Here is a 57,671-nt window from a genome sequence, read left to right as displayed (position 1 = left end):
ACTGTTCTCCAGCTTTTCATCAGAAAGTTTTAATTGATTGAATTCATAGGCTGTTTTCTCTACAATAATCTGGTTATGCTCATCCAGTTCACTTTTCCAGATTGTATCTACCACAAAATAATATACAGGAATACTTATCGTTAATACAATAAGAACATAGATAAGAAAGGGTTTTGTGGTTTTGTTTAATAGAGGCTTCACAGGAATGATGAATTAAGAATTATTGATGATCAGATTTTAGAAAGTATCGGGTTTACGATTCCCACTTATATCCCGTTCCATACACTGTTTTGAGGTAATGTCCAGAGCCGGCATCATATAGCTTTTTCTTAAGATTTTTCACATGCGCATATACAAAATCATGATTGTCAAGCATATCTGCAAAACCCCCCGAAAGGTGTTCCGCCAATATACTCTTTGAAATCACTTTATTCTTATTACCGATAAAATAGATCAGAAGGTCAAACTCCTTTTTCGTCAATGCAATTGTTTCTTCATTAACGGCTACTGTTTTAGCCAAAAGATCAATTTGAAGTTCATTTTGGGTCACCACATTAGAACTGTGAAACTGTTTTCTGCGGATAATAGAATATACTCTGGCCATCAGTTCTGAAAGATGAAAAGGTTTGGTAAGATAATCATCAGCTCCCAATTTCAGACCTTCCACCTTATCATCCAGTGCATTTTTAGCGGAAATAATGATCACGCCATCCTGTTTCTGCTGTTTTTTTAATTCTTCCAAAATTCTAAGTCCATTTCCGTCAGGAAGCATAATGTCTAATAAAATACAGTCATAATGAAACATCCCTATCTTATTCATAGCGTCAGTATAGGTACCAGCCAGCTCACAGAGGTAGTTTTCCTCTGACAGATATTCAGTAATACTTTTAGCAAGCTCGGTTTCGTCTTCTACAATTAGAATTTTCATGCTATAAAACTATCATTAAATTTTGAAGAAATTTTGAACGCAGATAAAATAATTACACTGAGTTTGGGTTCCTACCCATATGGCCTTATCCCAAACCCAGTTTTAATTCTACAAAGTAGGAACCTGAGCTTTTTCATAAATAAGCCCCTTTTCCTTGAGCTCTTTCCAGAAATCCGAAGGGATATTGGTTTTCAGAGCCCGTATATTATCCTTTACCTGCTCTGGGCTGCCAGTTCCCGGTATAATAGATGAAAACTCATCACAAGCGAGAACAAAATGCAGAGCAGCATCTATAAGGCGAATACCATATTTATCTGCAATAGCAGAAATTCCGGCTCGTTTTTCATTCATCCCTTTCGGGATTACATCTTTATAATTATAACGTTCTCTCCCGGCAATATAGCCTGAATTATATCCAGCTCCGGAAACGAGTTGTACCCCTGCTTTTTTTACTGCAGGAAGAAGCCTGTCAACTGCATCTTCATGTTCCAATATAGAATATTGAGTTGCAGAAAGACAGATATCAGGATCTGCTGATTCAATACAATCTAAAATGGGTTCAATTTTATTGACTCCCATTCCCCAGGCTTTAATAACCCCCTGGTTTCTTAGCTCAGAAAGAACTTTAAAAGCTCCTTTTTGTGCTTGTTCAAGGAAATAAGGGTAGCGGTCACCTACCTGATCCTCAGATAAATCATGCACGTATACAATATCAATATAATCCAGACCGGTTCTTTTCATACTTTCTTCTATAGACTGTTTTACAGCGTCAGCAGTATAATCATGTCTGAAATCATATGGAAGAGGTTTTTTCCACATGGTAGGCGGAACTTCAGATTCCGGAACCTGATTAAAAAGTCGGCCTACTTTTGTTGAGAATATAAAGTCATCTCTGTCTTGGGTTTTCAGAAAACGGCCAAATCTTCTTTCGCTTTTGGTAAGCCCATACCAGGGAGACGTATCATAATACCGGATTCCGGTATCCCATGCTGCCTGCAGTACTTTCTGCGCCTGTTCATCTGTAATATTTTCAAAAGCGGTTCCTATAGCAACACCGCCTAGTCCCAGTCTGTGATTTTCATTTAAAATAGCTCGGCTCATAGTAATATTATTTGGATGTCTGGATAGGTAACCAGCAAACATCATGCAGACTTAATCCTGAGATTTCATTTTTCCCTTATTTTATGTTAAATGTTTGTTTCCCGCATTCTTTGGTCCTGTTCTTGAATTGAATAAGGAACACCATTTCAATATCCACTTAATATGAAAAAGCACATTGTAATCGTAGGCGGAGGATTTGCAGGCATTAATCTTATCAAATCTCTTAAGAACGACAACAGATTCAGAATTACACTGGTAGATAAAAATAATTATCATTTTTTTCCACCATTGATCTATCAGGTTGCAACCTCATTCATAGAAGCCTCTAATATCAGTTATCCCTTCAGAAAATTATTTTCAGAGAATAAAAATGTTAAATTCCATATGGGAAGCCTGATTAAGGTAAATACTGATAATAAAACCATTGAAACAGATACCGGAAACCTGAGCTATGACGAACTTGTCCTGGCGATAGGAACAGAATCTAATTTTTTTGGAATGGAAAATGTACAGAAGTGTGCACTTCCCATGAAAAATATTGAAGAAGCACTGTATCTGCGGAATCATATCCTGCTGACTCTGGAAGAAGCTGCCAGAAACAAAAACATTAAAGAAGCTGAAAAACTTCAGAATATCGTAATTGCTGGCGGCGGACCTACGGGCGTAGAATTGGCAGGTATGCTGGCAGAAATGGGACATTATATCGCCCAGAAAGAATATCCCGAAATAAAACTGGCACTTTCCAATATTTATCTCATAGATGCCCTTCCCACTCTGCTTTCTCCTATGAGCAGTCTGGCACAAGAAAGTGCTTATGAAAAATTGAAAGAATTGGGTGTTAAGATTATCCTGAACATCTCGGTGAAAGACTATATTGATTCCAAAGTTATATTAAGTGACGGAAGATCTCTTGAGACAGAAACTCTGATCTGGACTTCCGGAGTCATAGGAAGAGAAATTAAAGGATTACCCGAAGAAAGCATAGGAAAAGGAAGACGGATTGCAGTAAATGCTTACAATAAAGTGGAAGGAACCTCCAATGTTTATGCTCTGGGAGATATTTGCATAATGCTTTCTGAGGAAAAATATCCGAAAGGGCACCCTCAGCTTGCACAGGTTGCCATTCAGCAGGGTAAAAATCTGGCTGCCAATTTCAGGCGGATAGAAGAAGGTAAGGTACTGGAACCATTCTATTATCATGATAAAGGAAGTATGGCTATTATTTCCAAATATAATGCTGTGGTAGACCTTCCGAAACATTCCTTCAAAGGATTCGCAGCTTGGCTTACATGGCTTTTCATCCATATTATTCCTTTAGTTGGATTCCGGAGTAAAATACAGCTCGCTTTAGACTGGTTCCGTTTATTTATTACAAATAATCCTTCCATCAGACTGATTTTGTTTCCTAAAAAAAATAATGGGAACAGATAATCATCAGAACGAAAATAATAATTCTAAACACATTCAAATTCCAATAGTATGAAAAATCAAAGAAAACCTCCTTTTTTTGGAGAAACAGTTGTCATTACCGGAGCCTCAAGCGGAATCGGTAAAGCCACAGCAGAAGCTTTTGCTGAACAGGGAGCAGACCTTATTCTTGCTGCAAGGGGGGAAAAAGCACTTAATGAAACTGCAGAAATATGCCGGAAACTTGGAGCCAATGTGCTTGCTGTACCTACGGATACTTCTGTAGCTAAAGATGTACAGCATCTTGTGGATGAAGCGATAGAATTCAGTGGAAAGATTGATTATTGGGTAAACAATGCAGGAGTTATGGCTTTGGGCAGGTTTGAGGAAATCCCCCAGGAAGTGACTGAGCAGGTTATTAAAACAAACCTTCTGGGATATATGTATTCTGCGCATGCTGTATTGCCGGTGTTTAAAAAGCAGAAAAGAGGTGTTTTAATTAATAATGTTTCAATTGCAGGATGGGTTCCTGCTCCTTACAGTGCAGCATATACAGCTTCAAAATTTGGCATTAGGGGAATGGTAGAAACTCTTCAGGGAGAAGTTTCAGATTTCCCCGACATTCATATCTGTGCCCTCTACCCTGGATTCCAGAAGTCATCAGGAATAGAACATGCTGCCAATTATTCCGGAATGTCAATCGGTACTCCCTATCCTTCATTTGACCCACGTAAACTCGCCGCTTCCATTGTAAAAACAGCAAAAAATCCCGTGGCGGCAAACTATCCTGACTGGTCAGCGATAGTGTTTAAAAACTTATATGAAATGTTTCCCGGGGCTATCCGCCACCTCTCATCTGCGGGAATGCGCCTGGCAATCAGAAAATCGCGTAAAGATGAAAATACGATAGGGAATGTGCTGCAACCGTCACAGGGTAATATGGAAATTCATGGAAAAACAGTATTCTCCTTATCTTCAAAAACAGTAATTCGGGCAGGTGCCGGAATTATAGCAGCAATAGCATTAGGCGTCCTGTTTTCAGGCAAAACAAAAAAAATAGTATAATCTGAAAAATTACTATTATCTTCTGATTGTAAGGGATTAAATGTTTTTTAATACCAGATGTTGTATTGGTTTAAAAAAGTCCTTTTTAGGTATTTTATAAGATATTTCATAAATTTACGGAACTGGATCAAACTGATCACAGTATTAAAATTCTTCCAGGTGAAAATTCACAACAAAAAAAAGTACCTAAGTTTTCTTAAATTTAAAAGAGACTTCCAGAAATATGGATTGGAAAAAGCGCGCAGTTACGAGCTTATTCTGCATTGGCTGAACAACAGACTGAGCAGAAACCAGTTTCTTGTACTTTCCGGAATCCTTGTAGGCTGTACGGCTGGCCTTGCCGGAGTTATTTTGAAAACTCTGGTACACAACATTCATTACTTCATTACGAATAAAGTTCATTTTGAATATCAGATTTTATTTTATATCGTTTTTCCTTTTTTAGGGATTGTGCTTACAACGCTAATTGTTTTAACCTTGTTTAAAGGACAGGACAGAAAAGGTATTGGTGCTATTCTTTATGAAATCGCACAGAATTCCAGCATTGTAGCTTCTGTTAAAATGTATTCGCAGGTGATTCAGAGCGCCATTACAGTCGGGTTGGGAGGATCAGCAGGGTTAGAAAGCCCCATTGCCGTTACAGGAGCTGCTATTGGTTCAAACTATGCACAGACCTACAGGCTCAGCTATAAAGAGCGTACACTGCTTCTGGCTGCGGGAGCAACGGCAGGGATTGCTTCTGCCTTCAATGCACCTATTGCAGGGATTATGTTTGCATTTGAGATCCTGCTGACCGGAGTTGTATTTACTGATTTTATTCCACTGGTAGTAGCAGCAGTCTGTGGAAGTCTTTTATCAAGAATACTTCTTCAGGAAGATGTTCTTTTCAGATTTTATACAAGAGATCCTTTCAATTATAAAAATGTACCTTATTATCTTATTTTGGGGCTTGTTACCGGTTTGTATGCCCGCTATTTTGTTATAATCTCTCAGAAAGTAGAACACTTTATAAAAGGGCTCCAGCTTTCAAGAATGCGTAAGGCGATGTTTGGAGGTGCTGTTCTTTCCTTATTATGTGTTCTTTTTCCTCCCTTATTCGGAGAGGGATATGAAACGGTAAAAGCTTTTACTAACGGAAATACCTATTCAATTATTGAGAACAGCTTTTTCAGATATTTTGAAATCGGGGACTGGACCATTATTATATTTTTGATTTTAGTGTTGCTTTTAAAGGCTTTTGCGACTTCTTTTACTATATTCAGTGGTGGAAACGGAGGTAATTTTGCACCTTCACTTTTTGCAGGAGGTACTTTAGGGTATTTATTTGCATTAATTTGTCAGCATTTGGGATTTACAGATGTTCCGGTGACCAATCTGGTTCTGGTAGGAATGGCAGGTGCAATGAGTGGTGTACTGTATGCACCTCTTACCGCTATATTTCTGATTGCGGAATCCAGTTATGGCTATGATCTTTTCATTCCTTTAATGATCGCCTCTGTGATATCTTACCTTATCGCCAAATGGTTCTCTCCTATTTCTCCGGAACTGAAATCATTGGCTGATGAAGGGAAAATATTTACCAGCAAGCACGATAAAAACCTTCTTTTTGCCTTAAGAACAGATGATTTTATAGATAAATATTCGCAGACCATCAATGAAAATGACCCCATTTCAGAGTTGTTTGAACTGGTGAAAAATGGAAATAAAAATATCTTTGCTGTAGTGGATGATAACCGGAAACTGAAAGGAGTTCTTACTCTGGATGATGTAAGACCTTATCTGTTCAATAAAGATATTGATCCGCTGGAAAAAATAATTCAGGTGATGAAAGCTCCTCTGGCGATACTTCACCGTGAGAACAAGCCATTGGAAATCCTTCAGATCTTTGATGATACAGGAGTATGGAATCTTCCGGTGGTAAGTGATAACAATGATTTCATCGGATTTATTTCAAAATCTTCTATTCTGATGAGCTACAGGCAACTGCTGAAAGAGTATTCTGATTAATAAAAATTTAAACCATTATCAATAAAAAATCCGTTCAGTATTGAACGGATTTCATTTTAATGTATAATGAAAGGTGAAGACTAATGACTTGCTTTATTCAGCAAATCAATATCTTCCTGATCTAAAACCAGTTTCGGGGCACTGAATAAGGTGTCGAGCTGTGAAGCGCTGGTAGCACTTACAATAGGTGCCGTAATCAAAGGATTGGCCAATAACCAGGCAAGAGCAACCGTACTTTGAGGAGACTGATGCTTCTCTCCTACCTGATCCAAAGCTTTTAATACTTCAATACCTTTAGCATTCAAGTACTTTCTTACTCCTTCTCCTCTCGCACTTTTAGCAAGATCTGCTTCATTACGGTATTTTCCTGTTAAAAATCCTGCGGCTAATGACCAATATGGAAATACGCTAAGATCAAACTGCTCAACCAGCGGAGCATAATTTTTTTCAAAGCCTTCTCTTTCCATAAGGTTGTAATGAGGCTGTAGTGCTGCATATTTAGGCAGATTGTATTTCTCGGAAGCTTCAAATGAGGCTTTCAGACGTTCCGGGGAAAGATTGGAAGCTGCAATATAACGTACTTTTCCTGCTTTAATGATCTCATCATATGCAGAAAGAGTTTCTTCTACCGGAGTGGTATGATCATCAAAGTGAGTATAGTAAATATCAATATGATCAGTCTGAAGTCTTTGCAGCGATTCATCCACCGATTGTAAGATATGTTTTTTACTGATATCAAAACCATGCTCTTTTGTTTCAGAGCCCACCTTGGTGGCCAGTACAATATCCTTACGGTTTGCACGGCTCTTCATCCATTTCCCGATGATTTCTTCAGATTGACCGCCTTTTCCATTGACCCACCATGAATACGTATCTGCTGTATCTACAAAATTGAATCCGGCATCTGTAAAGCGGTCCAATATATCAAAAGACTGTTTTTCGTCCAGAGTCCATCCGAAAACATTCCCTCCAAAATTGATAGGGGCTACTGCCAGATCCGTATTTTTGATCTTTCTTTTTTCCATAAAATAATTTTACTTAGTAACCTCTAAGGTAAGGAATATAAAGGCAGATGTAAGATTCAAAATAGCCATTCCTTTTATAGTTAATATAAATGAAAACACTTGTCATTACTCACTTTTTTTGATAAAGATGAAGTTTAAAAATAAAAAAACAGCCTTCAGAAGAAGACTGTTTTATACTCTATCAATTAAAAAAATACTATTGCTTTGCAACCTGAGGAACCTCAATGGCTGTCAGCATTAGTTTATATTCCTGCAATTGCAGGTTTATGGTTTGTAACCTGTTACTAAAGAATGATGATGTTGTAAACAGATTGTTATAATAATCAATTCCCTCCAATACATTTTTCTTAAAGGTATTCCACTTTTTGGATTGGGAAGCTGTAATCTGAACGGTAGAATCTGTAATTTCCTTTTTCAAATAGTCGATATACATTTTCAGTTCATTGATGAACATATTCGGGCGGTTATTGTCAGAAAGAATATTGGTGTTTCCATAGATATGCTTTACCATTTCCGAAAGGGAAACTTCTTTATCAAAAAACGCAATATTCGGTCCCGGACATATTACTACACCTTGTTTTTCGCCTTTTATTTCAAGGTTTTGTTCCATATAGGCAGCGTTCACCAACCCTACACAAAGGCAGGCTTTATCGGTAATTTCAGCTTTCTTTTTTTCAAACTCTCGTATCGTTAAGCTCTCTCGCTCAGCATCAAGCTCACGGAGTTTAATATCCTGGTATTTCTTTGAAGCTGTACAAGTTCCTTCCTGTGAAAATTCTTTACTCAATGCCAGTAATTTCTTAGGGCATGAGCTTCCATATTTGCCATTGGACTCTTTTTTATATTTCAGTATTTCATTGGAGGTCCCTTTTACGGTATTGAAGGGCACTCCTAAAGGCGAAATATTACTCAGATAAAGGTCTTCCTGTTTAGACTGTAATAGAAGGTTTCTGGTTTCTTTATCTACTGAAGTGGCTTCAGGTACTAATAGAAATGGAGATCCCCATCCAACGCTGTCTACATCATAATTGGCAAGTAAAAAATCATGCTCTTCGGAAGTTCCTACTCCTCCCTGAACCGTAATTTTCATTTCTAAAGGCTCAGAAACAGCAGGTTTTCCTTTTTGCTCCAAAGCAGTACTCATTAAAGCATGGGCTGACTGTATCAGATCATTTTTTTTCTGCTTAAATTCCTCCATGATCGGGCCCAGAAGCATCCCGTCGGTAGCAAATGCATGCCCACCACAGTTCAGTCCGGACTCTATCCTGTATTCGGAAACCCACAGCCCTTTTTTCGCCAGAAAATTCCCCTGAATCATTGCAGAGCGGAAATCACTCACCTTAAGGATGATTTTCTTTTTTATGATTCCTTTGTCATCCGGAAAGAAGTCTTCAAATTCTTCCATATAACTATACAGGCGGGGATTCATCCCTGCAGAAAGAACCATAGAAGAAGATAATTTACTCATTGCAAATCCACGAAGTGAAGCATGAGCATCATTGTACATCACCGGAAGCTGTTCATTTTTCTGATAATTATCTTTATCAACTTTCGTCATGATGTTTACGTCAATACTTCCCGGTTTTAAATTGGACTCAATAAAATTTTTAATATTTGAGCTCCAGTTATCCTTTTGGTTTATAAAACTCTGAAGGCTGTTCTTCAAATCTGAAGTATTGGGCAACATTGCCATAAAGTCTTTTAAAGACTCTTTATTTTTGCTGATTTCCTGTTTGAAAGATTCAAATTTTTCATTCACGATATCATCTACCATATCAAGATAGGCAGTAATTCTTTTCGCTCTGTAATCTTCCGTTTTTGTTGAAATTCCTAAATAATCCAGGTTGAACTTCCTGTTATAAAAGTTTTTCATTTTTTCCAAAATTTCGTCATCAATAATAGAAATTACGGAAGATATTCCATATTGTGCTACACGGATCGGGCTGTCTATTGTGTAAGCCAGACCCATTACCGGAATATGGAAATTGTGCAAAGGTTTTTTTGTCATATATTTTCGATAAAAGTTCTTTTCGTAATACATCTAAAAATCCTCTTAAAACTATTCACTTCCTAAATATATTATTTTACCATGAGCTATGCATTAAATAATACTTTTAATATTCAAAAACCTGTCAAATATCATTCTTTTCGAAAGCATTTTTTTAAATGAAAGGTTTTTGAAACAGAAAAAGATTTTTTTTCATATAAAAAATAAGAAACACACTGTTTTTTTAATCGAACCATTTCTATTTGCTTAGAATTCAGATTTCTTCTATTTAGTGTATTTAAAGTATATAGTTCGAAACGGAATATAAAAAAAGGAAGCAAAAAAGATCAGTTTCTAAAATAGTTCTCTTTTGCTCCCTTAGATAGAATAGATTTTATATCAATCTCACAGTTCTGTTATTCAGCTTTATTTTTAAGCATCATCAGCAGACTGTAAGCTCCTTTCTGTACAATTTTCTTATCCTTTAGAAAATCTGCTTTTACAATCTCCGTGAACTGATCATCAGAAATTCCGGCAACCACAGGGATCATTTTATAATTTGACTTTCCAAGATCTTCAAAAACATAATTTTTGTTTTCATAAGCCACCACCGCTTCATTGGGAAGTCCCTGTGTATAACGGCTGCTGATATTCACTTCTGCATTCACATACATTCCTTTTACAAAATCAGAATTTACAGAAGAAAGTTTGGCTACAGCTGTGGCAGAACCTCCGTTTTCAATACTTGGAACTACACTTACAATTTTAGCGTTTGACTTCACGTCCGGCTTCTGGTTATTGTAAACTAAAATTTCCTGGCCTACTTTCACATCATTCACATCATTTTCAAAAACCTTCAGTTCCAACAGTAATCCCGAAGGATTGATGAGTTCAAATAAAGTATCTGCCGGATTGATATATTGTCCGTTATTCACTGAAATTTTGCTTACAAAACCTGTGAACGGAGCATAAATATTAATCCGGCTTCTGATATTTCCGGTGGTTAAGCCTTTAGCACTTATTCCTATGATCCGAAGTTTTTCTTCAAGTCCTTTCAGGGTGGCATTCAGAGTCGCGTAGTCTGCCTGAGCCATCTCCATCGTCTTGTCGCTGCTGGCTTTGCTTGTATTAAGGTCTTTCTGACGGTTAAAATTCAGTCGTGCGGCTTCAAGCTGAGCTTTTGTAACCAGATAATCCTGCTGAAGCTGTATGAACTGCGGGTCTTCCACCACGGCCAATATCTGCCCTTTAGTGAAATGGCTTCCATTGATCACATTAACGGACTTGATGTGCCCTCCCATAATACTTGAAATAGAGCTGATATGTGACGGGGCAATCTCTGCTTTACCGTTCAGACGTACCAGTTTTTCCATATTCCTGTCTTGAATGGAGGTGGTGGTTAACCCTACAGATTGAAGCTGTTTTTCTGTAAGATGTACTGTATTTTCAGTGCTTTTACTAAACTTTTTGTTTTCATAGACCGTTTTTTCTTCTTCTTTTTTTCCTGAACAAGAAGATAAAACAAATGCTAAGGCCAGGCTGTATACTGATATTTTTTTGAAATGCATTACGCTGTTATTTTGAAATTAAGAAATTAAGTTCCGCTCCGATCTGATTAAGTCTTTCCAGCTGGTCAATATAGTCTGCTTTTGTTTTTACAGCCTGATTCACCAGTATTACCCAGTTCAGATAATCAATCTCTCCCACTTCCATCTGTTTTTGAGCTGTTTTTAAGATTGTTTCGGACTTTGGAAGCTGTTTTTGCTCATAATTCTCAATGATTCTCTGTTGATTTACATAATTACTGATCTGCTGCCCCAGTCTGTTTTTGAGTTCAATTTCTTTTCGATGGTACTGATTTTCTGTGATGGCAATTTTTGCCTGTGCAGCTTTTGCCATTGCCCTCTGGCCTTTTGTAAACAAAGGGATTCCAACACCCACCTGAACCGAATTGAAACGGTTATTGTTGATGTTTTTCATACTCTGATTGGTATATCCTACAAGAAGATCTGGAAGCAATCTGCTTTTTTCCAGCTGTACTTCGGCTTCTCCCACCTTGATCTGCTGCTGAAGATACTGAAGCTCCGGATGCTGCTTTACTTTATCCTCAGAAATCTGAAGGGCAACATCTATTATCGGTTTATCTGCTACAGGCTGGTAAGGATTTTCAGACTGCAAGAGAAGCTGAAGCTGAAGTTTTGCTACATTAAGATCATTTTCAAGGCTGCTTAATTGTACTTTTATCTGTTCTTTTTGAATTTCGGCGGTAGATTCCTCCAAAATATTGGCTTCTCCTTTTTTTAGCCTTAAAGCAGCTTTTTCAGCAAAATTATTGTAAAGCTTGCTGATGTATTCCAATATTTTTTTCTTTTCCAAAAGGACTAAAGTCCTGTAGAAAACATCCGTCACTTCTTTGGTAAGCTGAGTTTTTGTCAGGTTTTGGCTAATCACACTTGCCGTCCACTCTGCATTGAGCATCTGCTTTCTTTTTGAATATACGGTAGGAAAGCTGAATCTTTGGGAGATCCCGAATGAATTATCCGTCTCTTCGCCCTGAATCTGCCCGAATCCTCCGGTAACTTCCAGCTGGGGAATATCCAGATAGCTGGCTTTCAGTTTTTCCTGATATTCAGAGATTAGTTTTGAATTTTTAAGGGTTCCGTTCTGTTGAAAAGCTTTTTCCAAAGCTTTCTCATAGGTAATATTTTCCTGAGCCTTAAAGCTTCCAAAAGAAAGTAAAACCAGAAAAACAGACAGTTTTTTATAGTTGAGTTTTTTAGAAAATTTCATTTTATCTTTATTAATATGTTCAAACAAGACGTAGAGAATAGGCAGTACAAATAGGGTTAAAAGGGTTGCCAGCATGAGACCTCCAATAACTACGGTAGCTAATGGCCTTTGTACTTCAGCACCCGCACCGTTGCTCAGTGCCATCGGCAAAAATCCTAAAGATGCTACAAAAGCAGTCATTAAAACCGGGCGAAGTCTTATTCTTGTTCCCATTAAAACTATTCTGCTCGTATTCTTTAATCCATTGTTTTTCAATCTGTTAAATTCCGATATCAAAACTATTCCATTAAGTACAGCAACACCAAACAAAGCAATGAATCCTACCCCTGCACTGATACTGAAAGGCATTCCTCTTAAAGCAAGAAAATACACCCCGCCAATGGCTGATAAAGGAATAGCGGTATAGATCAGTAAACTATGTTTCACTGAACCAAAAGCAAAGAATAACAGTAAGAAAATCATAACCAGAGAAATAGGAACGGCAACTCCCAATCTTGATTTTGCCTGATTTAAATTTTCAAATGTACCCCCATAAGAAATGGTATATCCGGGAGAGAATTTAAGGTTTTTACCCACTTTGTGCTGAAGCTCTTCTACAATGGTCTGTACATCTTTTCCTCTCGCATTAAAACCGACAATAATTCTTCTTTTGGTATCTTCTCTCTGAATCTGATTCGGACTGTTTTTAAGCTCTACTTTAGCCAGCTGAGATAATGGAATCTGCTCTCCTGAAGCAGTGGGCACTAATAGATTCTGAATGCTTGTAAGGTCCTTCTTGTATTCATTATCCATTCTGACAACGATATCAAACTTTTTCTCACCCTCATACAAAGCACCTGCAGTCTGCCCTGCAAAAGCCATATTAATGACCCTGTTGATCTCTGCTACAGAGATATTATGACGCGATAATTCTGAACGGTTATAATCAATCACCACCTGGGGCGCTCCTACCACCGGTTCTATATAAAGATCCTGGGCCCCTTTCACCGTGTTGATGATGCTTCCCAGCTTTTTGGCATATACTGTAAGGCTGTCCAGATCTTCACCATAGATTTTACAAACCACATCCTGTCTTGCTCCGGTCATCAGCTCATTGAAACGCATCTGCACAGGGAACTGAAAACTGGTTGTTAGTCCGGGAATAACCGTTAAAGCTTTGCTCATTTTATCAGAAAGCTCCGGGAAGGATTTTGCGGAAGTCCATTCTTTTTTAGGTTTTAAAACAATAATCATATCTCCTGCATCCATAGGCATAGGTTCTGTAGGGATTTCTGCACTACCGATCTTCACAACTATCTTTTGTATTTCCGGAAACTGCTTTAAAAGAATACCTGAAGCCTGTGTGGTTATTTTTTTCGTTTCGTTAATATTACTTCCCTGAAGTACTCTCATTTCAACTGCGAAATCACCCTCCTCAAGAGAAGGAATAAATTCACCTCCCATTTTAGATAAAGTATAAACGGCTCCTGCAAAAAGAACCAGTACACTGATGATAATGGTTTTTCGGAATTTAAGTGCCTTCATGAGGAGCTTCTGATGGCCTATTTCTACTTTCCCCATCACCCTGTCTGAAATATTTTCTTTTTCTTTTTTCTTTCTGCTCAGCACCAGAGAACTCATCATTGGAATATATGTAAGGGAAAGAATAAAGGCTCCTATCAGTGCAAATGCCACGGTCTGTGCCATCGGTTTAAACATTTTACCCTCAATCCCCTGAAGGGTAAAAATCGGAAGATATACGATCAGGATAATAATCTGTCCAAAAACAGCACTGTTGACCATTTTCGTTGCAGAACCGGAAACCTGTTCATCCATTTCTTTTTTACTGAGCATATTGTCTTTTCCAAAATGCTTTTTATGGGCTAACTGGTGCAGAACGGCTTCTACAATAATAACAGCACCATCCACAATAAGACCGAAATCTAAAGCTCCGAGGCTCATCAGATTCCCTCCTACTCTAAAGATATTCATCATGATAATGGCAAAAAGCATTGCCAAAGGAATCACGGAAGCCACTAATAAACCTGCTCTGAAATTTCCGAGGAATAATACCAGAATAAAAACGACGATCAAAGCCCCTTCCATAAGGTTGGTCTTTACCGTACTTATCGTATTGTTTACCATTTTGGCACGGTCAAGGAAAGGTTCAATCACAACGCCCTCCGGTAAAGATTCCTGTATCTTTTCAAGTCTCTGCTTGATGTTTCCAATCACTTCATTGGCGTTTTCGCCTTTAAGCATCAGAACAATAGCTCCTGAAACTTCGCCTGTATCGTTATAGGTCATTGCCCCATATCGTGTAGCAAACCCAATCTTTACAGAAGCTACGTCTTTGATATGAACAGGAATACCCTCCTTCGTTTCAGCCACCTGAATACCTCCAATATCCTCAGTACTTCCCAAAAGCCCTTCACTTCGGATAAAAAGAACGGTTTCTTTTTTCTCAATATAAGCGCCTCCCGTATTCTGATTATTCTTTTCCAAAGCAGCAAAAACATCGTTGATATTGATGTTGAATGCCTGAAGTTTGTTGGGATTGATAGCGATCTCATACTGTTTCAGCTTTCCTCCGAAACTGCTGACATCCGCCACTCCTTTAGTTCCCAGCAGCTGACGTCTTACCACCCAGTCCTGAATGGTTCTGAGCTCTGTCTCGTCATACACATTTTCGTATCCCTTTTTCGCTCTTACGACATACTGGAAGATTTCTCCCAATCCGGTAGAGATAGGCCCCAGCTCCGGTTTTCCAATACCTTCGGGAATATTATCCTGAACGAGCTGCAGACGTTCCTGAACCTGCTGGCGGGCCCAGTATACATCTGTTTTATCATCAAAAACTACAGTCACCAAAGAAAGCCCGAACCGTGAAAGACTTCGGAGCTCCGTAATTCCGCTGATATTGCTCGTGGACTGTTCAATAGGAAACGTTACCAGACGTTCTATGTCTGCAGCCCCGTAAGAAGGAGCTGTCGTAATGATCTGAACCTGGTTATTGGTAATGTCAGGCTGAGCATCAATAGGGAGTTGGGTGGTCTCATATATACCAAGAAGGATGAGACCTCCTGTAAACAGGGCAATGATGAGTTTATTCTTTACAGAAAACTCAATAATTTTATTTAACATGAAAAAACTATTAATTGATAACCCGAAATGTTTTATAAAAACTGTTTGAACTTTTTTTGATCGTAAAAGCCGGAATAGTAAAAGTGTACTTAAAAGGCATTTCAAATTCACAAAATACAAACTTGAAAAAGTCTTCATATCTTCGAGCAAAGCTTTTGTGGCCGGAGCATAAACAGTGTTTACAATACACAACGAATCAGTTGATATGTAACAAGGATTCACTGCTTTAAGTAAAAACGTAAAGCATTAATTTTCAATTAAGAATCAGATTAAGAAAGCCGTGGAGGCTGAAAAATTGTGGAAAGATAAAGGTTTGAGAAATCTTTTTCCTTATAAATACTGTTTTTCTGAGGAACAGCAACTTCTTTAGGTTTCTTTATTTCGAACGTAAGTTCAGGAAGCTGCGCATGTACTGTAAGGACAATAGGTGGATTAATAAAAGGTAACTTCTGATCAGAATCCCAGTCGGCATCTTTTTGGTGATTGTCATAGTGTTCCATGACAAATTCTGATAAGGTCCCATGATATTCTATAAAATGCTCCACAAACATAGGCACCTTAAGTACTTCCCCCGCATTGGTGGTAGCCAGCACATACATCATCGAGCATAGTATGGAGAACCATTTTATCATTACTGCAAATATAGGGCTTAAATTTTTCCCTGAAAAGTTCTTCAGTATTAATTTTTTTTAATTTAAAGAGCATTGAACGGGTTCATAAGCCATTTGCCTGTTAAGAATTTTCAAAAAGAGCTCCATAGCAGGACTGATCCATTTATTACAATGATGAGCACTAATCATGGTAATGGTACGCTGAAATCCTTTGATGTTGAGCTCCGTTATCTCCCCTTTTTTAAGTTCTTCTGCAACTACAAAATGTGGCAGGCAGGCTATTCCCAGGTTATTCATTATACTTTTTTTGATCGCTTCGATGCTCCAGAGTTCAATGCTTTGTCCGGTTCTGATATTCTTTTTTTTAAGATACTCGTCAAAATACTGCTGATAAACACCATTGGGATCATTATTAATAATGGAGCATGATTTTGTCTGATCTTTTCTGTCGAAATTCTTTTCCTGTTCTGAAAATACCGGTGACGCCATCACTCCTACAGTAAATGAGGACAGTTCGGTTACTTTAATCTGATCATCATATCCATTTACCTGATAATGAATTCCCAGATCAACATTATTCCGGATGATCTCTTTCTGTACTTCATAGCAGTTTCTAACCTTTAGCTTTAATTTTACACCAGGCGCTGTTTCAATAAATTCTTTTAGAACAGGCTGCAGGATATAAGTCAGTAAACTGTCAGAGGCTGAAATAGTAAGATCTCCTTCTACCTTTCTGTCTTTTGAATTCAGTTGTCTGATCTGTTCTATTTCCTCTTCTATTTTTTTGATATGCGGGATCAGCTTCAGAGATTGGGCTGTAGGCATCATCCTTCTTCCTATTTTTTCAAATAAAGGAAATTTAACCTCATTTTCAAGCTGTTGAATCTGATAACTGATGGCAGATAAAGAATAGTTGAGCTCTTTTGCAGCGTCCTGAAAATTACCTTTTTCCACTATCGTTTTAAAACTTCTGAGCTGGTGAATGTCCATACTTTAAATTTTTCGAAGTAAAAGTATAAATAATTCCGATTGACTGAAGTATTTAAGCTCATTAATTTTGTCAAAAAAAAGATATGTGGTTTTCATTTTTTATTTACACTGTTCTTACAGCGCTTCTTCCCGGGCCCAATAATATCCTGGCATTAAACAGCACCATGAAATCGGGTTATAAAAACAGTAAAAAATTATTATTAGGAATATATTCCGGATTTACAGTTGTGATGATACTGGCAGCCATATTTACAGGTTTGCTTTTGAGTTCTTATGGTTTCCTTCTGAATTATCTGAAATATGTAGGAGCAGTTTATCTTGTTTATCTCGCATGGTCTGTAATCTCCGGAAAACCGGCAGAAATTGATCTTGAAAATGGGAAAAAGCCATCGGAAACGACCCAGGATTTTTGGAAAGGATTTCTATTGCAGTTAGTCAATGTTAAAATTATCATTTACGGAATAACAGCATTCAGCAGTTTTATCTTTCCTCAATTCAGTGAGCTGTGGATCATTCTGATTTTTGCTTTTCTTCTTTCTTCTATCGGAAACTCCGCAACCTGGATATGGGCAGTGGCTGGACAGAGGCTTCATCAGTTTTTAAATCAACATTACAAAATAGTCAATACCGTGATGGGAGTACTTCTGCTGTATTGTGCAGTAAGCCTGTTTTTATAATCAGGAAACTACCAGACTCTATCATGAATTATGGTCTCTTGAATAGAAACAACATGCCGGAAAAACTGAATACAATCAAAGTCTGATTTTTTTCAAAACTTTGATTTAGGTCAAAAAGAGTTTTTTTCAGTTTATATCCAGAAAGCCATCGGTCAGCTCTTTCCACTGAATTTTGGCTATTCCCACAATTCCTCCTGCGGCTACCATCATATTTCTGACAACATCAATGAACTGGGCATCAAAATTGGGAGATTCATTTCTGCCATATACTGCGGCTTTCAAATGGGTTGAACTTCTGCAGATCATAAAAGTAGAACTGGCTTCGGAGCTGTAAAAATGAGCAATATGCTTGTTTTGGCCATGCTCAGGATCACGGGAAGGCCTGCAGGTCATCATGATATTTTCGGAAATGGTATCCTGACAAAAACAGAGATCTGTAATTTCTACCCAGTCATATCCTTCTGCTTCTGTTTCTCCCGGACCGGGAATATTGATTCTCACAAAATCTCCTTTTTGAGGTTCCCGCTCTACCGCATTGCCTTTATCATCATAAAGCTTAAAAGCAGCAAAAGCTTCTCCGCCATAATTTCCCCATTCATTGACAGAAAAAAACCGTTTTTTCAGAATCTCAAATTTCTGAGAAATAAGATGATGCTCAAATTGCTTTTTACTTTCGGTATCGTGAAATCCACCGGATTTTTGTTCTGGAACACCTTCTATCTGCTTGGGTTTCATAGGCCGTTTTAAGACAAATAAACGAAAATTTCCGGGATCTTTATATGAGCGGAGTCACAAATAACGGATTTAATAATGTTTATTTTTTACTCTTACAAATTAAACATGTAAATATTTTTCTACAGAAAGATAAAAACCATGAATAATACTAGTGTTTTCTACCTTAGAATGATTACAGAGCATATTTTCGAAAAATCAAAGAAAATGAATATCACTTGAAGGATGATTATTTTTAATTAAAATAAATAATATTTAAAAAAATACGCTTATAATGCAATACATAATGTAATTTTTACTTATATTTGTGAATCGAAATAATTTTTTTTCATCATTTGTGTTTTTTTAAGGTCTCCATCACTGGGGGCCTTTTTATTTGATTAATGCTATAATTTAAATTTTAATGATTATATGGAAATATTTAAAGTGAAATATCAGAATTGATAATATAAGGCGAAGGCCCTAATACAAGTCAATAAAGAACCTTTAATTTTGTTATAAGTCTTCTTTTTAATTCTAAATTTATTTAATATTTTTAACAAAATCTGTGGGCCGGAACTGCATAACGGACTGAAAACTTCTGGTGTAAGCCTGGACACTCTTGTACCCCACTTCATATGCCGTTTCCGAAATCGTAAAACTGCCGGAACTCAGAAGTTCGAGACTTTTGATGATACGGAGCATTTGCTGGTATTTAATCAATGTTAATCCTGTTTCCTTTTTGAAGATTCGCTCCAGGGTACGCAAAGATAATAGTGCTGTGTCGCTTAGTTCCTCTATTCTGATCTCTTCACGATAATAGTGATGAAGATGTTCAATGACTTTAGTGAGACGTTTATCTTTGGGAAGGCAGATATGGAGTTTCAGGGAATGCTCTACAAAATGAGGAAGTTCATTAAAAAGAGCCTTTAAAAACAAGGTTTCATCGTGATCTTTTATAAATAATTTTGACCACTTTTCAGCATATTTTATCATTTCCCTCAGCACCGGAGGAACAGAAAACACATTTACTTCATCATAAAAAGGATTGCTGCCTTCCGTATCGGCAAACATGATCATCAGCTTGATCTTTTCAGAATGTGAATTGGTTTTATGAATAGTATTCGACGGAATCCATACGGCATGATTCTGTGGAAGAAGATAGATCTTTTCTTCAATGGTTATGTACTGGAAACCACTTTCTACATAGACCAGCTGACCTTTCTGATGCTGGTGAAGAATATCATCATGGATCCAGTTTTCTTCAAACCATACAAAATAAGGTTTACTCAGTTCATCTATCTCTATACTGTCGTTGGCATTCATGTCGTTTCAGGTTAAAACTTTGGCAAAATTAAACAAAATTACTATATTAATTTTGTGCAAAAGTTTTATCATGATGAAGAATGAAGTAAAAAAGAATGCTTCCTATGTTTTATTAATCATTAATGTTCTGGTAGTTATCCTTATTTCCAGTAATCTGCGCTCTCCTATTGTTGCTGTAGCTCCGGTACTTGGAGAGGTGAGAGATACACTGAAGCTGGATAATTTTCAGGTCAGTTTGCTAACCTCTATTCCACTCTTTATGTTTGCCGTGTGCTCTGTTTTGGTAAGCAGATTTTCCGGTAAGCTGGGAATCAGTAAACTTTTAATGTATTCGTTGATTATTTTGAGTTTTGGATTGTTTCTCCGTATTACAGGTTCTCTTTGGCTGTTATTTCTGGGTTCTATATTCATTGGCCTGGGAATATGTATAGGAAATGTAGTCACTCCCGGATATGTTAAAAACAATTTCCCAAAGCAGATTGGCCTGATGACGGGTATTTTTGCGGTATCAATGAATCTTACCGCTGCTTTAGCTTCAGGTTTCAGTGTGAAGATAGGAGAATGGACGGGGTTTGGATGGCGTGGTTCACTGGGAATCTGGCTGGTGATTGCCGCTTTGGCATTTCTGGTTCTGATTCTGGAATTCATCTTCAACAGAAAGAATACTCATCAGCAAAAGGCTGCACTCAGCACTTCAGATTTTAATATGTTTAAATCCTCTCAGGCCTGGAATATCAGTATTTTCATGGGGCTGCAGTCTTTATTCTACTATTGCCTCGTTGCCTGGCTTCCGTCATTCCTTGCGGATTATCATATGGAAAGTGAGAGCTCAGGATGGGTTTTCTTTGTGATTCAGATTACAATGATCCCGGTGACCTTCTGCTGCCCGATCATTGCAAGCAAAATGAAAGACCAGAGATTAATGATTGTTTTTGTATGTGCTTTAATGTTTATAAGTACAATGATGTTTGCATTCATGAAATCAGAATGGATCTATGTAAATGCCGTTATCATAGGCATTGCCAATGGCTTGTCTTTCAGTTTATCTATTCTGTTCTTTTCTACAAGAACGAAAAGCAGCATCAATGCCGTAAAAATCTCCGGAATGGCACAGTCTGTAGGTTATCTGATTGCAGCATTTGGACCTCCTGTATTTGGTAAACTTCATGATTGGGATACTTCCTGGAACAGTTCATTTTATTTTATGAGTACTGCAGTATTGCTGATGTTTTTCTTTGGAATGAAGGCTGCGAGAAATAAATGTGTGGAGGATTAAAATTTCATATTTTATCCACTAATTCACTAACAAAATCAATTGTACATCACTAGCATTTATAACATTCTTATAAATAATTTTAAACTATAAATAATAATGATAGAACCGAAGTTCTATCATTATTTGCTTTGATACTTTAAGTAATTTTAATACTTGCAAGCCACTTATGTCCCAATTATAAAAGAACAACTTCTTCACCATCTTTTAATATAAAACACCTCTTCTCAAATCCTTTTTCGTTGATTTTATTCTGAATATAATTTCTGTCTTCTTTGCAATGGCTTAACGCTTTCAGTTGGGTTACCCATATTGTAGCTTCAGGAGAATATTTGCAGACTTCAATAATATCTTTAGCGGTCATGATAATAGGGGTCACCCACTGAAAAAGAAGCTGCTCCGCCTGCTACAATAATTTGGTCAGGCTTGTGTTTGTGGATTTCATCTGCTATTTCTTTATTCCAGATACTGTCTCCGACAATATAAACTGTTTTAGCTTCTGTTTTAAAAACAAATCCATTTACTTTTCACATTTTCTCACCAATCTCTCCTGTACCATGCTGTCCTTTTGTCTTAAAGATTTCAATATTATCCCAATGAATAGATGTATTGACAGGCACCGTATTTTGAAACCCCTGCTGGGTAATCTGATCTGCGATAATATCAGGACATAAAACTGGCACGTTTTTACCAATAAGCTCTATAGCCTTTGAGTCCCAATGATCAGGATGGAGATGGGTAATCACAACGGCATCTATTGACCGAAGTTTTTTGATTAATTCTTCCTGACTGAACGGAAAATCTATTAAAGGATTTAGCAATTCATTATCCGTCATAGGAAATGGACCCAGCACGCCTTTTTCTCCGAGCATAGGGTCTACTAATATGGAAATTCCGTTGATATTCAATAGCAGTGTAGCATTACGCCATAATTGTAGTTTCATTTTGTTTACATTTGTACTGCAAAACTATTGCGGGACTGCGGTAAAACAATAGAAGGTTACCAAAAGGTTAATCATATATATATTCAAGTATCTTATGAATTTTGAAAACTGCGGCCTAAGAAAGAGCCTGGATATCCTTTCAGGAAAGTGGAAGCCATTGATTTTACACAATCTTTTTGAAGAAGAAACAGTACGTTTTACAGAACTATGGATAAAAATGCCCAGAGTTTCCAAAAAAGTCCTTTCCGAACAGTTAAAACAACTGGAAGAGGATTATATTATCCAACGGACTGAAGTCTATAATTTTCCTCCGGAAGTTTATTATAAACTGACAGAAAAAGGAAAGAAACCTGGCTCTATACTATCCGAACTGCATTCATGGGGAAACGAACTTAGCTTATGATAGTATTTTTCAGAGTTGTTAAATCCGCTTTTTATTGGAGGAACATTTTCTAAAATTTGATGAAGTTTTATATATTTAGACTAAAATAGAATATTAATCTCTATTGTAATAAAAATTATAACCCAAATTATTCTGTAAATGAAAAAAATTATTATTTTAATTTTCGGTGTCTTTTGCTCTTCAGCTATAGCACAGATTCCACCTCCTCCTATTTCCAGATCTTCAACAACTTCTAATGGACTTGCCATCAATACAAGAAAAAGTACATTAATTGAAAAACGAACAACTCCTTTAGGCAAGTTTAAGAACTTAAATATTCAGAAAATTGTAACGAAAGATGTCTCTGATAATTCATCAGAAAGCCTTCTTGGAATCATGTATGAATATGAAACATTTGATGAAATTTCAAGGAAAACGCTTACAATTGATAAAAACGAGCTGGGTAAATTAATTCAGTCACTTCAGACTTTAGAACAAAAAGAGAATGAAAAAACGAATATTGAAGCCAAGTATAAGTTCGTCACAAGAAATAATATTGAATTCGGAAGTGTTTATCATGAAAGCCTAAACAATCGGGCTAATTATATAAAAATGCCTTCAAACAATTACAGTCAGAATTTAATTGAATATAATAGAGAAGAATTAAAGGAATTGTTGAGAATTTTAAAAACCGCCGAGCTTGAGCTCTAAAAGCTTCTGCTAAAAGTTACATTACCAAACCTTACAGGCTTTTGAAGCCTATAAGGTTTAGTAATGTTAATGATTAATTCAATCCCTGAATTGATCCAAAACCTCCAGAATATTCTGATAAACAAAATCTAATTCTTCAGCAGAAATACAGTAAGGAGGCACCAGATACAATACATTACCCAGTGGACGCATAATAATTCCTCTCTGTAAAAATTCATGATAAAGTTTCTTTCCAATCTCATTAAAATAAGAGGTTCCGTGTCCGGTTTTAAAATCAAAAGCCAAAATAGTTCCTATCTGGCGGGCATTTTCTACCTGAGGATGGAAAGAAAGAACTTTTACAAACTCAGCGTGCTGTTCAGTAATTCGCTGTACAGTCATTTGGGTTTCTTCTTTAAGTAATATTTCCATACTGGCCAGAGCAGCTGTACAGGCTAAGGGGTTAGCGGTAAAAGAATGCCCGTGAAAAAGGGTTTTATGATGGTCATCAGACAGAAAGGCATTATAAATACCATTGGAACAGGTAGTGACTCCCATTGGCATTGTTCCTCCTGTTAATCCTTTTGAAAAACACATAATATCCGGTTTTTCACTAAGATGATTGGCGGCAAATAACTTTCCTGTTCTTCCAAATCCTGTAAAAACTTCATCCTGAATCATGAGAATATCATATTCTCTGCATATTCTCATCAGACTATTCAGATTTTCTGCCTCATACATCAGCATACCGGCTGCTCCCTGAACTAAAGGCTCATAAATAATACAAGCCACTTCATCGGCTAATTCTTTAATCTGAAATCGTAAGCTTTCTATATTCTCCGCATTGGGGATGTCAATAAAGATGACTTCAAACAGCATACTTTCAAAAGGCTGCGTCCAATAACTTTTCCCACTTACAGACATAGCTCCGAAAGTATCTCCATGATACGCGTTTTTAAAAGCCAGAATTTTAGTCTTCTTTTTTTCATGATTGTGAGCATATTGAATACACATTTTCAAAGCCACTTCCACGGCGGTAGAACCATTATCAGAATAAAAAACTTTTTCCTGGTTAGCCGGCAGCAACTTCAGTAAGTTTTCCGAAAGCTGCACCGCAGGCTTATGGGTAAAACCTGCAAAAATAACCTGCTCTACCGTGTTTAACTGTTCGAAAACACGTTGTGCAATATAAGGATGGGAATGCCCATGTAAAGTCACCCACCATGAAGAAACCACATCCATATATTTTTTCCCTTCTTCGTCATAAAGGTAGATTCCTTTTCCTCGTACAATAGGAATGATACTGTCTGCAGTCTTCATTTGGGTGTACGGATGCCAGTTGACGGCTTTATCTCTGTCCTGAAGACTGGTTGATATTATTGTATTCATATGTTGATCTAAAATGTATTATGAGTTTTGGATCTTAATCTGAAATAGTAATAAATTGTTTACTCAAGCAAATGCCTTTTTAGACGAATATTATACTGTCCGATCTTATTATTTCACGAGAAACTGTGTTAAAGAATCAGGAAGTTAATCTACAGATTAACAGAATAACAATCTCAACAGCAAACTCACAATACATTTTAAAATACTCATGATTAAAATCCAAAAACCCATAATTTATTATTTATAATTCCTGATTATCTAGCAGCAAACTTCTTTTTTCATCATTGGCTTAAGACCAAGAGTATTCAGCATCTGCATATCTTCAGAAACTCCCGGGTTAGGAGTCACCAACAACGTTTCTCTTTCACCGGTGAAAATAGAATTGGCCCCTGCCATAAAGCACCATGCCTGTTCCGTTTCATTCATTTCAATTCGTCCGGCACTTAGTCTTACCATAGAAGAAGGCATTACAATTCTTGCTGTAGCAATCATTCTTACCATTTCCCAGGCATCTACTTTTTCATTATCTTCCAATGGGGTACCTTCTACCCTTGCCAATGCATTGATGGGAACAGATTCCGGGTGTCTGGGCATCGTTGCCAGGGTTAAAAGCATTGAAATTCTGTCTCTGTGCGTTTCTCCCAATCCGATAATTCCTCCGGAGCATACTGTGATTCCTGCTTTTCGTACATTGTTGATCGTATTGATTCTGTTATCGAATGTTCTGGTGGAAATGATTTCTTCATAATATTGTTCCGAAGTATCAAGGTTATGGTTGTAGGCATATAATCCAGCCTCCTGAAGCCTTACAGCCTGCTCTTCGGTAAGCATTCCCAGAGTACAGCATACTTCCAAACCTAATTCATTCACTCCTTTTACCATATCAATTACCCTGTCAAAATCACGATTATTACGGACTTCACGCCATGCTGCTGCCATACAGAAACGGGATGAGCCGCTATCCTTAGCTTTTTGAGCGTGTGCAATTACAGTTTCTGTAGGCAGCAAAGCCTGTACTTTAATATTAGTATGATATCTGGCAGCCTGTCCGCAATAAGAACAGTCTTCCGGACATCCTCCGGTTTTGATTGATAATAAGGTGGAAATCTGTACTTCAGAAGGATCATGCCATTCCCTGTGTACAGTGGCTGCTTTATAAATCAATTCCATAAGAGGTAAATGGTAAATTTCCTCAATCTCTTCTTTGGTCCAGTTATTCCTAATTTCTGTTTTTTGATCCATTATCATAATTTTGTTATTGTTAATTGCTTTGCAGCAGCTTTTATATATTTTTTATCAGTGCTTTCAACTTCGGGAATCCTGATTATTTTTGTTTCTTTTCCAATGAAGCCGCAGATCACTCTTTCAGTGTCCTCAGGAAAGCTTCCATTAAGAATCAGATATTCTAATTTTATATTCCTTTGCCTTAAAGCCATGATTGACAGCAAACTGTGATTGATACATCCTAAATAATCCCTCACAACAAGCCCAGCAGGAAGATTTAATTTTTCTATCAAATCAATCATGAAGCTGTTATCAGAAAGTGGAACCATCAAGCCTCCGGCTCCTTCTACAATCAAAGGGCGATCTGTCTCAGGAAGCTGAAAATCATCAAGATTGATCTGTACATTTTCTGCCCGTGCAGATTGATGAGGAGATGCCGCCAATTTCAGACGACAGGTTTCCGGATAGCATTTTGTACTGTCTGTCCAGGCTTCAAGCTTGTGACTGTCTGTATAATGAAGATCTCCTGACTGTACAGGTTTCCAGTAATCTGCTTTAAAGTATTGAACCAAAACAGCCGAACAAACGGTTTTTCCTATTTCAGTTCCTATTCCTGTTATAAATAATTTCATATGGGGTACGTAATGTATGATCCAAGTTTCGGGATTTATGCGATATTCTTAAAAAAGCAAATCCGTTCTTCCTCTTTTTTATTTGTCTTATTACTTTAAATAAATTTGCCAATAATCTTAGTGAGTCTTACAATTTCATCCTCTGTATTGAAGCTATGAAGGCATATTCTAAGTCTTTCAGTCCCTTCTTTTACGGTCGGGCTGTAAATTGGATATGTTAAAAAATTTTCTTCCGATAAAGCATTTTGTACTTCTTTCAGCTTCTGGTTATCCGGGATCATAATTGCCTGAACAGGACTTTTTTTTGAAGACGGAGATCCCAAATTCTGATTCCGAAATGTTTTAATATTTTTCTGAAGCGTTTCTGACGGCTCTTTATCAGATTCTAAAAATTCATATCCGGCTTTAATGCTCATCCATTGAAAATCATGCGCAGAAGTACTGTAAATGAAAGATGATGCAAAATTGACCAGGTATGACTTGATCACTTCATTACAAAGTATAACAGCCCCATGTGATCCCAATGCTTTTCCGTAGGTCACAACAACTGCTGCAATCTGTTCCTGAAGCTGATATTGATCGATCAATCCATATCCGAAAATGCCAAAAGCATGAGCTTCATCTACAATCAGACTTGCTCCATATGTCTTAGCAAGTGAAGCCATTTCTGAAACAGGAGCAAAATCTCCTTCCATCGAATAAAGGCTCTCAATAGCAATGTAACAATGTCCTTTCTGTCTTTTCAATTTGCTTTCCAGGTCTTCGGGATCATTATGTCTGAACTTTAATTTTCTGGCATTTGATAATCTGCACCCATCATGTACAGAACGGTGAATCTGCTCATCCACGATGATCGTATCATGACGGCCGGGCAGAGTAGAAAACAAAGCCAGATTCGCGTTATAACCGGACGGAAAAAGTAAAGCAGCCGGAAACTGATGCTGGTCAGCGATAAACTTTTCCGTAAGCCCCGCTGTAATGCTATTTCCACTAATCAGCCTTGAACCTGTACTTCCTGAAAGCCAGTGAGGATTCTCCGTAACTTTTCGAAGCAATACATTCTGAAGATCTTTATTTCTGGCCAATCCCAGATAATCATTAGAATAAAAATCTATTCCCGCTGGCTGAACCTTTAAACTCCTTAATATGCCCTGTTCTTTCCGTTTATCAAGAGATATTTGGAAATTTTCAATGGTATTAAGCATAATTGAATTGAGTTACCTCCTCTTTAATCGCATTGATCCATTGTTCGTGCAATTCTTTTTCAATGGTCAGAATATGATCTGCATGGCTTTTCCAGTCTGCTGAAAATTCATTAAGCTGATTGATCATTTCTTCCAGATGGCCTTCTTCTTCGAGAATTATAGATTTTACCATGATTTTTGAAGATTCTTTGGTCAAAACATCCTGATACACGGGATATAATTCATCAGCACGCACTTCGATGGCATAGGTTACAAAAAGGTAGGCCGCATATTTTAAATCTTCCTTATTCAGCTGGAAGGCCTTTTGAAGATATCTGCAGGCCTTGACATCTAAAGAATGAAGATATTGACGAGTAGCTGTAGGAGCAAGAAGTTCCTGACTTTCGTATGTTTTGCAAAGTTCTTCATCTATTTTTCCAATCTGTTTTTTTAAATAATAGGCATGACGATGTTCTTCTGCAGCGTGCTTCAACTGAATCTGGGTTACCAGAACCGGATGTTCACATTTTGATATTTTTCTGGCTCCGGCATTTTCCATAAAAGAAAGCGTATTCAGCCATTTTGCATGAGTGCTCCCTTCCTGCACAATCTTTTCTAAGAGGTGTTGAAATTCCATAGACTTTTATTTTGATGTCAAAAGTAGTATATTGCCGGATGGTTACATGGTGCCAGTTTTGATATTATGGATAGTCCGGTTAGAATTCCTTATGAAAGTTTTATAAAAATTGACAGAACATCTGAAACGTCAATTTATCTGCAGATAGCCAATCAGCTGGTTAATGCCATTCAGAGAGGCGTTTTACCCTTTGCAACGAAGCTTCCCGGGACACGTACATTCAGTGATATGCTCGATATTCATAGAAATACAGCAGTGGCAGTATATGATGAATTATCAGCTCAGGGCTGGACGGAGAGTCTGCCGAATAAAGGAACGTTCATCATTGGAAAAGAACAGGAAAAACCTGTTAAAGTTCATGACTTTGAACAAAACAACCTTCAAAACTATCCAAAAAACACTGGTTTTTCATTTAAAACATCAAATATCCTTGATAATCCGTTTGAACATTCAGACTGCGAATTTGTATTTAATGACGGGGTACCGGATATCAGGCTCACTCAGATCGGACAGCACTCCCGGTTTTACAGCTCTATTCTTAAGCGTAAATCTCATCAAAAAATATCCGGCCATTACAACCATGATGGAAGTGAATTTTTCAAAGAACATTTATCCAGATACCTGAATTTATCACGTGGACTACCTATTTCTAAAAATAACCTATTGATCACCAGAAGTACAGAAATGAGTATTTATATTGTTTCCGAAATCCTTCTTTCTCCCGGTGACGTAGTTCTCGTAGGAGCATTAAGTTACTTTTCGGTGAATATGATCTTCATGAAAGCGGGTGTTAATATGGTCTCAATTCCTATAGATGAAGAGGGAATTATTGTAGAAAATGTACGGGAAGCGTGCAAAAAGCAGAAGATAAGGATGCTTTATCTTACTCCCCACCACCACTATCCTACTACTGTTGCCCTAAGTGCCCAAAGAAGACTGGAACTTCTGGAGCTTGCCCATGAATATGGATTTATCATTCTTGAAGACGATTATGATTATGAATTTCATTATGATAAAAGCCCGATTCTCCCTCTAGCGAGTGCAGATACCAATGGAATGGTTATCTATATAGGATCTTTCGGAAAATCATTGGCTCCAGGCTTCAGAACCGGCTTTATTGTAGCACCTGAAAATCTGATGGCAGAAATGAGGAAATATCTTGGAATCATCGACAGACAAGGAGATATTCTGATGGAAAGGGCCCTTGGCGAAATGATTTCTGAAGGAGAAATAAATCGTTATCTGAAAAAATCATTAAAGGTATATCAGGAAAGACGGGATTATCTCAGCAATTTACTACAGGAAAACTTAGGTGATTTCATTTCTTTTCAAAAACCTTCCGGAGGTCTGGCCATCTGGCTGGAATGGAATATTCCTGTCAACCTGATGCAGCTCAGCCGCAATTGTGCCAGTGAGAATCTTTTTATTCCAAAAACGCTGCTTTATCAGAATAAAAACCTGACTGCCATGAGATTAGGATTTGGAGATCTTAATGCCGGTGAAATGGAAAAAAGTGTTGAGATTTTTTCAAAAAATTCAAAATGGTTTGCCTAGCTTATCATTTTGGGGATTTCTTTAGTCTTCATTTTGATGCTTTTTTAGCCTTTTCTACCCTTCTTAATATTACATTTTCGTTAATTCTGAAGTTCGTTACATTTATTTTTGTCTCATTTTGAGACTTGAAAAAAATTAATTGTACCGCATAAATCTTGATAAAAGAGGTCTTCTGTTTGTGACTTATTATCGCCGTACTCACATTGGTTTGAAATATGTGATAAAAATCATGGTTATTTTTTACTCAATAATATTCTATATTTACTCCACTATTTTTAATTGTTCTAAATAAATGAAACGACAATTTGCACTTTCAGTCATTCTACTGACTGCCCTTACTGCACATACTTCTGCTCAAAGCAAGCAGGACAGTATTACCACAAAAGATATTAACGAAGTTATTCTGGTATCTTCACGTTCTCCGAAACAAATCAGCGATATTCCGGGAACGGTCTGGATCATTGGGGAAAAAGAACTCCAGACACAAATCAGAGGCGGTGCCGGGTTGAAAGAGGTATTGGGAAATATGATTCCCGGTTTTGATTTTGGAAATCAGGGAAGGACCAATTATGCTCAGAATATGAGAGGAAGAAATGTTTTGGTAATGCTCAACGGGGTTTCACTGAACAGTACCAGAGCTGCCAGCAGACAGTTTGACGCAATAGATCCTTTTAATATCGAAAGAATTGAGGTTTTATCCGGTGCATCGGCCATCTACGGTGGAGATTCTACGGGAGGGATCATCAACATTATCACCAAAAAACCAACCTCAAATAAACTGGCTTTCGAAACTTCTGCGGGGCTTAAAACAGGTTTTAATAAAGATGATCTGGATAAAAGAATTGCACAGTCAATTGAAGGTGGAAGTGATAAGGTAAAATTCAGACTCGGAGCTGCCTTCACTCAAAATGAAGGTGCTTTTGACGCGGATGGAAATCAAATCATTACGGATGTGAAACAGGCTGACTATCAGTACAACAGATCTATTGATCTTTTAGGAAGCCTGAGTGTCAAATTAAGTCCTGATCAGGATATAAGTGTAGATCTTCAATATTATAACTCAAAGGTCAGAAATAAAAAATGGCTTTCTTTTGGTTCTGGCTTCGCTGGATTTACCACTAAAAATCCGGATCTTATCAATGTACTTGGAGGGGCTGATTCTGATGTAGTACCCCGTACAGAGCGTTTCATGGCTAATTTACAGTATAGTCTGCGTAATATTTTAGGAGGTCACAATTTACTTGTTCAGGCTTACGGAAGACGTGAGGAAGCTGATTTCGGGGCTTCTTTTGCAGAGATTCCAAAGCCTCCGGCAGGTGTTGTTCTTCCGGTATTTCTTTCTTCAGGAAGAGGAAATACTGATGTATACGGAGCCAAAGCTGTTTTGTCAAAAAAATGGAACGCTTTTAATTTTACTTACGGAACAGATTTAGATTTTGAAAATTTCAACGGTGATCAGGCAATTTTCAATCCAAAAATAAGCAGTGAATCCGGTGGACTGATCAATAAAGCAGATGCTTTTGTAGGAAGATATCCGGATACCAGAATATTCACTCTGGCAGGTTTTATTCAGGCTGACTGGAACATTACAAAACAGCTTACTTTATCCGGAGGGGTAAGACAGCAGTTCATCAATGTAAAGCTTGATGATTTTGTTGGATTTAAAGAGCAGGTTTATATGCATTTCGGATATGGAAATTCCGCAGATGTTGTAAAAGGAGGAAAAAACAATTACGACGTTACGCTGCTGAATGGAAGTTTACTTTATAAATTCACTCCTGCATGGCAGACCTGGTTTAGCTTTTCACAAGGGTTTGCGGTTCCGGATGCTGCAAAATCTTATGGTTTTGGAAAATATCAGCTGGACAATAACCGCTGGAATCTTTTAAACAGTATGAATATCGCCGAACAGCCGTTAAGCGGAATCAAGACAGACCAGATAGAGCTCGGGTTCAGACATAACAGAACGTCTGAGGCTGGATTATACGCACAGGGCTCTTTTTTCTATGCGCTATCCAGTAAAACTTTAAAAATAGATAATGCCGCATTTACGGTTTCTCTTCTTGATCAGAAGCTCAGAAATTACGGTTTTGAAGGAGCGGTAGGATACCGTTTTGCTCAGGGACTTGAATTGGGAGGAAATCTTCTGCTTATGCAGTCTGAAACCCAAACAGTAGATAAAGGCTGGCAAAATCAGTCCGTATATACCACCAACCCTTCCAAGTTCATGGTTTTCACAGGTTGGAATGCGAAAAGATTCTCACTGAGATTACAAATGCAAAACTCAATGAACTACACAGATCTGGCAGACATGAAAATCAACGGCTATACCCTGTTTGATTTTGTAGGAGATGTAAAACTCAATAAGGGAACCATCAACTTCGGGGTACAGAATATTTTCAATAAGCAATATACAACCATTTGGGGGCAGCGTTCAGAATTTTTCTATGGTGCTCCTCAGAAAGCATTTGCTTATCAGGGCCGCGGAACAACGTTTTCTGTAGGTTACACGATTAATTATTAATTTCTTATCATATTACTATTTTGATCTATTTTAAGCCACAAATCAAATATTTGACGAAGTCAAAATTTATAAAAACCTTATCAAACAAAAATCTTTTAAGGGATGAAGATCAAGAATTTGACACAGTGGTTTAAAGTATATCAGTTTTTAAATTCATACATCAAAATTTACCATTAGAGAGTAAAAGAACACTAATTCACCTTATCTATGAATACAGCTATTACCGAGCAGATTGTGTCGGAAAAGGATACTCTTTTCCCAAATCTGGAAAATTTATTCTGTGATATAAACATTCACGAATATCAGAGTGCGATGCATAGAACACAGCAGAGTGTCATTGCATTTTTAGAGGATACCCGCCGGCCTTTCAGTGGTGTTTCGCCCAAAGAGCTGAGGAAGCAGTTTGAATATATAGACCTTAATTCTCCTCCTATAAGCTACGAAGAGCTGTTTGATGAGGTAAACGATCTCTATACACAACACGCAGTTGCCTTCCATCATCCTAAATATGTAGCCCACCTCAATTGTCCGGTAGTGATACCTGCTGTTGCAGCAGAAGCAATGATCAGCTCCATCAATTCTTCCCTGGATACCTGGGATCAGAGTGCCGGAGGAACTCTGATGGAACAGAAACTTATTGAATGGACCTGCAGTGAGATAGGTTTTGATCAATATTCAGACGGAATCTTTACCAGCGGAGGCTCTCAAAGCAATCTGATGGGAATGCTTTTGGCAAGAGATCATTTTTCTGTTAAATATTTAAATCATAACATTAAGAAAGACGGACTTCCTATAGAAGCACACCGATTCAGGATTTTTGTTTCTGAAGCCGCTCATTTCAGTATTCAGAAAAGCGCGTCCATGTTAGGTCTTGGCGAACAGGCTGTTATTAAAATAAAAACAGATCGTTCTTTCAGGATGAACAGTGTATTGCTGGAAGATGCAATAAGAAAGGAAATTGAAAACGGAAACATTCCTATCGCCGTTGTAGCCACTGCCGGAACTACGGATTTTGGAAATGTAGATCCTCTGATCAGTATCGCAGGGATCGCCAAAAAACATAATCTCTGGTTTCATGTAGATGCAGCCTACGGATGTGCATTGCTTTTGACAGAAAAGCACCGTCATCTGATCAATGGAATTGAAGAAGCAGATTCTGTAACAGTAGATTATCATAAAGCTTTTTTCCAGCCGGTAAGCAGCAGCGGATTTTTGGTAAAGGATAAAAACTATTTCAGACTTATCACCCATTATGCTGACTATCTGAATCCTAAGGATCATGATGAAGATGAAATTCCCAACCAGGTTAATAAATCGATCCAGACCACAAGACGATTTGACGCACTGAAACTTTGGTTCACCCTGAGAATTATTGGTAAAAAAGGACTGGGAACTTATATAGACAGGATTATCAAGACTGCCTGTGAAGCAGTTGAAGCTCTGGAAAATGACCCTCATTTTGAACTTCTAAACTCTTCTGATATTTCAGCATTAGTTTTCCGTTATTCTGCAGACCCCTTTAAAACTTTTGACCTGAACAGGATCAATACATACATCAAATCACAACTCTATAAACACGGAAATGCACTTACGGCAGGAACTAAAGTAAACGGACAGTTTTATCTGAAGTTTACCATCCTTAATCCTCTTACCACCATTGAAGACATTAAATCTATACTTAACATCATTAAAAAATACGGAAATGAATACATTGAAGTCAACTAATATATCAGAATACGCAGAAAAGATAAACTACACGTCGCTTATCAACTGCTACATGAAAGAATTTACAAACTGGAGCCGTTACCTTGGTATTCCTAAATATGATGAAGCAATCTCTGCCTATCTTAAAGAAACGCCAACGAATCTTCACATCAGAATCGACTTTTCTTCTATAGGATGTGACGTTTATATTCCTGTTGCCTATTTTTCTGAGAGCGGAAGACACCTTTTTGATTTTCCGGTATTGATGAGAGATCTGAATACGGACGAAGTTTCAGAATTGAATGTTTACGGCTTTATGACTCTTACGGCAGAATATTCAAAAGAGCTTCATCCGGGCATCGATGCTTCCAATGTTCTGGAAAGATTAAATAACAGTATTGACAATCTGACGGAATATCTCTATCATTCGATACATACGAAAAAGCCGATCAATGATTTGGAAATGTCTTTCATTGAAGCTGAGCAGTCTCTTATTTTAGGACATATTCTTCATCCGGTTCCAAAATCGAAACAGGGGTTTAACGGTGAAGACCTATTGAAGTATTCTCCTGAGACTTCCGGAAGATTTCAATTATTTTATTTCCTTGTGAATCCGGAAAATATGATTGAAAAAAATGCCGACGGAGAGCTTGTAAGCAAAGAACTTGGTGAAAAAATCTATCCGGTTCTAAATCCTGAGCACAAGAAACTTTGGGATCAGCATCCTGAATATCATATTCTACCTATGCACCCTTGGGAAGCTGATTATCTGCTAGGTCAGGAAAATGTACAGATTATGGAGGAACAGGGCGTCCTTTTTGCACTGGGACATTACGGAGAATACTTCACTCCTACTTCCTCGGTAAGAACGGTATACAGTGAAGACAACAAATGGATGTTTAAGTTTTCTCTGCATGTAAAAATCACCAACTCTGAGAGGATCAATCTGTACCCGGAACTTCATCGCGGTTATGATATCAGCAGGCTTCTGAAGACAGATTGGGGTACCAATCTACAGAGAGATTTTCCGGAAATAGACTTTATGGTTGATCCCGCTTTTATGGCTGTTACCTTTAATGGAAAGGTCATCAACGGATTCAATATCAGCATCAGAAGAAATCCTTTTCAGGGAGAGAACAAAAATAAAAATGTAACTCTTTTAGCTGCTTTATGCCAGGACGGAATTCTTGGAAAACCTTCAAGACTACAAAACATTATTACAACTACCGCTGAAAAACTGGGCCAATCTGTAGAAAAGATTGCTGTAGAATGGTTTAAACAATATCTTCACCTTTGTGTAAGACCTATTGTAAGAATCCTGAATACTTACGGACTTGCCTGTGAATTCCACCAGCAAAATGTAATGATAGAGCTTGATAAAAACGGATTTCCTGCGAAAATTTACTTCAGAGACAATCAGGGATTCTTCTTCAGAGAAGGAAGAAAAGAACTGGTTTCCGACGCTCTTCCGGGAATAGCAGATGAAAGTCAATCGATTATCGATGAAGAATCTCTTGCACCAAAGTACACTTATTATCTGGTCACCAACAATATCTTAGGAGTGGTTAACGCTTTAGGATGCAACAGGTTAGCGGATGAGAAAAAATTGATCAACCTGGTATACAAAGCCTTCAAAGAGCTTGAAAATGAAGACGAAACAGGGCTGGTAAGCTATATTACCAACAAAAGAAACTGGTATACTAAAGGAAATCTGATCACCAGCTTACAGAATATCAATGAGGCAGATGAGTCTCTGGAATATCCGGCTGTTTTTCTTGATACGCCTAACCCTCTTACCAAATATTTCTACAGTCATCAGTTGATTAAGCCTTCTACAACTGAAACCGTGTATTCCCGTCATTTTGAGGATGAAAATCTAACCATCAGCATCAGGCCTTTCGATATTGAAAATGATTTTGAAATGATCCATGAATGGTTCAATATGGAACACGCAAAACCTTACTGGAAAATGGATGGTCCGAAAAGAGATCTCGAACTTTGGTTCAGAACAATTCTTCCAAGTGATGAGCAACACAGCTTTATCGGAGAAATAAACGGTATACCACAGTTCAGCTTTGAGCCTTACTGGCCAATGAGAGACATTGTAGGGGCTTATTATGATTCCCTTCCTACAGATTACGGAACCCACTTCTTTGTTGCAGAAACCCATAAGGATAAAAAATATTCTTTTGAATCCTTCCAGGTGGCGTTAGATTATATTTTCTCTCTTCCGGAAGTTGGAAAATGCATTGGTGAAGCTTCTGTAGAGGCTGTTCCTACTGACAGGCTGATCACCAAGCTAGGGTATACAAGAGAAGGAATCATTACCATGCCTCATAAAACAGCTTATCTTACTTTCTGCACCCGTGAAAATTACTGGGAAAAATGCCCGGAAAGTAAATTGGAGGCAAATAATGCATAATTGATTGAAAAGGCTTTCAAAAAAATAATGATCAGGCTTCGACTCTGTTCAGCCTGACTGTAATCAAAAAAATTACATGAAAAGAGTCGAAGTTTTTACTAAGAATTTATAAAATAGAATACATTGGAAAATAATAAAACATATGATATTATCGGGATCGGGATTGGTCCTTTCAACCTTGGATTGGCAGCTCTTCTTGATCCTGTAGAAAGTATTTCTGCCCTGTTTCTGGATCAGGCGGATGGTTTTGACTGGCATCCAGGGCTGATGCTTGATAATGCAACATTACAGGTTCCTTTTATGGCAGATCTGGTAACAATGGCTGACCCGAAAAGCAAATACAGCTTTCTCAACTTTTTGAAAGAAACAGATCGTCTGTACAAATTTTATATAAGGGAAGATTTTTTTATTTTAAGAAAAGAATATAATTTATACTGTCAGTGGGCTGCTAATCAGCTGCAGAGCTGTTTGTTTGGAAAAAAAGTAGAAAGTATTGCCTATAACGAAGCTGAACAGGTATTTATCATTGATGTACTGGATCTTAAGAATAATGATGTTAAAAAATATCAGACTAAAAAGATTGTATTGGGAACGGGTACACAGCCAAGCCTGCCGGCATTTATGCAGGATAAAGACTTCCCAAATGTTATTCATACTTCAGAATACCTGAATAATAAGGAGAATATACTTAATGCAAATTCCGTTTCCATTATAGGTTCCGGGCAGAGTGCTGCAGAAATTTTCCAGGATCTTCTTCCGGAAACGGAAAATGGTTTTTTCATGAGCTGGTTTACAAGACCGGACCGATTTTTCCCAATGGAATATTCCAAATTAACTCTGGAATTAACTTCACCTGAATATGTAGATCATTTTTATAATATGCCTGCTTCACAACGTAAGGCAGTTCTTGCCAAGCAGCCACCACTATATAAAGGGATCAACTTTGAGCTTATCAATGATATTTTCGACACATTGTACGGAATGAGTGTAGGAAACACACCTTTAAACGTAGCACTAAAACCTAGCTGCCAACTGGATAACATCCTTCCTGAAGGAAATTCTTACGCATTGAATTTTACACATATACAGGATAATACCACATTTACACATATTTCAGATTATATAATCCTCGCAACAGGTTACAAATACAAAGAGCCGAAGTTCTTAAAAGGAATAGAAAACCTTATCCAGAGAACTGAAGAAGGGCTATTTGAAGTAAGCCGTTATTACACGGTAGATCAGGCAGAAAATATTTTTGTGCAGAATGTAGAACTTCACACCCATGGTTTTGTAACACCGGATCTTGGGATGGGAGCCTACAGAAATGCACTGATCATTAATGCTATTACCGGAAGAGAAATTTATAAAATGGAAAAAAGAATTGCTTTTCAGGAGTTTAATACCCAAAAAACATGGACCGCAAAACATTCATCTTAGAAGGTGATATGAAAAAGGTCATGTGGGAAACCTCATGGCCTGCCGTTGCGGCTATCGTTCTCTATGGAATCAACAATTTTCTGGATGCCATTTTTGTAGGATATCTTATCAATACTCAGGCACTAGCTGCTGTAGGAATGGCCTATCCCCTTTCTCAGATTGTTTTGGGCTTTGGAAGGCTCGCCGGGACCGGAGCAGGAGCGGCAGTCAGCATCTGGATAGGAGAAAATAATAAAGATAAGCTTTATCGGTTATTTGGAAGCTTTAATGTCCTGTGTATCTGCTTTTCAATTTTATGTACCGTCCCTGCTTATATCTATGCCCATGAATTAATGGCAATGATGGGCGCAAAAGGAAATCTCCAGAATATTGCTGTAGAATATTTCCGGGTTACCCTTATCGGAACCGTTTTCTGGATTTACGGTTTAGCATTGAATATGCTGGTAAGAGCGGAAGGAAAAATGAAAACTGCAGCGTCAATGATCACCGTGGGACTTATTATTGATATTATCCTAAAACCTGTCTTTATCTCTGTATTCGGATGGGGAGTGGCCGGAGCTGCATGGGCTACCAACTGCGGCATGCTGATTTATTCTCTATTAGGATTTTATTATTATGCTAAAGGAAAAAGCTCTTTTTCTACCAACTGGAAATCCCTCTCTTATGATAAAAATATTGGAAAAAGAATTGTAAAACTGGGCCTTCCGGAGATGATATTATCAGTAATGGGAGTCATTCAGAGCATTATTATTTTTAATGCTATTGCTGCCTATGGAACAGAAAGGGATATTTCCTTTTTTACGGTTCTGAACAGGCTTTTCCTCTTTCTGATGACCCCTTTATTTGGATTGATGAGAGGTTTGCAGCCTGTGGTAGGAATGAATTTTGGGGCCGGACAATATAACAGGGCCAAAAAATTCCTCAGAACCTATATCCTGGCAGGAGTAGGTATTCTTTCCCCCTTCTTTCTGGTTGCTCTAGTTTTCCCGGAACAGTTGATTGGCCTGATGCTTCCCGGTTATTCTGCCGAATACCATCAAATTATTGATTTCAGATTGTTCTTTTCAGTATTGCCTTTACTTCCTGTTACCGTGCTGGCTCTCTCCTATTATCCGGCCGTCAACCAGAGTAAGAAAGCCAGCTTTCTGGTTTTCTTCCGTCAGATTATTCTTTATATTCCTTTGATGCTGATTTTACCGCATTACTTTGGAATTAAAAGTATTTATTGGGGAAGCGCGATGATAGAATTAACAGTAGGAATTGTTACTTTATTTTTACTTAAGAATTATAAAACCAAGTTAAATAAAGCTATAATTGAAACTTCATAAAAACGTGTAATACAGCAATATAATCAAAGTCACATAAAAGTCTTATTTTACTAAAAACTCTGGAATTAATTTTTCCGGAGTTTTGTTTTTCTTAGGTTTTCGCTAAAGCTTATCATTCTGAAAATATACAGAAGATTTCTATTCAATAAAAACGGACTAAAGTCCGTTTTACTAAAAAATTAGAATTCCATAGGCTTTAGCCGAAACTTACAAATACAGTGTTTCGTAACATCAGATTACATAAATCTCCTGATTTTACATCAGAAACAAAACCCTCATCTGTACTGTATGAGGGTTTTATAATTTATTGTTTAAAAAATCGGTCAAATAACGCCAGTTGTTCTGATAATGACCTGCTCCAGTATTCGGTAACGTGTCCTCCCAGAGATTCCGTGTACAGATGCTGAATTTTCTGTTCCGTCAGCTTCTTATGAAAATTCCTGTTCATGGCAATCATTTGGGTGTCGTCTGTACCACAGTCAAAAATATACTGCTGTCCTGCCGCGGCCATAAGTTTTATTTTATTATCAGTAAGAAAATTGGGATTGATAGACTCTAATGGTCCAGCTACTTTATTAACCATGTATTTCTGATACCCTTCTCCAAATACATTGAAATCCAATGCACCACAAGAACTTCCCACAATTCCAAATGTTTTATTGTAAGTTACCCCGATGTTTGTAGCACCATAGCCGCCCATACTCCAGCCCAAAATACCTCTGTATTTTTTTTCAGCTTTCACAGGATAGTTCTTATCAATGAATTCTACCAGTTCTTTTCCTATAAAAGTCTGATATTGTGAATCCTTGATAATTGGACTATCCAGATACCATGAGCTGTAATTTCCGTCCGGCAAAACATAAATGGTTTTGTTCTGCTGAGCTTTCTGAACAAGATCCGGAATATCCTGTTTGATAATTCTATCCGGATTTCCACTGAAACCATGAAGAATGTACACCGATGGATACGTTGTATTGGCTTGAAGATTAGGAGTGATAATAATGGTTTTGATCTTTTTATTCATTTTCGGACTGAAAATTTCCTGATGAATAATTTTTTGTGCTGAAAACTGTGCAAAAGCAGTCAGAACAAATAGAATGTTGATTAACTTTTTCATGCTTGAAATATTTAATTAATGATGAGCATAGCATCAGAGTACATCTTCTATAAATTTAAGCTGTTTTTGTTTTAAATAAAAGAGTTTTATAAATTTTAACCTAAAGATTCACGAATATATAATGGTTAAGAATACAATCAGATATGACTGATTAAAAAGGACCTCTATACATCATCTCTGTAGTTAAAAATTTATACTTTGATCTTATGACGTGACAAAGGTCCGTTGAAAAAAACAGAAACGCCTCAACATATGTTGAAGCGTTTGTTAATTTATTTCCTTTTTTATGCGGCTAAGCTGTGTAGGAGTAATCCCCAGATAGGAAGCAATATGATGCTGTTTTAATCTTTTATAAAGGGATTCGTTTTCAAGGAGCTGTAAATACCGTTTCTTTGCTGTTTCATATTTCAAAGAAACTTCCAGCGGTTCTTTTTTTACCACCCAGTTTTTTTCTAAATAATGAATTTGAAAAAGAGCCAGATCATGGTGTTTTGTAAGCAGATCTCTATAGGCTTTTACGGGATATTGTATTACTGAACAGTCTTCAAGAGCAATAATATTAAAATCACTGGGCTCATTTTTAATAATGGCAGCCGTAGAAGCTACAAAACTGTTTTCTTCAAAGAAAATTTTATAAATAGTATCTCCATCGTGATCTGTTGTATAATATCCTATCAGCCCTGATTTTATAAAATAATAATACCTTGCCATATTCCCGGCTTCCAGAAGAAGCTCATTTTTCACATATCTTTCTTCTGTACAAATATCCATCAGGTCTTTAACCGTTTCATCGGATAGCGGATAATACTGATTAAGCTGCTTCAAAAATTCAGAGTTGTTCATGATGGGAAATTGAATGTCATTTTTAATCCAACATTTTCTTCATCATAAGATCCGTCTGTTCCTCCTCACCTAGCCTGAAAATATGTTTATCAAATTCAATAAAGCCATTTTTCCTGTAAAAATTTAAAGCCCTTAGATTCTCTTCCCAAACTCCCAGCCATACATAAGATTTTTTAAAACTTTGAGCGGTTTCCAGTGCCTGATTGTACAAAAGCTGGCCTACCTTTTTACCATGATGACTTTTCTTTACATAAATCCTTTCAATTTCAAGACTCGTCTCGTCCTGCAATTCCGTCTGGGCATTCCCTATATTCATTTTCAGATATCCTACAGGATTGTCCTCTTCCCAGGCAATATAAAAATGAGAGTCCGGATTGTTTAGCTCTGATTTTACCTTTTCCGCATTAAAGCTTTCTTCCAGGTATTTTTTCATGGCTTCTGCAGAATTGTCTTTTGCAAACGTTTCAGAAAAAGTCTGTATCCCCAGATCACGGATAATTTCTACATCTTCAGATAAAGCTTTATTGATAATAATGGATGTCATGACTGTCAGATTTTATGAAAATAATATTTTTTTAAATGCTTCAGAAGCCAGATGTACCTGTACACTCCAATCGTCCGCCGCGTCACTTCCTGCATCATCAGAGATATACTTTAAACATAGAAACGGAATATTTTCCTTCCTGGCAATCAGTGCCAGCGGATATGCTTCCATATCTACGATATTATAATCTGTTTCGGTATGATTCATTTCAAAACTGTCGCCGCTTCCACAGGTCCCTTCTTTCAAAGTATCCATTTTAAGACCATATTCAAGTACAGGAGGAACTCCGGATAAAGGGGTTTCATATAATTTAAATCCAAGGCCCCTTACATTCATATCTCTCTGGATAAATTTTGTGCAGCATACCACTTCTCCTTTATGAAATCCTTTACTCCCTGCAGAGCCTAAATTGACAATCAGTTTCGGTCTCCTTGCGTGAATTTCTTTGGTCAGTTCAATAGCTGCATTCACCTTTCCGATCCCTGTGATCAATTTGTTTTTCCCTTCAAACACTGTTCCTGCTTCTGAATCCAATGCAAAAACAAAAAGAGTGTCTGCAATAGGATAATGGAGCTCATTATTAATTTTTATCATTGAAAAAATGGATTTGTATCTACTTAGCGGTTTCTACAAAGATAAGAGAGATATTATAAACAATCAATCCCAAATAAAAAAATAAAACCCCAAAACGGTTTCATTTGTTCTGGGGTTAAAGATTAAATACTGCATCCGTCAGCATCGCAGGAAGCACCGCTTCCACCGGAAAGATCCTTGAAAGGACTTACGGTTTCATTATACGTCTGCTGAAGCGCATTTTCAAACACTTCTACCGGCTGGGCTCCGGAAACTGCATATTTACCGTTGAGCACAAAAAATGGTACGCCGGAAACGCCATTATTTCTTGCTTCCATAATATCCTGATTCACTTCGTAGTCCAATTGATCGGAAGTAACAGCCTGCATAGCTTCTTCTTTATCAATTCCTACATTTTCAGCAAGAGAAACCAATACTTCAGCATCACCTACATTTTTACCGTCAATAAAATGAGCAATAAATAAAGCTTCTTCCATCTCATTCGATTTGTGATGCTTTTTTGCTAGATGAAGCAGTCTGTGAGCACTAAAGGTATTTGTAATCAAAGCTTTTTCAAAATTAAAGTCAATTCCGGCTCCTTTTCCCATTTGGGCAACCTGGCTGATCATTTGTGAAGCCTGAGCTTCAGGAAAACCTTTCTTTTCTTTAAAATATTCCATTGTATTCTGAGTTTTACCAGGATCTAAAGTTGGGTCCAGCTGAAAGCTCTTCCACTCTACTTCTACCTGATCTTTAAATGGCAGTTTGTCTAAAGCCTGTTCAAAATTATTTTTTCCGATATAGCAAAACGGACACATTACGTCCGACCAGATTTCTATTTTCATTGTATTTTATATTAAATTCTAGGCTACAAATTTACGACATTTTTTTAATGTAATAAAATTTATTACAGTTTAAATTTAACAAGGAGCTAACTGCTGATTGCGCTTTTCAAATATGCTTCTTAAAATCATCATTAAAAAAGCAAGAAGCCCGAAAACTAAACCAATCCATGGAGTGTATTCTGCTCCTTTTGTAACAATGATCCAACCGCCAATTGTGGTCCCTAAGGTAACTCCGAGATTTCCAAATGATGTAGCCAGACTGTTGGCAAACTCCAGTGCACCAGGAGCTGAAGAAATCATATACGTAGATGCATTCAGGAAACTTGGTGAGTAAAGAAAACCCCAAATACCTATCACTAGAATGGTAGCCCAAAGGTTTCCGTCAGAAATATAAAAGAGTATCGGTATCAAAATCGTTCCCGAAAGGAAAAAAGCAGTCGTCCCTGCTACATTTTTATTGAGCATCTTGCCAGCAGTCCAGTTCGCCACAATTCCTATAATTCCGAACAGGAAAAGCATATAACTGATCATTGAAGTATCCATTCCTTTTGCTTTACTCAGATAATCAGCGAAATAACTGTAGGTAGAAAACCAGGCTGTAATCATAAAAAAATTAGTCAGCGTACTGAAAATAAATACAGGCTTTTTCAGAATATTGATCTGGCTTCCATAGGATTTTTTTTCTTTTACCGGAATAGAAGGCAGCATCAGCTGAATAATAATTAAGGCTATTAAACTTACCGCTGTCTGCACCATAAAAGAATATTCCCAGGAATAAAGCCCTGATATCCATGTCGCAAAAGGAACCGTAGTTACCATAGCAATTGTTACCCCATTGAAAACGATACTCATCAGTTCATTTTTCTTATTTTCATCTGCCTGAGCTACTGCCACAGACAAAGCGGTGGCAATGTAAACAGGCTGTAAAAATGCAGGAAGAATCCTTACCAGCATCAACAGCCAGAAAGGCGGTGAAAAGGAGGAAACAATCCCTGTAATCAGAAACATAAATAAGGATGCTGTCATTATTTTCTTCCGGTCAATTCCCGAAGTCAATAAGGTCATAAAAGGACCTGTAAGAGCAATCACCAATGCAAAGGCACTTAAAAGATAACCTGCTTTGTCAATACTGATCTTATAATACTCTGCAACCTGTGGCAGAATTCCGATAATCCCGAATTCTGTGGTAATAACAGCAATGAATCCAAGGCATCCAATATAGGCGAATGTTTTCATTATTGATGTTTTTTGACATTTTCAAAATTCTGATGGACAAACAGAGACATCTCATCTATTGCGGTCTGCACTTCATCCAGTACATCTCCCATATGCATAAACCCGTGAATCATATCTTTATAAAAACTTGTTTTGAGAGGTATTCCGGCATTTTTCATATTCCCAGAAAGCTGTTTCCCGTCGTCAAGCAACGGATCATGTTCAGCCAGGATGACCAAAGTGGGTGGTGTTTCTTTAAAATCTTTTATCAAAACAGGGATAGCAAGAGGATTATCAATCTCTTCTTCGGGAAGATATGAATTCCATGCTTCCACACCGCCCTGCCTGTTGAGAACCGGGCCGTTTTCATAGGTTTCCCAGGTTCCTGTATTGAGCTTATTATCCGCCGCAGGGTAAATTAATACCTGAAATTTAAAATCTTTCCCCATTTGGGTAGAGACCGCTGTTGCAAGAGCTCCGCCTGCACTGTCACCTATAATGCCTATTTTATTTTGATCAATTCCCAGAACTTCTGCGTTATCTACGATCCATTTTACAGTATCCAAACAATCATTCAAACCTGCCGGAAACGGATGTTCAGGAGCTAAACGGTAGTCTGCAAAAACAATTACAGATCCTGTTTTATTGGCTAATTTACGAACTACCGCATCATGGGTTTCATAACCTCCCGCAATAAACCATCCGCCATGGATATAAATAATAACAGATGATTTCTCAGCATTCATTCCTTTAGGGCGGTAAATACGAACAGGAATCCGGTGATTTTCTTTTGGAATACTGACTTCTTCAATCATAGCTACCGGCTCTTTTTTTCCACTGAGCTGGAAAGACATTGTTTCAAGATATTTCCGCATTCCATCTAATGGATTCTGAGCATTGAACGGCTGTATTTTATCTAAATGATCTAATATCTGGGTAACCTTGGATGTTAACTGCATTTTTGTTTTAAAATTTATGTTAGTATTATTTTTTGCAGTGAACGTGAGCGCTATTGTTCTTTACTGCTGACTATTTTCTTTTTCTGTTAGCAAAATTAAACTTCAAGCCTTACATTTGCACGGTATACAGCGAATTGTATGGTACTAACAAATTTGTAAGTAATGGGAAAGATAAAAGAAAATTCAACCAACAGCATCAACAGACAGTATATCCATGAGTGTGATTTGACCTATGCCGTCTGTAAGATCGGAGGCAGATGGAAACTTCTGATTCTTGATAAGTTAAAGATCGAAAAGCTACGGTTTAGTGAGCTTAGGAAATCTATTTTAGGAATAACGGAAAGGATGCTCACTTTACAGCTGAGAGAGCTTGAAAAGGAAGGGTTGGTAAAAAGAACGGTTTATGCTCAGGTTCCGCCAAGAGTAGATTATGAACTTACAGATATTGCAAGAGAACTGATCCCAATATGGAATTCCCTGAGTGAATGGGGTGGAAAACACAGAGAATTGATCCAGGAACAGGAAGAATCTGAATAAAATCTCCCCCTGATCAAAGATATTCACCAAATAAATATCTTAAAATTTGTTAGTTTAAAATATCAAAAACATAAAGACCTAAGTTTTCTCATATCAATCTCTGATAAAATTGAATGCATTACATTTATGTCTTTATGCGCTTTTCCAGTAAGAATTAAGTATTTAAAGTATGCTTGTTTACTTTATTACAGAAAAGGATATGAGCGATGAGCGCCAGCACTCCAAATACTGTCCCTACAAAGCAAACACCTCCCCATTGTGCTTTTTGCCATGCAACAGAAGCTAACCATGTTCCCAGAGAGCCTCCAATAAAATAGGAAACCATATATACCGTATTCAGTCTGTTGACGGCATTGGATTTTATAAGGAAATAGTTCGTTTGGTTCATAATGTGGCTTGACTGTACGCCAAGGTCTACCAAAATAACTCCTATAATAAGCCCCCAATAGGTTTCTCCTGCAAAATAAGTGAATCCCCAGCTTCCTATAACAATCAGTAATGAATATAGTATAATTCGGTTGATATCCAGATATTTCTGCAGCTTCCCTACTTTAGCTGCTGCTAAAGCCCCAACTGCCCCTGCCAGTCCAAAGCTTCCTACCACAGAAGATCCGGCATTAAAAGGTGGTTTTTCCATGTGGAATACCAATGTTGTAAACAGTGCGCACATAGAACCGAAAGCCATTGCTCCACGGAATGACGCAAGCTGAAGAATAGGCTGTGTTTTGGCAAGGTGGGCTACAGAACGCATCAGTTCTTTGTAGGTTCCTTTGAAATTGGGATGCAGTTCCGGAAGCATTTTATAGACAGCCAGCCAAACTAAAATCATGAGCCCCGCTGCAATACCAAACATCGCTCTCCAACCCCAGACTTCTCCTACAATACCTCCTATGAAACGGGAAAGAAGAATCCCCAGCAAAAGTCCTGACATGACAAGCCCGATATTAGCAGATTTTTCTTTGTCTGATGAAAGCTCAGCTGCTATGGGAACGAATAACTGCGGAATAACAGATGTTGCTCCAATCAGTAAACTGGCTGCGTACAGCATCCACAACTGAGTGGCAAAAGTCATCCATAGCAAAGATCCGAAAACAAGGAACAGATCAGTCAAAATCAATCTTTTACGAAAGAATTTATCCCCTAGAGGTACAATCAGCAATAGTCCTAATGCATACCCGATCTGTGTAAGTACGGAAATTCGACTGGCGGCACTTTCAGAAACCTTCAGATCTTCAGAAATAAGGGCCAGTAAAGGCTGGTTATAATAATTATTGGCCACCACAAGTCCGGAAATAATGGCCATCAGCCATATAACAGTCCGGGAAATGCCATTGGAAGAATTCTCCTGCATACTACAAATAAAGTTTTAGTGAATAGAAAAGCTGTTTCGGATGATCAAAATATGTTATCACATTCAGAAATCTGCTGCTTTTTAAAGAGCCCAAAGGTAGTTATTTTAATAAAAACAAATTATTAATTTAATCTCATATATATATAAACCAAAGTCTCCCAATAAGCATTAATAAAATATTTTTTCAATATTTCTTAGCCTGTATATAGTATTTTACTGCTTTTTACGGATAAAATCGGTGATAAAAACCGGATCATACACTAAGATTGTTTTTGTTGATAATCCTTATTGACGGAAAACCTTTGAAATTTTAGAAATAGTAAGGAAATTTGCAATATGAAAATCATTCCCCTTAAAGAAGGTAATTTCTCAGCAAGCAAAGCCAAAGACTTTACTCTTTTAACAACAGACAATTTTGATACCGTTAAAGGAATTAAAATGTCTGTACAGCCTTTTCTTATCATTACTGAAAATGATTATATCCTTTTAGATGCAGGTATTGGCTGGAAAAATGAAAACGGAACATCAGTAATTTCCAAGATTCTTGAAGAAAATGGAATCAGTCCCGGTCAGATCACAAAACTACTGCTTTCCCATCTGCATAAAGACCACATTGAAGGAGCAGTAAAACTTACGGACCATGGTTTTGAAGCTGTTTTTCCAAATGCGGAAATCTATATTCAAAAGCGTGAGCTGGATTTTGCTATGGAAAATAAAGGGAATCCTTCTTTCGATTTTGATATTCTGGAAAAACTGATTCAGCTGCCCAATGTTATCTGGATGGATGATGATAAGGGAAATATTACTGATGAAATTTCCTACGAAGTCGTGGGAGGGCATACGCCTTTTATGCAGGTTTTCTGGATCAGAGAGAATGGAGAAACTGTTTTCTATGGTGCTGATGATCTTCCGCAAGCTTCTTATTTGAAATACCACCTCGCTTACAAAAGTGATTTTAACGGAAGAAAAGCAATGGAACTAAGGCTCAAATGGGAAAAAGAAGCCAGAGATAATGGCTGGAAAATCCTTCTTTATCACGATCTGGATAACGATGTAATTGAAATCAATGATTAATCTCAAATAAATCATCGGGCTTTCTCACTTTTGAGAAAGCCCGATGATAAAAATATCCTTTTTACTGTGGATTATTTTCTATGATTTCTAAATTCCGGAGATAAGCATAACAGCCTTCAAAGTCAAAATATTTTTCTTTCAGTAATTCTGCCTGATATTGAATCGGTAGATATTTTCCCCATTTTGAAAAATCAATCATCCCAGGAGAATCTTCCAATAATTCAGTAAGGGCATTCGTAATCTCTGAGGCCTGATCCGTATTTTTGAGAGCGATTATAAATTCAGACGCAAGACAACTTTTTATTTCAAATGAACTTTCATTATCGGTGAGTACATTTTCTATTCCCAGCCTGTTTAAAATAAAATGCAGTGTTTTGTTGATTTTAGAGCTTGTAAAAGAATAGAAAGTAAGGTTTTCATTACTTCTTAGCAAAGGTCTGTCTGTTCTGAAATCATTGATTTTAAAAACAGAAAAATCTTTACGTAAAATCTCAATAGCTTCATGCCCTGTCTGATCTAAAAGATCAAATTCCTCTTTTGAAACAAGAATTTCGAGCATCTTTTCCCGGATTTTATACGCTGTGTCAGCAGAATCACCCAGAAACATCGGTTTTTTTCCATCTACAGCAGGAACCACTTCAATTTTCTTTGATTTATAATCAATATCAATGATTCGCCATATCCTGGCAGACAGGTAAATATTTTCATCTTCTTTGATCTGTGGAGTTAACGGGAGTTCTCCGATTTTCACTCCATTCCCTGAAACTTTGAAGAAAACAGGTGTTTCAAAAAGAGTGTAGAAATCTTTACTGTTGACCACTTTTTCTCCTTCAATACCAATGATCAGTTCGCTGCCCAGTTTCTCTAAAAAATCATTAGCTATGAGATAGGTGATTACTTCTTCTATCTGCTCTGCTTTAATATTTGAAAAAGTAATATTGGACGTAATCTCTCCCAACAGCTGAGGCAGAGGAATCCCAGATGTCCCTTTGACAATGGACAAAAGTTGATGAACAAGCACATCATAAGGCTTTTTATTGATAGAAACAGGTTCTATATAATGTTCCTTATATAATAACCAACACGCTAAAGACTGAAGCAAGCTCCATGGTCCTGTAGCATATAGAAACAGATTACTGGCTTTACCTTCCCTTCTGCCACTTCTCCCGACCCGCTGGATCAGAGAAGCAATACTGTGAGTGGCATCAATCTGTACCACTTCATCTACATTCCCTATATCAATTCCCAGTTCCAGAGTTGATGTACAGGAAATACAAAAGTTTTGTAAAGTAGAATTTTTTGCAAAAAACTCTACATATTCACGAACTTCCCGGTCTACAGATGAGTGATGGGAAAAGTAATTCTTATGACCTCCTACTCTTTCAGAGATCTGTTTCAGCTTTACAGCAACTTCTTCTACTCTTCCTCTTGCGTTGGGAAATATCAAAACTTTGCTGTCTCTTGTCCGGGTATACAGATCTTTCAAGAGTGGTAAAGGCAATTCATCAACCGTTCCTGCAAAATATTTGAAAACAGCATTGATTGGTTTCGGCGTACTATCTCTTATAATCTTTGTACGATCCGGATCTCCGAGAAAGTCTTTAAGCTCCTGATATTGATTAGCATCACTTACCGTTGCTGACAGCCCCACAATATTGAATTTCTTCATATTAACTTTTTGAAGACGATTCAATAGCGACTGCAGGTGAGTACCCCGATCGGAACCTAAAAAAGAATGGATCTCATCAATAACAATGTATTCCAAATTAGAGAAAAGATGGTGAATGTTGTAAGGTTTATTCACAAACATGGCTTCTAAAGATTCCGGGGTAATGAGAACAATCCCTTCCGGAGCTTTAAGCAGTCTGTCTTTGGCTCCCCGCGAGGCTTCTCCATGCCATTTCGTTACAGGAACATCCAAATATTCACAAAGGTTTCCGACCCGTAAAAACTGATCGTTAATCAGGGCAATCAACGGAGAAATATACAATACTTTTACTCCCGGTTCTTTAAAATTGACTTTTGATAAAATAGGAAGAAAAGCAGCTTCGGTTTTGCCTGAAGCTGTTCTTGATATTAAAATATAATTATTGTCAGTGGAAATAATCCTTTGGATAGCCGCTTCCTGAATAGGTCTTAAACTTTCCCATTTTTTATCACGGATATATTTTCTGATAGGTTCAGAAAGCTGGTCGAATGCTGTCATAATTCCTCAATACTGTCTAAAAGAACAAGATCATCCGGCCTTTCGTCAGCAATTTCAATTTCTCCAAAAAGTATTCTTTTATCCACGTCAGGATTTTGTCTGATGATGTTCAGGATATTCAGGAAATCACGAATGACCTCCCTTGGCGTAAGAAATTCTGCGGCTCCGGGTTTATTGAATATTTCTTCCATAAATAAGGAAATTTCTTCATCAGTAATATTCAGTTCTGTTTTATAATTGAAATCGAAGATCAGCTTGAGTTTTTTAAGCAAAACAAAAATTTCATTATGATTCAAAGGCATCAGTTTAATAACGGGCTGTGCAAAATCACGCAGCTCAGAAGTTTCAAATTTATTGGATTCTAATCTTGTTTTTAAAGCCGGATAGCTGAATAGCCCTCTTCTTTCATTTTCGAGAAATTCTTTCGTTCCTGCAAAATTAATGAATAGATTGGCTACTTTTCCCTGAAAACAATCGTTATAAATAGAGAGAATTTTTTCATAATTCTTCTCACGGGAAGCTGCAACAGAAATTTTATAAAGATTAATGGCCTCATCCAGATTGATCATAAAACCGCTATATCCCATACTCACAAAGAGCTTACAGAAATTCTTCAGCATATCATAGTAGTTGGAATCATTGATGATCTCTCTTATTCCAAGGTCATGTCTGGCTTCCGTTTTCGTAGTGTACTCTCCTTTCAGCCACTTCAGGGCATTTCTACGTAGAAGTTCATCCCCTTTGATATACCCTTCATAATATTTGACAATCGCAGAACCAAAATCAAAACCACCTACTTCTGTAATTTCATTGACTGTTTTTATAATAGAATTCTGAATTAGGCTTAAATACTGATCATTCCTGATCTCCATCAGAGAGAGATGATTTTCTTCAGCCGTTTTTGTAATCACCTGCTCAATCCATTTTTCAAGTAAGGTCTGCAATGCTCCACCTTCGGGTTTCGTCTGGATGGCAATATTATCCATGATGGCAGAATATAGAATGACGCTTTTCCCATCATTGGCATAGAGCCTGTTATCTGGTGTAAAATCTGCATTGGCTACTACAAATTTTTGCTTTAAAGCTACTGTATTCAACAAATGAAGCATGAATGATTTTCCGCTTCCGAAGTCTCCGATCCAGAATTTTACCAGGCTGAGACCATTTTTCACATCTTCCAAAGAGCCTATAACAGCGTTAATCTCCTCAGATCTTCCCACGGTAATATGCTGAACTCCAATTTTAGGTACTACCCCGCTTACCAGAGAGTTGATAATGGAAGTTGCTTCTTTGGGTTTAATATTGTCAATCATTATTTAAAAGTTTTTGGTAATAATTTGTGCTAATAATAAAATATTCATCTTCTTCTTCAATCAGGACATCATCCAGGGTCTCGAAACAGCATTCATTAATAGAATCTATTGCAGAGCCCATAAACAGACCTTTTGTTTTTATAAAATCTCCAAAATCACACTGAAGTATATTGAAACTGTTTTTCTCAAATAGATCCAGAATTTCCTTTTGAATATCTGATAAATTCAAACTATCAAGATATTTGGAAGTTTGATTTTCAGAAACCTGAGGACTTATGGTAATAGTAAGTTCTTCTTCTTCCTTAGTAATTTGAACAGTTTCTATAAAAGTTTCGTCTTCATCTTCAGTATTGAGAATCTGTCCCAGAATATCCGCTGTTTCAGAATCCTGGGCCTGGATATCTTTAATGGCTTCAGGATCAATCGTAATTTTTTTTCTTTTAGGCTGATAAAGAAGGTTGGCATTTTCAATAGCGTTTTCCAGATTTCTGTCTGCAATGAAGTCATTCAGAATTTTCTCAAAATCGGCAAGCTGTTCCCGGGTTGAAAATAAGCTCTTCTGAATCGTTTTGTTCAGTGGTCTCTGATCAAATCTGGATGAGTTGAGATCTTTTTCCAGATAATGGATATAAAGCCGCAATGCACAGGTTCTGTCATAGTCTGCCGCAAATTTTGAAGCCTCAAAGAATATAGCATCAGCAGATGGATTTTTCACGTTCACCTCTACAAGTCTGAAAATTTCTCTTTCAAAAGCAAGAGGATTTGAATAATCTTCTTTAATCAGGTCAAATTTGGTCTTCCATCGGCTGGTATTATTTTCGTTGAGAATAATATTCGTCTTATAATCTGCATCCAGAATCTGATGCTGATTTTCTTTCAGAAAGATTTCAAGTTTAGAAACTATTTTTTTGTTGTATTGATGAAGAATATCAGGTTCATTATAGTTAAAATCAGTATTAATTTTTCTTTTAATACCATAGATTTCACGGACATTATTTTCGCACAGTTTCAAAATATGGTTGAAAATTTCCGTTTGTACAGAATCATAAGTGTAGCTGTAGTTCAAACTTTCTTTTCTGTAATTGTAACGAAGGCAAACGATGATTTCCGATAATTCATCAATGACTGTCAGATAAGATTTATTGACAGGAATACAGTGCTGATAAAGGTAATCAACCGCTCTTAAAAACTGTTTTAATATCTGGATTTTACAGTATTCAATCTCATTAAATACATTTCCTGAAAAGGACATTTTATCCAGTATTTTAATCTGATCTTCGGTCAGATTCAGTTTCCTGCTGTATTTTTTACCGATTTTCCATGAATCAGTATTATAAGATCCGTTCTGATGAGGTATGGGTTCACTTTCGGAAAGATAAATATCATTCCTGAAATGAATCGGGATATCAGTATTTCCGGAGACATCGATAATAAAATCATCGGTATGTAGAGAATGGTTATCGTTCTGCATGGGTCATCAGGCTGTTAATTATATAACCTTCTTTTTGAATAATTATCTCCCTGATCCGCTGTCGTGAACATGAATATTTGTAGGTCCGAATTTTCAAAACTGGTCATCTTAATACATTTGAGTTATTGGTTAATTAGCTTCCCCTAAAGGAAAGATAAATGTTCTAATATAGCAATATATTGCCTCAAATGTACTGAAAACGGGTAAAAATTCTTTACGGAAAACCGTAATGGAGTTGGAAATTTAAGCGGAAAGTTTAAAATTAGGATGGCTGTTCTACCTTTTATAATTATTGAATTGAAAGCTGAGAATTGAAAATGAATATGATATGTTTTTATCATTGATATTGGCTGCTTACCACCCCTTCACTCCTATCGAACTTAAAATTTTCAAATTTTCCAACATTAAAACCCAAAATATTACTCCAGATCAAGCTGTCTCTGAAATTCTTCCATATATTTCGCAAGATGGATTCCATCTGCTAATCCGTGATGGGCTTCAACAGAAACAGGAAGATATTTTTTACCTTCACGAATATTGAATTTTCCAAAAGCAATCTTCGGTATAGATTCACCCGTATTAAAGTCTGTAGGATGCAGAATGGCACTGAAAGAATTCCATGGAATGGTGGTATGTCTTACATGGTCTTTTCCCAGTCTTTCATTGCTTATGCGAAGTCCTGAAGTTTCATGTACTCCTTTTATTTCTTCCTGCAGAGCGGCATTAAAGGTCTCAAAATCTTCTGAGAAACGGGTAAATGAAAATCCAAAAGTCCCGTCTGGTCTGCCAATCGTACTTCCAGCATGAACGGTATCAAACTGAACAACCTGTCCGTCAATAATTCTTAATTTTAATTCATCAACGGTATTAACAGCAACCATAGATTTGTAAAAATAATAGGCAAAGAATGAATACCCTTTACTTTTTGCTGTATCATAAGCTTTAGTACAGTCTACTTCTGTTGTAAATCCAAAGTATGGGCTTGCCATTCCTGAAAAAAATTCAAAATGCTCCTTTCTGTTCCATTTTTCAAGGTCTACGATCTTCATTGATTTTTTATTTTGCTGCAAATTTCAGGATTTTTTATCGGTTTTCAGGTCTGACAGCCAATAAATTTCAAAGCAAATGATCAGTTTTTTTTCTTAAACAGGCAGGCAAAGCATAATTATTGCATTCGAATAAGAAAGGATGAGAACTGATGCTTTTGTCAGCATTTTTATGACTCATTTTTTCAAATATAAAGTCTTTAAAACGAAGATCATTAAAAGCTTTTATTTGACTCAACAATCATTTAATTTTTTAGTATTATGAATGTACAAAACCTTAAAGGAAATCATTGGTCGGCAAGAAAAGTGGATCATATTTATATTGTAAGTATTACAAATCATTCCCATATTGTAGAAACCTTAACAGACTTCGTCCAGAATCAAAAAATTGAGGCAGGAGAAGTTACCGGAATTGGTGCTGTGAGTGAAGCGACCCTTCGTTTTTTTAATCCTTCCACTAAAAATTATGTTGATAAAACGTTTAAAGAACAGATGGAAGTAACCAATATTTCCGGAAATGTATCAGAAATAGAAGGAAAAATAATGCTTCATCTTCACATTACTTTAGGCAGAGAAGATTATACCGCACTGGCAGGTCATCTTTTGGAAGCCAGGATTCAGGGCGCTGCAGAATTTATTTTCTATCCTCTTAATACAAGAATGGTAAAGGCTAAAAATGAAGAAACCGGGATTAATCTTTATGATTTTGAACAATAGTCTTCAAAGTCTTATTTTTGATGAAATATTTATCTGATGTTAGACGTCCTTCTTTCCCATATTCAGAATAAGGTTGATATAACCGAAGATCAGAAAAAACAGCTGCGGTCTTTCTTTACTTTTAAAAAGCTTAAAAAAAAACAATATCTGCTTCAGGAGGGAGATATCTGCAAATGTTTGTCTTTTGTAAGTAGAGGATTACTCAAATCCTATTTTTCGGATGAAAAAGGAAATGAACATATCAATATGTTTGCCTTTGAAGGCTGGTGGATATCCGATTTCAACAGCTTTATTCATCAGGAAAAAGCGGTTCTGAATATCGATGCGGTAGAGGAAACGGAGATATTGATGATCACATTGCAAGATTATGATAAAATGCTGTCAGAAATCCCTGTAATGGACCGGTATTTCAGGATTTTGTATCAAAACAGCCTTGTCACGAAAGACTACCGGCTAATAGTTTCCAACAGCTATACGGCCGAAGAAAAGTACCTTCAGCTGGCACAGAAAAACCCTGAAATGATCAAAAGGGTTCCACACAACCTTATTGCCTCTTATCTTGGGCTGGCTCCGGAAACGATAAGCAGAATACGTAAGAAGATTTCCCTGAATAATACTTGATCCAGATCAAGTCAAATGCATGATTCAGATCAAGTGCAAAAGCGTGATATCAGCCATAATTTTGTTAAGAAATTTTACAACAATACTTATGGAAAATATTGCATTGGTAGTAGGCGCTACCGGAATTACTGGAAGTAATCTTGCAGACGAATTAATCGCACAGGGCTGGACTACCTATGGACTGTCCAGAAATCCGAATAACAATATTCCAAATCTTCGCCCCATTAAGGCAGACCTGATGGATGAGCAAAACCTTACGGAAGCATTGGAAGGAATCTCTCCTACGCATGTTTATTTTACAACATGGATGCGAAATGACACTGAAGAGGAAAACATCCGGGTCAACAGTTCACTAATCAGAAATCTGCTGAATGTCTTATCAGAAAAAAAATCAGTTCAGCACGTTGCCTTGGTAACAGGGCTTAAGCATTATCTTGGGCCTTTTGAGGCTTATGCTAAAGATGGTATCCTTCCTGAAACCCCAGTGCGTGAAGAACATCCAAGACTTCCTCTTCCCAATTTCTATTACGCTCAGGAAGATGAAGTTTATAAAGCTTCTGAAAGAGATGGTTTTACATGGAGCATCCACAGACCACATACAGTTGTAGGCTATGCCGTTGGGAACCTGATGAATATCGGAACCACTTTAGCAGTCTATGCAAGTATATGTAAAGAAACCGGACGAAAGTTGATATGGCCCGGATCTGAAGCTCAATGGAATGGTATTTCTGATGTAACAGATGCGAAAATATTGGCCAAACAGCTGGTATGGGCAGCTAGTACTGATTCTGCAAAAAACCAGGCCTTCAATATTACCAATGGAGATGTTTTCAGATGGAAATGGCTCTGGAAAAGGCTGGCAGACTGGTTTGGAATTGAATCTGAAGGTTTTGAAAATACAATAAGACCCCTGGAAAAAGAGCTGGAAAATGATCATCAGATTTGGAAAGAAATAGCTAAAAAATATAGTCTGAATGAGCAAAATATTGACCGCTTATCTTCAGCCTGGCATACGGATCTTGATCTTGGAAGACCTCTGGAAGTGATGTGTGATATGTCCGGAAGCAGAAAATTAGGCTTTTCAGCATTCAAAAGCACTGAAGATTCTTTTATAGAAGTATTTGAAAGACTGAAAGCTGAAAAAATGATTCCTTAAACAGGATAAAGCATACCGTTTTTCTTACAGGTAGAATATCATCTTTCAGAGTATCTTTACTTAAGAATTTCTCGAATATGCTTAATCTTCGAAAGATTTATAATTACCGCGAATGCACGAATCAAATAAAATTCGTGCATTCGTGGTTAATAAAAGATATCTTAAATTTTTAATTTTCTTATGGCTGTAATTTTGTGTCTTATTATTTCCTGTTATCACCTGACTAAACTTCTGTAGTGGTTACACCAAACTGTTTTTTAAAAGAAGAATAAAAATGTGACAAATTCTCAAATCCCAGATCAAGATAGATATCCGAAGGCTTTTTGTCTTTATTTTTTATTAAATAATAAGCTTCTTTTAATCGTTTTTCTTTCAGCCATTGCTTCGGGCTCTTTTGAAATGATTTGTCAAAATCTCTTTTAAAACCGGAAAGACTGCGTCCTGTAAGCCGGGCAAAAGTGTCTACGGAAACATTAAACATGAAGTTTTTGTTCATGAATTCCTCAATATCAATCTTATGTGCCTGAGAAAAATCAAAAAGAAGGTTTTTAAGATCAGGATTACTCAGCAAAAGAAGTTCTATGGCTTCTTTTACTTTTAAAACAGCCAGCCCGGGTGGTATACTTTCTGTTTTGTTGATATAGGGTACAAGCGAGGCAAAATAGCTCTTAAAAAACTCGTCCGGTTCAAAAAAAAGCCTTTTATAATCAGGAAAAGGAGTTGCTATTCCTATTTTATTTTCTGCTGCATACCGTCTGAGAGTTTCATCGTCAAGAGTAATAGATACAAACTGGTATTTTTGAGTTTTCGAAGGATGCTTTATTGTTCGGATCAGCTGGTTTTTCCGTACAAGAACTACGGTATTCTCTTTTATCACAGTTTTGCCCTGCTCATGAAAAGCATGTGTTTCCCCTGATATCTGAAATCCCAGAAAATGGTCAGGAATAAACTCCTCATGTCCACGGTAAGATTCAAAGGAACATGAATAAGCCAGTTTATCAAATATGATCT

The 57,671-nt window shown here is 37.2% G+C and carries 49 protein-coding genes (2 of these 49 running past the window's edge); 18 read left to right on the top strand and 31 right to left on the bottom strand.

Annotated features, from left to right (window positions below):
- The 3 genes from LF887_RS11585 to LF887_RS11575 all read right to left on the bottom strand — a co-directional run.
- On the bottom strand, positions 1-201 hold the 5' end (the start) of the coding sequence (locus LF887_RS11585; RefSeq protein ID WP_236859346.1) for a sensor histidine kinase. Its footprint begins 873 nt before the window's first position; 201 of the gene's 1,074 nt are visible here — the first part of the coding sequence; it begins with the start codon at positions 199-201; its stop codon lies beyond the left edge, outside the window.
- Between the two features lie 52 nt (positions 202-253).
- Positions 254-928, bottom strand: a complete 675-nt coding sequence (locus LF887_RS11580; protein ID WP_236859345.1) for a response regulator transcription factor — start codon at positions 926-928, stop codon at positions 254-256.
- 108 nt (positions 929-1,036) lie between these two features.
- Positions 1,037-2,029 carry an aldo/keto reductase gene (locus tag LF887_RS11575; protein ID WP_236859344.1) on the bottom strand — a complete coding sequence of 331 codons (993 nt, stop codon included), beginning with the start codon at positions 2,027-2,029 and terminating at the stop codon, positions 1,037-1,039.
- Positions 2,030-2,191: 162 nt separating this feature from the next.
- Between LF887_RS11575 and LF887_RS11570 the strand changes: the two genes are divergently transcribed.
- From LF887_RS11570 to LF887_RS11560, 3 genes are all read left to right on the top strand, one after another.
- Complete coding sequence (locus LF887_RS11570) at positions 2,192-3,460, top strand: NAD(P)/FAD-dependent oxidoreductase (protein WP_236859343.1); 1,269 nt, start codon at positions 2,192-2,194, stop codon at positions 3,458-3,460.
- 48 nt (positions 3,461-3,508) lie between these two features.
- Entirely contained in the window at positions 3,509-4,501 is a 993-nt protein-coding gene (locus LF887_RS11565; protein WP_236859342.1) for an SDR family oxidoreductase, read from the top strand.
- A gap of 159 nt (positions 4,502-4,660) precedes the next feature.
- The gene (locus LF887_RS11560) at positions 4,661-6,508 is read left to right on the top strand and encodes a chloride channel protein (RefSeq protein WP_236859341.1); all 1,848 of its coding nucleotides are present in this window, start codon (positions 4,661-4,663) and stop codon (positions 6,506-6,508) included.
- Between the two features lie 80 nt (positions 6,509-6,588).
- On the opposite strand, the gene LF887_RS11555 is transcribed toward LF887_RS11560, so the two are convergent.
- The 6 genes from LF887_RS11555 to LF887_RS11530 all read right to left on the bottom strand — a co-directional run bounded on the left by LF887_RS11555 (position 6,589) and on the right by LF887_RS11530 (position 17,034).
- Positions 6,589-7,533, bottom strand: coding sequence for an aldo/keto reductase (locus LF887_RS11555; protein WP_236859340.1), 945 nt, complete (start codon positions 7,531-7,533; stop codon positions 6,589-6,591).
- Positions 7,534-7,729: 196 nt separating this feature from the next.
- Entirely contained in the window at positions 7,730-9,541 is a 1,812-nt protein-coding gene (locus LF887_RS11550; RefSeq protein WP_236859339.1) for a hypothetical protein, read from the bottom strand.
- Positions 9,542-9,936: 395 nt separating this feature from the next.
- Positions 9,937-11,088 (bottom strand): efflux RND transporter periplasmic adaptor subunit, encoded by a 1,152-nt coding sequence (locus tag LF887_RS11545; RefSeq protein WP_236859338.1) that lies wholly within the window; start codon positions 11,086-11,088, stop codon positions 9,937-9,939.
- 7 nt (positions 11,089-11,095) lie between these two features.
- The gene (locus LF887_RS11540; RefSeq protein WP_236859337.1) at positions 11,096-15,433 is read right to left on the bottom strand and encodes a CusA/CzcA family heavy metal efflux RND transporter; all 4,338 of its coding nucleotides are present in this window, start codon (positions 15,431-15,433) and stop codon (positions 11,096-11,098) included.
- A 269-nt stretch (positions 15,434-15,702) separates the two neighbouring features.
- Positions 15,703-16,065, bottom strand: a complete 363-nt coding sequence (locus LF887_RS11535) for a hypothetical protein (RefSeq protein ID WP_236859336.1) — start codon at positions 16,063-16,065, stop codon at positions 15,703-15,705.
- A gap of 57 nt (positions 16,066-16,122) precedes the next feature.
- Positions 16,123-17,034 carry a LysR family transcriptional regulator gene (locus LF887_RS11530; RefSeq protein ID WP_236859335.1) on the bottom strand — a complete coding sequence of 304 codons (912 nt, stop codon included), beginning with the start codon at positions 17,032-17,034 and terminating at the stop codon, positions 16,123-16,125.
- A gap of 83 nt (positions 17,035-17,117) precedes the next feature.
- Between LF887_RS11530 and LF887_RS11525 the strand changes: the two genes are divergently transcribed.
- Positions 17,118-17,711, top strand: coding sequence for a LysE family transporter (locus LF887_RS11525; RefSeq protein WP_236859334.1), 594 nt, complete (start codon positions 17,118-17,120; stop codon positions 17,709-17,711).
- A 126-nt stretch (positions 17,712-17,837) separates the two neighbouring features.
- Here LF887_RS11525 and LF887_RS11520 read toward each other — a convergent pair whose 3' ends face one another.
- Together LF887_RS11520 and LF887_RS11515 are read right to left on the bottom strand one after the other, a co-directional pair.
- Positions 17,838-18,446 (bottom strand): hypothetical protein, encoded by a 609-nt coding sequence (locus tag LF887_RS11520; protein ID WP_236859333.1) that lies wholly within the window; start codon positions 18,444-18,446, stop codon positions 17,838-17,840.
- 519 nt (positions 18,447-18,965) lie between these two features.
- Positions 18,966-19,748, bottom strand: coding sequence for a helix-turn-helix domain-containing protein (locus tag LF887_RS11515; protein WP_236859332.1), 783 nt, complete (start codon positions 19,746-19,748; stop codon positions 18,966-18,968).
- Positions 19,749-19,818: 70 nt separating this feature from the next.
- Between LF887_RS11515 and LF887_RS11510 the strand changes: the two genes are divergently transcribed.
- The gene (locus LF887_RS11510; RefSeq protein ID WP_236859331.1) at positions 19,819-21,024 is read left to right on the top strand and encodes a CynX/NimT family MFS transporter; all 1,206 of its coding nucleotides are present in this window, start codon (positions 19,819-19,821) and stop codon (positions 21,022-21,024) included.
- Positions 21,025-21,199: 175 nt separating this feature from the next.
- On the opposite strand, the gene LF887_RS11505 is transcribed toward LF887_RS11510, so the two are convergent.
- A complete protein-coding gene (locus LF887_RS11505; RefSeq protein WP_236859330.1) occupies positions 21,200-21,385 on the bottom strand; it encodes a hypothetical protein in 186 nt (61 codons plus the stop codon).
- A gap of 163 nt (positions 21,386-21,548) precedes the next feature.
- Complete coding sequence (locus LF887_RS11500) at positions 21,549-21,965, bottom strand: MBL fold metallo-hydrolase (protein WP_236859329.1); 417 nt, start codon at positions 21,963-21,965, stop codon at positions 21,549-21,551.
- Positions 21,966-22,059: 94 nt separating this feature from the next.
- On the opposite strand from LF887_RS11500, the gene LF887_RS11495 reads away from it, so the two are divergent.
- Together LF887_RS11495 and LF887_RS11490 are read left to right on the top strand one after the other, a co-directional pair.
- Positions 22,060-22,368, top strand: coding sequence for a winged helix-turn-helix transcriptional regulator (locus tag LF887_RS11495; protein WP_236859328.1), 309 nt, complete (start codon positions 22,060-22,062; stop codon positions 22,366-22,368).
- Positions 22,369-22,506: 138 nt separating this feature from the next.
- Positions 22,507-23,058 (top strand): hypothetical protein, encoded by a 552-nt coding sequence (locus LF887_RS11490; RefSeq protein ID WP_236859327.1) that lies wholly within the window; start codon positions 22,507-22,509, stop codon positions 23,056-23,058.
- Between the two features lie 78 nt (positions 23,059-23,136).
- Here LF887_RS11490 and bioA read toward each other — a convergent pair whose 3' ends face one another.
- The 5 genes from bioA to LF887_RS11465 form a co-directional block, all read right to left on the bottom strand.
- Positions 23,137-24,426 (bottom strand): adenosylmethionine--8-amino-7-oxononanoate transaminase, encoded by a 1,290-nt coding sequence (gene bioA / locus LF887_RS11485; RefSeq protein WP_236859326.1) that lies wholly within the window; start codon positions 24,424-24,426, stop codon positions 23,137-23,139.
- Positions 24,427-24,684: 258 nt separating this feature from the next.
- The gene (gene bioB / locus LF887_RS11480; protein ID WP_236859325.1) at positions 24,685-25,668 is read right to left on the bottom strand and encodes a biotin synthase BioB; all 984 of its coding nucleotides are present in this window, start codon (positions 25,666-25,668) and stop codon (positions 24,685-24,687) included.
- 2 nt (positions 25,669-25,670) lie between these two features.
- Positions 25,671-26,282, bottom strand: coding sequence for a dethiobiotin synthase (gene bioD / locus LF887_RS11475; RefSeq protein ID WP_236859324.1), 612 nt, complete (start codon positions 26,280-26,282; stop codon positions 25,671-25,673).
- Between the two features lie 95 nt (positions 26,283-26,377).
- Complete coding sequence (locus LF887_RS11470) at positions 26,378-27,487, bottom strand: aminotransferase class I/II-fold pyridoxal phosphate-dependent enzyme (protein ID WP_236859323.1); 1,110 nt, start codon at positions 27,485-27,487, stop codon at positions 26,378-26,380.
- Positions 27,480-28,103, bottom strand: a complete 624-nt coding sequence (locus LF887_RS11465) for a hypothetical protein (RefSeq protein ID WP_236859322.1) — start codon at positions 28,101-28,103, stop codon at positions 27,480-27,482. Before LF887_RS11465 ends, LF887_RS11470 begins: the two co-directional genes overlap by 8 nt.
- Before the next feature lie 66 nt (positions 28,104-28,169).
- On the opposite strand from LF887_RS11465, the gene LF887_RS11460 reads away from it, so the two are divergent.
- The 6 genes from LF887_RS11460 (at position 28,170) to LF887_RS11435 (ending at position 39,072) form a co-directional block, all read left to right on the top strand.
- Positions 28,170-29,657 carry a PLP-dependent aminotransferase family protein gene (locus LF887_RS11460; RefSeq protein ID WP_236859321.1) on the top strand — a complete coding sequence of 496 codons (1,488 nt, stop codon included), beginning with the start codon at positions 28,170-28,172 and terminating at the stop codon, positions 29,655-29,657.
- A gap of 292 nt (positions 29,658-29,949) precedes the next feature.
- The gene (locus LF887_RS11455) at positions 29,950-32,181 is read left to right on the top strand and encodes a TonB-dependent receptor (RefSeq protein ID WP_236859320.1); all 2,232 of its coding nucleotides are present in this window, start codon (positions 29,950-29,952) and stop codon (positions 32,179-32,181) included.
- 207 nt (positions 32,182-32,388) lie between these two features.
- Entirely contained in the window at positions 32,389-33,906 is a 1,518-nt protein-coding gene (locus tag LF887_RS11450) for a pyridoxal phosphate-dependent decarboxylase family protein (protein WP_236859319.1), read from the top strand.
- Positions 33,884-36,307 carry a GNAT family N-acetyltransferase gene (locus LF887_RS11445; RefSeq protein WP_236859317.1) on the top strand — a complete coding sequence of 808 codons (2,424 nt, stop codon included), beginning with the start codon at positions 33,884-33,886 and terminating at the stop codon, positions 36,305-36,307. Before LF887_RS11450 ends, LF887_RS11445 begins: the two co-directional genes overlap by 23 nt.
- 123 nt (positions 36,308-36,430) lie before the next feature.
- Positions 36,431-37,744: a lysine N(6)-hydroxylase/L-ornithine N(5)-oxygenase family protein gene (locus LF887_RS11440; RefSeq protein WP_236859316.1), complete on the top strand. Its 1,314-nt coding sequence runs from the start codon at positions 36,431-36,433 to the stop codon at positions 37,742-37,744.
- Positions 37,720-39,072, top strand: coding sequence for an MATE family efflux transporter (locus LF887_RS11435; RefSeq protein WP_236859315.1), 1,353 nt, complete (start codon positions 37,720-37,722; stop codon positions 39,070-39,072). Before LF887_RS11440 ends, LF887_RS11435 begins: the two co-directional genes overlap by 25 nt.
- A 304-nt stretch (positions 39,073-39,376) precedes the next feature.
- Here the strand turns inward: LF887_RS11435 and LF887_RS11430 are convergent, their stop codons facing one another.
- From LF887_RS11430 to LF887_RS11400, 7 genes are all read right to left on the bottom strand, one after another.
- Positions 39,377-40,189 (bottom strand): alpha/beta hydrolase, encoded by an 813-nt coding sequence (locus tag LF887_RS11430; RefSeq protein WP_236859314.1) that lies wholly within the window; start codon positions 40,187-40,189, stop codon positions 39,377-39,379.
- A 267-nt stretch (positions 40,190-40,456) separates the two neighbouring features.
- Positions 40,457-41,032 (bottom strand): Crp/Fnr family transcriptional regulator, encoded by a 576-nt coding sequence (locus LF887_RS11425; RefSeq protein WP_236859313.1) that lies wholly within the window; start codon positions 41,030-41,032, stop codon positions 40,457-40,459.
- 22 nt (positions 41,033-41,054) lie between these two features.
- Positions 41,055-41,576 (bottom strand): GNAT family N-acetyltransferase, encoded by a 522-nt coding sequence (locus LF887_RS11420; protein WP_236859312.1) that lies wholly within the window; start codon positions 41,574-41,576, stop codon positions 41,055-41,057.
- A 12-nt stretch (positions 41,577-41,588) separates the two neighbouring features.
- Positions 41,589-42,170: a nucleosidase gene (locus LF887_RS11415; RefSeq protein WP_236859311.1), complete on the bottom strand. Its 582-nt coding sequence runs from the start codon at positions 42,168-42,170 to the stop codon at positions 41,589-41,591.
- A gap of 122 nt (positions 42,171-42,292) precedes the next feature.
- Positions 42,293-42,994, bottom strand: coding sequence for a DsbA family protein (locus LF887_RS11410; protein WP_236859310.1), 702 nt, complete (start codon positions 42,992-42,994; stop codon positions 42,293-42,295).
- A 75-nt stretch (positions 42,995-43,069) separates the two neighbouring features.
- A complete protein-coding gene (locus LF887_RS11405) occupies positions 43,070-44,230 on the bottom strand; it encodes an MFS transporter (RefSeq protein ID WP_236859309.1) in 1,161 nt (386 codons plus the stop codon).
- On the bottom strand, positions 44,230-45,168 hold the full coding sequence (locus LF887_RS11400; RefSeq protein ID WP_236859308.1) for an alpha/beta hydrolase: 939 nt from the start codon (positions 45,166-45,168) through the stop codon (positions 44,230-44,232). Before LF887_RS11400 ends, LF887_RS11405 begins: the two co-directional genes overlap by 1 nt.
- A 162-nt stretch (positions 45,169-45,330) precedes the next feature.
- On the opposite strand from LF887_RS11400, the gene LF887_RS11395 reads away from it, so the two are divergent.
- Positions 45,331-45,705, top strand: a complete 375-nt coding sequence (locus LF887_RS11395) for a winged helix-turn-helix transcriptional regulator (RefSeq protein ID WP_236859307.1) — start codon at positions 45,331-45,333, stop codon at positions 45,703-45,705.
- Between the two features lie 154 nt (positions 45,706-45,859).
- Here LF887_RS11395 and LF887_RS11390 read toward each other — a convergent pair whose 3' ends face one another.
- On the bottom strand, positions 45,860-47,056 hold the full coding sequence (locus LF887_RS11390; protein ID WP_236859306.1) for an MFS transporter: 1,197 nt from the start codon (positions 47,054-47,056) through the stop codon (positions 45,860-45,862).
- A gap of 336 nt (positions 47,057-47,392) precedes the next feature.
- On the opposite strand from LF887_RS11390, the gene LF887_RS11385 reads away from it, so the two are divergent.
- Positions 47,393-48,130 (top strand): MBL fold metallo-hydrolase, encoded by a 738-nt coding sequence (locus tag LF887_RS11385; RefSeq protein ID WP_236859305.1) that lies wholly within the window; start codon positions 47,393-47,395, stop codon positions 48,128-48,130.
- Positions 48,131-48,191: 61 nt separating this feature from the next.
- Here the strand turns inward: LF887_RS11385 and LF887_RS11380 are convergent, their stop codons facing one another.
- From LF887_RS11380 to LF887_RS11365, 4 genes are all read right to left on the bottom strand, one after another.
- Positions 48,192-50,336 carry a DEAD/DEAH box helicase gene (locus tag LF887_RS11380; protein ID WP_236859304.1) on the bottom strand — a complete coding sequence of 715 codons (2,145 nt, stop codon included), beginning with the start codon at positions 50,334-50,336 and terminating at the stop codon, positions 48,192-48,194.
- Positions 50,333-51,649, bottom strand: a complete 1,317-nt coding sequence (locus LF887_RS11375) for an ATP-binding protein (protein WP_236859303.1) — start codon at positions 51,647-51,649, stop codon at positions 50,333-50,335. Before LF887_RS11375 ends, LF887_RS11380 begins: the two co-directional genes overlap by 4 nt.
- Complete coding sequence (locus tag LF887_RS11370; protein ID WP_236859302.1) at positions 51,642-53,120, bottom strand: tellurite resistance TerB C-terminal domain-containing protein; 1,479 nt, start codon at positions 53,118-53,120, stop codon at positions 51,642-51,644. Before LF887_RS11370 ends, LF887_RS11375 begins: the two co-directional genes overlap by 8 nt.
- A 419-nt stretch (positions 53,121-53,539) precedes the next feature.
- On the bottom strand, positions 53,540-54,169 hold the full coding sequence (locus LF887_RS11365; protein WP_236859301.1) for a chloramphenicol acetyltransferase: 630 nt from the start codon (positions 54,167-54,169) through the stop codon (positions 53,540-53,542).
- A 258-nt stretch (positions 54,170-54,427) separates the two neighbouring features.
- Here LF887_RS11365 and LF887_RS11360 point away from each other — a divergent pair, with 258 nt between their 5' ends.
- From LF887_RS11360 to LF887_RS11350, 3 genes are all read left to right on the top strand, one after another.
- Positions 54,428-54,883 carry a PPC domain-containing DNA-binding protein gene (locus LF887_RS11360; RefSeq protein WP_236859300.1) on the top strand — a complete coding sequence of 152 codons (456 nt, stop codon included), beginning with the start codon at positions 54,428-54,430 and terminating at the stop codon, positions 54,881-54,883.
- A 36-nt stretch (positions 54,884-54,919) separates the two neighbouring features.
- Positions 54,920-55,504: a Crp/Fnr family transcriptional regulator gene (locus tag LF887_RS11355; protein WP_236859299.1), complete on the top strand. Its 585-nt coding sequence runs from the start codon at positions 54,920-54,922 to the stop codon at positions 55,502-55,504.
- An 88-nt stretch (positions 55,505-55,592) separates the two neighbouring features.
- On the top strand, positions 55,593-56,660 hold the full coding sequence (locus LF887_RS11350) for an SDR family oxidoreductase (RefSeq protein ID WP_236859298.1): 1,068 nt from the start codon (positions 55,593-55,595) through the stop codon (positions 56,658-56,660).
- Between the two features lie 223 nt (positions 56,661-56,883).
- On the opposite strand, the gene LF887_RS11345 is transcribed toward LF887_RS11350, so the two are convergent.
- Positions 56,884-57,671, bottom strand: partial view of a helix-turn-helix domain-containing protein gene (locus LF887_RS11345; protein WP_236859297.1) — the 3' portion only. The gene runs 16 nt beyond the window's last position; only the last 788 of its 804 coding nucleotides appear in the window; its start codon lies off the right edge, out of view; its stop codon occupies positions 56,884-56,886.

The organism is Chryseobacterium sp. MEBOG06, assembly GCF_021869765.1.
GTDB lineage: Bacteria > Bacteroidota > Bacteroidia > Flavobacteriales > Weeksellaceae > Chryseobacterium.
This window is presented reverse-complemented; position numbering and strand designations above follow the sequence as displayed.

Bases quoted from the DNA above. Each gene is read 5' to 3' on its own strand.
- LF887_RS11535 (WP_236859336.1), bottom strand. From the start codon at position 16,065: ATGATAAAATGGTTCTCCATACTATGCTCGATGATGTATGTGCTGGCT.
- LF887_RS11455 (WP_236859320.1), top strand. From the start codon at position 29,950: ATGAAACGACAATTTGCACTTTCAGTCATTCTACTGACTGCCCTTACT.
- LF887_RS11575 (WP_236859344.1), bottom strand. From the start codon at position 2,029: ATGAGCCGAGCTATTTTAAATGAAAATCACAGACTGGGACTAGGCGGT.
- LF887_RS11495 (WP_236859328.1), top strand. From the start codon at position 22,060: ATGAATTTTGAAAACTGCGGCCTAAGAAAGAGCCTGGATATCCTTTCA.
- bioD (WP_236859324.1), bottom strand. From the start codon at position 26,282: ATGAAATTATTTATAACAGGAATAGGAACTGAAATAGGAAAAACCGTT.
- LF887_RS11350 (WP_236859298.1), top strand. From the start codon at position 55,593: ATGGAAAATATTGCATTGGTAGTAGGCGCTACCGGAATTACTGGAAGT.
- LF887_RS11425 (WP_236859313.1), bottom strand. From the start codon at position 41,032: ATGAACAACTCTGAATTTTTGAAGCAGCTTAATCAGTATTATCCGCTA.
- LF887_RS11365 (WP_236859301.1), bottom strand. From the start codon at position 54,169: ATGAAGATCGTAGACCTTGAAAAATGGAACAGAAAGGAGCATTTTGAA.
- LF887_RS11505 (WP_236859330.1), bottom strand. From the start codon at position 21,385: ATGACCGCTAAAGATATTATTGAAGTCTGCAAATATTCTCCTGAAGCT.
- LF887_RS11410 (WP_236859310.1), bottom strand. From the start codon at position 42,994: ATGAAAATAGAAATCTGGTCGGACGTAATGTGTCCGTTTTGCTATATC.
- LF887_RS11555 (WP_236859340.1), bottom strand. From the start codon at position 7,533: ATGGAAAAAAGAAAGATCAAAAATACGGATCTGGCAGTAGCCCCTATC.
- LF887_RS11570 (WP_236859343.1), top strand. From the start codon at position 2,192: ATGAAAAAGCACATTGTAATCGTAGGCGGAGGATTTGCAGGCATTAAT.
- LF887_RS11525 (WP_236859334.1), top strand. From the start codon at position 17,118: ATGTGGTTTTCATTTTTTATTTACACTGTTCTTACAGCGCTTCTTCCC.
- LF887_RS11395 (WP_236859307.1), top strand. From the start codon at position 45,331: ATGGGAAAGATAAAAGAAAATTCAACCAACAGCATCAACAGACAGTAT.
- bioB (WP_236859325.1), bottom strand. From the start codon at position 25,668: ATGGATCAAAAAACAGAAATTAGGAATAACTGGACCAAAGAAGAGATT.
- bioA (WP_236859326.1), bottom strand. From the start codon at position 24,426: ATGAATACAATAATATCAACCAGTCTTCAGGACAGAGATAAAGCCGTC.
- LF887_RS11380 (WP_236859304.1), bottom strand. From the start codon at position 50,336: ATGACAGCATTCGACCAGCTTTCTGAACCTATCAGAAAATATATCCGT.
- LF887_RS11385 (WP_236859305.1), top strand. From the start codon at position 47,393: ATGAAAATCATTCCCCTTAAAGAAGGTAATTTCTCAGCAAGCAAAGCC.
- LF887_RS11405 (WP_236859309.1), bottom strand. From the start codon at position 44,230: ATGAAAACATTCGCCTATATTGGATGCCTTGGATTCATTGCTGTTATT.
- LF887_RS11360 (WP_236859300.1), top strand. From the start codon at position 54,428: ATGAATGTACAAAACCTTAAAGGAAATCATTGGTCGGCAAGAAAAGTG.
- LF887_RS11500 (WP_236859329.1), bottom strand. From the start codon at position 21,965: ATGAAACTACAATTATGGCGTAATGCTACACTGCTATTGAATATCAAC.
- LF887_RS11435 (WP_236859315.1), top strand. From the start codon at position 37,720: ATGGACCGCAAAACATTCATCTTAGAAGGTGATATGAAAAAGGTCATG.
- LF887_RS11400 (WP_236859308.1), bottom strand. From the start codon at position 45,168: ATGCAGTTAACATCCAAGGTTACCCAGATATTAGATCATTTAGATAAA.
- LF887_RS11540 (WP_236859337.1), bottom strand. From the start codon at position 15,433: ATGTTAAATAAAATTATTGAGTTTTCTGTAAAGAATAAACTCATCATT.
- LF887_RS11580 (WP_236859345.1), bottom strand. From the start codon at position 928: ATGAAAATTCTAATTGTAGAAGACGAAACCGAGCTTGCTAAAAGTATT.
- LF887_RS11490 (WP_236859327.1), top strand. From the start codon at position 22,507: ATGAAAAAAATTATTATTTTAATTTTCGGTGTCTTTTGCTCTTCAGCT.
- LF887_RS11415 (WP_236859311.1), bottom strand. From the start codon at position 42,170: ATGATAAAAATTAATAATGAGCTCCATTATCCTATTGCAGACACTCTT.
- LF887_RS11430 (WP_236859314.1), bottom strand. From the start codon at position 40,189: ATGAAAAAGTTAATCAACATTCTATTTGTTCTGACTGCTTTTGCACAG.
- LF887_RS11510 (WP_236859331.1), top strand. From the start codon at position 19,819: ATGATGAAGAATGAAGTAAAAAAGAATGCTTCCTATGTTTTATTAATC.
- LF887_RS11465 (WP_236859322.1), bottom strand. From the start codon at position 28,103: ATGGAATTTCAACACCTCTTAGAAAAGATTGTGCAGGAAGGGAGCACT.
- LF887_RS11515 (WP_236859332.1), bottom strand. From the start codon at position 19,748: ATGAATGCCAACGACAGTATAGAGATAGATGAACTGAGTAAACCTTAT.
- LF887_RS11545 (WP_236859338.1), bottom strand. From the start codon at position 11,088: ATGCATTTCAAAAAAATATCAGTATACAGCCTGGCCTTAGCATTTGTT.
- LF887_RS11445 (WP_236859317.1), top strand. From the start codon at position 33,884: ATGAATACATTGAAGTCAACTAATATATCAGAATACGCAGAAAAGATA.
- LF887_RS11550 (WP_236859339.1), bottom strand. From the start codon at position 9,541: ATGACAAAAAAACCTTTGCACAATTTCCATATTCCGGTAATGGGTCTG.
- LF887_RS11375 (WP_236859303.1), bottom strand. From the start codon at position 51,649: ATGATTGACAATATTAAACCCAAAGAAGCAACTTCCATTATCAACTCT.
- LF887_RS11450 (WP_236859319.1), top strand. From the start codon at position 32,389: ATGAATACAGCTATTACCGAGCAGATTGTGTCGGAAAAGGATACTCTT.
- LF887_RS11420 (WP_236859312.1), bottom strand. From the start codon at position 41,576: ATGACATCCATTATTATCAATAAAGCTTTATCTGAAGATGTAGAAATT.
- LF887_RS11355 (WP_236859299.1), top strand. From the start codon at position 54,920: ATGTTAGACGTCCTTCTTTCCCATATTCAGAATAAGGTTGATATAACC.
- LF887_RS11470 (WP_236859323.1), bottom strand. From the start codon at position 27,487: ATGCTTAATACCATTGAAAATTTCCAAATATCTCTTGATAAACGGAAA.
- LF887_RS11370 (WP_236859302.1), bottom strand. From the start codon at position 53,120: ATGCAGAACGATAACCATTCTCTACATACCGATGATTTTATTATCGAT.
- LF887_RS11460 (WP_236859321.1), top strand. From the start codon at position 28,170: ATGGATAGTCCGGTTAGAATTCCTTATGAAAGTTTTATAAAAATTGAC.
- LF887_RS11520 (WP_236859333.1), bottom strand. From the start codon at position 18,446: ATGAAACCCAAGCAGATAGAAGGTGTTCCAGAACAAAAATCCGGTGGA.
- LF887_RS11530 (WP_236859335.1), bottom strand. From the start codon at position 17,034: ATGGACATTCACCAGCTCAGAAGTTTTAAAACGATAGTGGAAAAAGGT.
- LF887_RS11390 (WP_236859306.1), bottom strand. From the start codon at position 47,056: ATGCAGGAGAATTCTTCCAATGGCATTTCCCGGACTGTTATATGGCTG.
- LF887_RS11565 (WP_236859342.1), top strand. From the start codon at position 3,509: ATGAAAAATCAAAGAAAACCTCCTTTTTTTGGAGAAACAGTTGTCATT.